49 protein-coding genes and 1 other annotated feature (1 of these 50 running past the window's edge) are annotated in these 57,671 nt (G+C 52.4%); of the genes, 41 read left to right on the top strand and 8 right to left on the bottom strand.

Features of this window, described 5'->3' with window-relative positions; translation table 11 throughout:
• Positions 1–779: the 5' portion of an AAA family ATPase gene (locus J3482_RS08415; protein ID WP_146821020.1), read on the bottom strand. The gene continues 181 nt to the left of window position 1, outside the view; only the first 779 of its 960 coding nucleotides appear in the window; the start codon lies at positions 777–779; its stop codon lies off the left edge, out of view.
• A gap of 48 nt (positions 780–827) precedes the next feature.
• Positions 828–1,994, bottom strand: a complete 1,167-nt coding sequence (locus tag J3482_RS08410; RefSeq protein ID WP_206922275.1) for a putative hexosyltransferase — start codon at positions 1,992–1,994, stop codon at positions 828–830.
• A gap of 468 nt (positions 1,995–2,462) precedes the next feature.
• Between J3482_RS08410 and J3482_RS08405 the strand changes: the two genes are divergently transcribed.
• Together J3482_RS08405 and odhB are read left to right on the top strand one after the other, a co-directional pair.
• Positions 2,463–5,273, top strand: coding sequence for a 2-oxoglutarate dehydrogenase E1 component (locus tag J3482_RS08405; protein ID WP_146821016.1), 2,811 nt, complete (start codon positions 2,463–2,465; stop codon positions 5,271–5,273).
• Between the two features lie 25 nt (positions 5,274–5,298).
• The gene (gene odhB, locus J3482_RS08400) at positions 5,299–6,540 is read left to right on the top strand and encodes a 2-oxoglutarate dehydrogenase complex dihydrolipoyllysine-residue succinyltransferase (RefSeq protein WP_146821014.1); all 1,242 of its coding nucleotides are present in this window, start codon (positions 5,299–5,301) and stop codon (positions 6,538–6,540) included.
• A 127-nt stretch (positions 6,541–6,667) separates the two neighbouring features.
• Here the strand turns inward: odhB and J3482_RS08395 are convergent, their stop codons facing one another.
• Both J3482_RS08395 and J3482_RS08390 read right to left on the bottom strand, forming a co-directional pair.
• Complete coding sequence (locus tag J3482_RS08395) at positions 6,668–8,194, bottom strand: sodium:solute symporter family protein (protein WP_146821012.1); 1,527 nt, start codon at positions 8,192–8,194, stop codon at positions 6,668–6,670.
• Positions 8,184–8,417 carry a hypothetical protein gene (locus tag J3482_RS08390; protein ID WP_206922274.1) on the bottom strand — a complete coding sequence of 78 codons (234 nt, stop codon included), beginning with the start codon at positions 8,415–8,417 and terminating at the stop codon, positions 8,184–8,186. The genes J3482_RS08395 and J3482_RS08390 overlap by 11 nt, the downstream gene beginning before the upstream one ends.
• 519 nt (positions 8,418–8,936) lie before the next feature.
• Between J3482_RS08390 and J3482_RS08385 the strand changes: the two genes are divergently transcribed.
• From J3482_RS08385 to J3482_RS08360, 6 genes are all read left to right on the top strand, one after another.
• Positions 8,937–9,872: a hydroxyacid dehydrogenase gene (locus J3482_RS08385; RefSeq protein WP_328702674.1), complete on the top strand. Its 936-nt coding sequence runs from the start codon at positions 8,937–8,939 to the stop codon at positions 9,870–9,872.
• Positions 9,873–9,978: 106 nt separating this feature from the next.
• The gene (locus tag J3482_RS08380) at positions 9,979–10,257 is read left to right on the top strand and encodes a UxaA family hydrolase (RefSeq protein WP_223203954.1); all 279 of its coding nucleotides are present in this window, start codon (positions 9,979–9,981) and stop codon (positions 10,255–10,257) included.
• 2 nt (positions 10,258–10,259) lie between these two features.
• Positions 10,260–11,414, top strand: a complete 1,155-nt coding sequence (locus tag J3482_RS08375; protein ID WP_146821006.1) for a UxaA family hydrolase — start codon at positions 10,260–10,262, stop codon at positions 11,412–11,414.
• A gap of 31 nt (positions 11,415–11,445) precedes the next feature.
• Entirely contained in the window at positions 11,446–12,531 is a 1,086-nt protein-coding gene (locus J3482_RS08370; RefSeq protein ID WP_146821004.1) for an Ldh family oxidoreductase, read from the top strand.
• Positions 12,512–13,195, top strand: a complete 684-nt coding sequence (locus J3482_RS08365) for a FadR/GntR family transcriptional regulator (RefSeq protein WP_188332066.1) — start codon at positions 12,512–12,514, stop codon at positions 13,193–13,195. Before J3482_RS08370 ends, J3482_RS08365 begins: the two co-directional genes overlap by 20 nt.
• A gap of 255 nt (positions 13,196–13,450) precedes the next feature.
• Positions 13,451–14,209 (top strand): glycerophosphodiester phosphodiesterase, encoded by a 759-nt coding sequence (locus J3482_RS08360; RefSeq protein ID WP_206922272.1) that lies wholly within the window; start codon positions 13,451–13,453, stop codon positions 14,207–14,209.
• On the opposite strand, the gene J3482_RS08355 is transcribed toward J3482_RS08360, so the two are convergent.
• Both J3482_RS08355 and J3482_RS08350 read right to left on the bottom strand, forming a co-directional pair.
• A complete protein-coding gene (locus J3482_RS08355; RefSeq protein WP_206922271.1) occupies positions 14,142–15,335 on the bottom strand; it encodes an MFS transporter in 1,194 nt (397 codons plus the stop codon). The two genes, J3482_RS08360 and J3482_RS08355, sit on opposite strands and share 68 nt — an antisense overlap.
• 96 nt (positions 15,336–15,431) lie before the next feature.
• Entirely contained in the window at positions 15,432–16,856 is a 1,425-nt protein-coding gene (locus tag J3482_RS08350; protein ID WP_146820996.1) for an NAD-dependent malic enzyme, read from the bottom strand.
• A 154-nt stretch (positions 16,857–17,010) separates the two neighbouring features.
• Here J3482_RS08350 and J3482_RS21535 point away from each other — a divergent pair, with 154 nt between their 5' ends.
• From J3482_RS21535 to J3482_RS08260, 18 genes are all read left to right on the top strand, one after another.
• Positions 17,011–18,093, top strand: a complete 1,083-nt coding sequence (locus J3482_RS21535) for a PucR family transcriptional regulator (protein ID WP_206922270.1) — start codon at positions 17,011–17,013, stop codon at positions 18,091–18,093.
• Between the two features lie 115 nt (positions 18,094–18,208).
• Positions 18,209–19,357 (top strand): ABC transporter ATP-binding protein, encoded by a 1,149-nt coding sequence (locus tag J3482_RS08340; RefSeq protein ID WP_146820994.1) that lies wholly within the window; start codon positions 18,209–18,211, stop codon positions 19,355–19,357.
• Between the two features lie 24 nt (positions 19,358–19,381).
• Complete coding sequence (locus J3482_RS08335) at positions 19,382–19,642, top strand: HPr family phosphocarrier protein (protein WP_146820992.1); 261 nt, start codon at positions 19,382–19,384, stop codon at positions 19,640–19,642.
• Positions 19,643–19,860: 218 nt separating this feature from the next.
• Positions 19,861–22,572, top strand: a complete 2,712-nt coding sequence (gene ppc / locus J3482_RS08330) for a phosphoenolpyruvate carboxylase (protein WP_146820990.1) — start codon at positions 19,861–19,863, stop codon at positions 22,570–22,572.
• Between the two features lie 181 nt (positions 22,573–22,753).
• Positions 22,754–23,713 carry a 6-phosphofructokinase gene (gene pfkA, locus J3482_RS08325; protein WP_146821432.1) on the top strand — a complete coding sequence of 320 codons (960 nt, stop codon included), beginning with the start codon at positions 22,754–22,756 and terminating at the stop codon, positions 23,711–23,713.
• Positions 23,714–23,759: 46 nt separating this feature from the next.
• Entirely contained in the window at positions 23,760–24,827 is a 1,068-nt protein-coding gene (locus tag J3482_RS08320) for a class I fructose-bisphosphate aldolase (protein WP_146820988.1), read from the top strand.
• A 120-nt stretch (positions 24,828–24,947) separates the two neighbouring features.
• A complete protein-coding gene (purE, locus tag J3482_RS08315) occupies positions 24,948–25,415 on the top strand; it encodes a 5-(carboxyamino)imidazole ribonucleotide mutase (protein ID WP_223203977.1) in 468 nt (155 codons plus the stop codon).
• Positions 25,390–26,592, top strand: a complete 1,203-nt coding sequence (gene purK, locus J3482_RS08310) for a 5-(carboxyamino)imidazole ribonucleotide synthase (protein WP_206916501.1) — start codon at positions 25,390–25,392, stop codon at positions 26,590–26,592. The genes purE and purK overlap by 26 nt, the downstream gene beginning before the upstream one ends.
• A gap of 325 nt (positions 26,593–26,917) precedes the next feature.
• Entirely contained in the window at positions 26,918–27,592 is a 675-nt protein-coding gene (locus J3482_RS08305) for a class I SAM-dependent methyltransferase (RefSeq protein WP_206916499.1), read from the top strand.
• Between the two features lie 69 nt (positions 27,593–27,661).
• Positions 27,662–29,221 (top strand): ABC transporter substrate-binding protein, encoded by a 1,560-nt coding sequence (locus J3482_RS08300; protein WP_146820982.1) that lies wholly within the window; start codon positions 27,662–27,664, stop codon positions 29,219–29,221.
• 3 nt (positions 29,222–29,224) lie between these two features.
• Entirely contained in the window at positions 29,225–30,166 is a 942-nt protein-coding gene (locus J3482_RS08295; protein WP_146820980.1) for an ABC transporter permease, read from the top strand.
• Positions 30,163–31,035 carry an ABC transporter permease gene (locus J3482_RS08290; RefSeq protein WP_146820978.1) on the top strand — a complete coding sequence of 291 codons (873 nt, stop codon included), beginning with the start codon at positions 30,163–30,165 and terminating at the stop codon, positions 31,033–31,035. The genes J3482_RS08295 and J3482_RS08290 overlap by 4 nt, the downstream gene beginning before the upstream one ends.
• Positions 31,016–31,825 (top strand): ABC transporter ATP-binding protein, encoded by an 810-nt coding sequence (locus tag J3482_RS08285; protein ID WP_188332065.1) that lies wholly within the window; start codon positions 31,016–31,018, stop codon positions 31,823–31,825. Before J3482_RS08290 ends, J3482_RS08285 begins: the two co-directional genes overlap by 20 nt.
• Positions 31,826–31,848: 23 nt before the next feature.
• The gene (locus tag J3482_RS08280; RefSeq protein WP_188332064.1) at positions 31,849–32,805 is read left to right on the top strand and encodes an oligopeptide/dipeptide ABC transporter ATP-binding protein; all 957 of its coding nucleotides are present in this window, start codon (positions 31,849–31,851) and stop codon (positions 32,803–32,805) included.
• A gap of 104 nt (positions 32,806–32,909) precedes the next feature.
• Positions 32,910–33,164: a binding site (T-box leader), on the top strand.
• A 94-nt stretch (positions 33,165–33,258) separates the two neighbouring features.
• On the top strand, positions 33,259–34,293 hold the full coding sequence (gene pheS / locus J3482_RS08275) for a phenylalanine--tRNA ligase subunit alpha (protein WP_146821427.1): 1,035 nt from the start codon (positions 33,259–33,261) through the stop codon (positions 34,291–34,293).
• A gap of 26 nt (positions 34,294–34,319) precedes the next feature.
• Positions 34,320–36,749 carry a phenylalanine--tRNA ligase subunit beta gene (pheT, locus tag J3482_RS08270; RefSeq protein ID WP_146820974.1) on the top strand — a complete coding sequence of 810 codons (2,430 nt, stop codon included), beginning with the start codon at positions 34,320–34,322 and terminating at the stop codon, positions 36,747–36,749.
• Positions 36,750–36,830: 81 nt separating this feature from the next.
• A complete protein-coding gene (locus tag J3482_RS08265; protein WP_146820972.1) occupies positions 36,831–37,106 on the top strand; it encodes a cell division protein ZapA in 276 nt (91 codons plus the stop codon).
• Positions 37,103–37,624 carry a CvpA family protein gene (locus J3482_RS08260; protein WP_188332063.1) on the top strand — a complete coding sequence of 174 codons (522 nt, stop codon included), beginning with the start codon at positions 37,103–37,105 and terminating at the stop codon, positions 37,622–37,624. Before J3482_RS08265 ends, J3482_RS08260 begins: the two co-directional genes overlap by 4 nt.
• Positions 37,625–37,674: 50 nt before the next feature.
• Here J3482_RS08260 and J3482_RS08255 read toward each other — a convergent pair whose 3' ends face one another.
• Positions 37,675–38,028 carry a phage holin family protein gene (locus tag J3482_RS08255; RefSeq protein ID WP_146820970.1) on the bottom strand — a complete coding sequence of 118 codons (354 nt, stop codon included), beginning with the start codon at positions 38,026–38,028 and terminating at the stop codon, positions 37,675–37,677.
• Positions 38,029–38,141: 113 nt separating this feature from the next.
• Here J3482_RS08255 and J3482_RS08250 point away from each other — a divergent pair, with 113 nt between their 5' ends.
• Together J3482_RS08250 and J3482_RS08245 are read left to right on the top strand one after the other, a co-directional pair.
• Positions 38,142–40,478 (top strand): endonuclease MutS2, encoded by a 2,337-nt coding sequence (locus J3482_RS08250; RefSeq protein ID WP_206922269.1) that lies wholly within the window; start codon positions 38,142–38,144, stop codon positions 40,476–40,478.
• A 165-nt stretch (positions 40,479–40,643) separates the two neighbouring features.
• Complete coding sequence (locus J3482_RS08245; protein ID WP_146820965.1) at positions 40,644–41,432, top strand: SDR family oxidoreductase; 789 nt, start codon at positions 40,644–40,646, stop codon at positions 41,430–41,432.
• A gap of 126 nt (positions 41,433–41,558) precedes the next feature.
• Here the strand turns inward: J3482_RS08245 and J3482_RS08240 are convergent, their stop codons facing one another.
• Positions 41,559–44,444 carry a transglycosylase domain-containing protein gene (locus J3482_RS08240; RefSeq protein WP_206922268.1) on the bottom strand — a complete coding sequence of 962 codons (2,886 nt, stop codon included), beginning with the start codon at positions 44,442–44,444 and terminating at the stop codon, positions 41,559–41,561.
• A 154-nt stretch (positions 44,445–44,598) separates the two neighbouring features.
• Here J3482_RS08240 and J3482_RS08235 point away from each other — a divergent pair, with 154 nt between their 5' ends.
• From J3482_RS08235 to J3482_RS08175, 13 genes are all read left to right on the top strand, one after another.
• The gene (locus J3482_RS08235; RefSeq protein WP_223203951.1) at positions 44,599–45,318 is read left to right on the top strand and encodes a sporulation protein YunB; all 720 of its coding nucleotides are present in this window, start codon (positions 44,599–44,601) and stop codon (positions 45,316–45,318) included.
• A gap of 234 nt (positions 45,319–45,552) precedes the next feature.
• The gene (locus tag J3482_RS08230; RefSeq protein ID WP_188332062.1) at positions 45,553–47,478 is read left to right on the top strand and encodes a methyl-accepting chemotaxis protein; all 1,926 of its coding nucleotides are present in this window, start codon (positions 45,553–45,555) and stop codon (positions 47,476–47,478) included.
• A gap of 171 nt (positions 47,479–47,649) precedes the next feature.
• Positions 47,650–48,858: a LysM peptidoglycan-binding domain-containing protein gene (locus tag J3482_RS08225; RefSeq protein WP_206922267.1), complete on the top strand. Its 1,209-nt coding sequence runs from the start codon at positions 47,650–47,652 to the stop codon at positions 48,856–48,858.
• A 4-nt stretch (positions 48,859–48,862) separates the two neighbouring features.
• Positions 48,863–49,855 (top strand): phosphotransferase, encoded by a 993-nt coding sequence (locus tag J3482_RS08220; protein ID WP_206916475.1) that lies wholly within the window; start codon positions 48,863–48,865, stop codon positions 49,853–49,855.
• A gap of 107 nt (positions 49,856–49,962) precedes the next feature.
• Positions 49,963–50,835 (top strand): nitrilase-related carbon-nitrogen hydrolase, encoded by an 873-nt coding sequence (locus J3482_RS08215; protein WP_146820955.1) that lies wholly within the window; start codon positions 49,963–49,965, stop codon positions 50,833–50,835.
• A gap of 34 nt (positions 50,836–50,869) precedes the next feature.
• A complete protein-coding gene (locus J3482_RS08210; protein ID WP_146820953.1) occupies positions 50,870–51,721 on the top strand; it encodes an NAD+ synthase in 852 nt (283 codons plus the stop codon).
• 78 nt (positions 51,722–51,799) lie between these two features.
• Entirely contained in the window at positions 51,800–52,543 is a 744-nt protein-coding gene (locus J3482_RS08205) for a YebC/PmpR family DNA-binding transcriptional regulator (protein WP_146820951.1), read from the top strand.
• A gap of 64 nt (positions 52,544–52,607) precedes the next feature.
• Positions 52,608–52,982, top strand: coding sequence for a hypothetical protein (locus J3482_RS08200; RefSeq protein ID WP_146820949.1), 375 nt, complete (start codon positions 52,608–52,610; stop codon positions 52,980–52,982).
• A gap of 161 nt (positions 52,983–53,143) precedes the next feature.
• Positions 53,144–53,692, top strand: coding sequence for a crossover junction endodeoxyribonuclease RuvC (gene ruvC / locus J3482_RS08195; RefSeq protein WP_146820947.1), 549 nt, complete (start codon positions 53,144–53,146; stop codon positions 53,690–53,692).
• Positions 53,689–54,324, top strand: coding sequence for a Holliday junction branch migration protein RuvA (gene ruvA / locus J3482_RS08190; RefSeq protein ID WP_206916474.1), 636 nt, complete (start codon positions 53,689–53,691; stop codon positions 54,322–54,324). The genes ruvC and ruvA overlap by 4 nt, the downstream gene beginning before the upstream one ends.
• Positions 54,325–54,394: 70 nt before the next feature.
• Positions 54,395–55,405, top strand: a complete 1,011-nt coding sequence (gene ruvB / locus J3482_RS08185) for a Holliday junction branch migration DNA helicase RuvB (protein WP_206922266.1) — start codon at positions 54,395–54,397, stop codon at positions 55,403–55,405.
• Positions 55,406–55,487: 82 nt separating this feature from the next.
• The gene (gene sigI / locus J3482_RS08180; RefSeq protein WP_146820941.1) at positions 55,488–56,249 is read left to right on the top strand and encodes an RNA polymerase sigma factor SigI; all 762 of its coding nucleotides are present in this window, start codon (positions 55,488–55,490) and stop codon (positions 56,247–56,249) included.
• Between the two features lie 3 nt (positions 56,250–56,252).
• Positions 56,253–57,110, top strand: a complete 858-nt coding sequence (locus J3482_RS08175) for an anti-sigma factor domain-containing protein (protein ID WP_146820939.1) — start codon at positions 56,253–56,255, stop codon at positions 57,108–57,110.
• Positions 57,111–57,671: the final 561 nt, after the last annotated feature.

Genomic DNA, 57,671 nt, shown 5'->3' with positions numbered 1-57,671 from the left:
GATTGGGCGTACTGTGTTAGCGCCACAATCGACCGCGGGCTTGCGCCGAGCTCTACTTGGTCGTGATTGCGCGTCGCGCGGCACAATCGAACAATGTAGTGTAAGATATCGTCGCTCACGCGAATTTGTCTTACTTCTTGTTGGGCCAGGATGACATCCGTTTGCGAGAGCACTTGTGTTAGTGGCGCATCATCCGTAAAAATGACGCGTCGCACCATTTCAAACTCGTCCTCTGCGCTGGTGTATCCCAAATTTAATTGAACCAGAAAGCGGTCGAGTTGCGCCTCCGGTAGCGGAAATACACCTTGAGATTCGAGCGGATTGGCGGTGGCTATCACAAAAAAAGGATTGGGTAACGGATAAGTGACACCATCCGCAGACACTTGTTTTTCCGCCATTGCTTCCAATAGTGCGGACTGTGTACGCGGGGTCGCACGGTTGATTTCGTCCATCAGAAGAACATTCGTGAAGATTGGACCTTGATGAAAGGTGAACTGGTTATCCTGTGGATGGAAGACGGTTGCACCGACGACGTCAGCAGGCAACAAGTCCGGTGTGCCCTGCACACGTCGGAACGCAAGTCCGAATACGGATGCCAGACTTGCTGCCAGGCGGGTTTTGCCGGTGCCTGGGACGTCTTGCAGGAGTACGTGCCCACCCGCCAGACAAGCGGCCGTCACGAGTTCGAGGGTGTCGCGGTGGCCGACAATTTTCTTTGCTAGCTGTTCGATGATTTCAGGGATTTTTGATTGTGTAGATGTGATGACTGACTCACTCAAGAATAAGCACCCTTTCCAGTTCCCTACATGTCCATTTTACCTTGATCTCTATTGGAAGAACCACCCGTGTGTGAACAGTGCCGCGCCGAAGGCCGCGTCACAGCCAAATCCGATTGTGAGGACGACCATCCACGAAAGGCGCTTGGTTTCAGGACCCTCCGCCAAAAACAGTGGCACGAAGGCTGGCCAGAGGATGCACAGAAACCGCATGACGCTTTTCAGAGGGTCGCCCGTGATATAGGCGCACGACGCGAGCAATAAGATGCATAGCATCCAAATTCCCGTTTCGAGACTGAAGACGACGGATTTTTCAGATGTGACCCGCCACCGGTTATCCTCGTGTAGACAGCGGACGATTTGCACGATGACGAGAACCATGAGTCCGATGACGACGAGTGTGTCGAGGGTGATTGGGTAGTGGACGAGCGACTCAATCACATTGACAAATGGCGCTTTCCAGCCCCTCTCCCAGGTATCCTCGGCAGTGAAGATAGCGAGCGGGTTGTGGACAACGCGCCACAAATATAGTTCGTAGATAGCTGGGGCGATTCCGGCGGCGATGGCGTACAAGACGGCTCGCCACCAAAGGCGCAGGCGCACCAGACGCACTCCGAAGACGATGGTGAAGACGCCGAGATCGTGCATACTGGTTGCGATGATGACGCCGGCCAAGGAAAGTGCATAGCGAGACCATTGGTGGGGATGGCGCAATCCGTAGAGGATGAGCAGAATGCCGAACAGTGAAAATGTTTCGGTGTAAAGTGCGCTGAAATAGATTGCACAGGGGTTGATGGCGAACAATAAGATGCCAATGGTCTTGAGTGTTGGCCGCTCTGCCTCGATAAGTCCGTACATCAGCCACAGTGCGAAAAAAAACAGGACTTCGACGAGAATTAAAGCGCCGATGGGCGACAGCAAGTGAATGACGACCGGCAGTCCCGGGAAGAATGCTGCAGCGCGGTAGGGCGGATTAAATGGGACGTCATTGCCTGTCGTTATAAATGCTTGTTGTGCGTATTGCGGAATCAGGTAGCCATATTTGGCAATATTGACAAACCACTGTGAATCCCACTGCATGAATACGTCGGCAAATGTGTGTGTGAGCGATAGTTTGTCCGCCGACGGAGCGAGTGGACCAATCGCTCCAAATAGGACGATTAAGGCGTGTATGCCATAGGCGAAAAGAGAGCGTTGTGTGCGCTTTGTAAGGGTCATGTTTATGTCAGTCTCCATTGCTTTGTCGGATTTCGCGAGATTCGTAGTCTAGTTTGCCATGGTTTGAAAGCGAATGGAAATCTTCTGTCGAACATTCCATAAAAATTGCGTAAATTGTAACGAACATTACAAAAAATAAACACTCATCCAAATCCCGTCGAATGAGATAATGAGTGGGATAATTTAGGTCGATGATTCTGTACGTGTGAGGATACCGTGTAAGAATCTGTAGTCTGTTGTGAACTTAGGCCGTTTTAGACTTTGCGTAGTAATTCCGAGTGTGGTATACATAGTGATTGGAATTGGGATTTGTCATTCCCTGAACAGGGCGTTCTACGCGCGCGTCCGAAAAGGGTTGCAAGCGCCAGACTTTTCGGATGAACACTATCAAATTGACCATGCATAGTGGCGAAAAATAGTTTATTGTTAGTTTTGGACGCCTAGAGAAACGGAAGAAGGGTTTACAAAATGGAGCATGAACACCCATCAGAAACCCAATCGTTTTGGCAACAATTTTTTGGGCCGAACTTTGGGTACATCCTCGAACTGTATGAATCGTATCGCGAGAACCCGGAGTCGGTGAGTGCCGACACCCGTGCGCTTTTTGAGGCGTATGGTGATCCAAACACGGCTTTGTTTGTCGCAGGGGGGCAAGCTACGCCATCCGGACAGTCTACGCTCTCCGTGGCGCCTGAGCGCATCGCGAAGGCTGTTGAATTTGCTCGTAATATCCGCGTCTATGGCCATCTTGCAGCTGCCACAGACCCACTCCACCCAAAAGCGGAAACCATTCCTCAACTCGAACCATCCACCTATGGCATTACAGAAGCTGAATTAAGTCAACTGCCCGCAAGTGTTGTGCTTCGCAACGCACCTGCAGGTGTCAAGACTGCGCGTGATGCGATTGACGCGTTGCGCCGGGCGTATTGTGATCGCCATGGTTATGAGTTCAGTCACCTGACAAATGAAGCGGAAATCGCGTGGTTACAGGAACAGGTGGAGAACGGGCGCCTGATGACGCCACTGTCTGCGGACGAGAAGAAAAAGTTGTATACCAGCCTCGCGCGCACCGAGTTGTTTGAAAAGTTTATGCACCGGCGGTTTGTCGGGCAGAAGCGGTTCTCGGTCGAGGGGGTAGACGCCCTTGTCCCGATGATTCAGTCGCTTTCGGATGAAGCGCTCAACCAGGGTATTAACAGTGTCATCATCGGGATGGCTCACCGCGGCCGCTTGAATGTCTTGGCACATGTTGCGCACAAGCCATACGAAACCATTTTCTCCGAGTTCCACGCTGGCAACAATTTCGCCAGTGAAGAGGAGATGCGCGCGTACGAAGCCGGCTGGGGGGGCGACGTCAAGTATCATCAGGGTTGGCGCCATGAATTCCGCAAGCCCGATGGTAGCCTGGCTCGCATAATCGTCGCGAATAACCCAAGTCACTTGGAAGTGGCAAACCCGGTGGTCGAAGGGATTGCGCGCGCGGCGCAAGAAGATCGGACAAACCCAGGTGTGCCACAGCAAGATGTGGAAAAGGCGATTCCTGTTCTCGTCCATGGCGACGCTGCGTTCCCTGGTGAGGGCGTTGTGACAGAGACGCTCAACTTCTCGCAGATTCCGGGGTATTACACGGGGGGAACCGTTCATATTATCGCCAACAACCACGTTGGCTTTACGGCGGATCCTGAGCAAGGTAGGTCGACTCGGTACGCCAGTGATATCGTCAAGGGTTACGAGATACCGGTCGTTCACGTTTCAGCGGATGATCCAGAAGCGTGCATCGCTGCGGTTCGCTTGGCGTTTTTGTATCGTGAAACGTTCCACAAGGATTTTCTCATTGATTTGATTGGCTATCGTCGCTGGGGCCACAACGAGACCGACGACCCGAGCATGACGCAGCCTGTGCTATACAGCAAAATTAATCAACACCCCACGATTAAGACGTTGTATGGACAACAGTTAGAGGCGCAGGGTGTGATGACGGCAGAAGACGTTGCAAGTGTGGATGAAGCGATTAGTCGAGATTTGATGGCGGCTTTTGAAAAACTGCCGAACATCCACCATTCTGCTCCTATCACTGATTTTTCGGCGCCTGTGGTGGACGTTCCGAAAGTCAGCCTGGATACGCTGCGCGACATTAACCGCGCATTGTTGGATACGCCGGAGGGCTTTACGACGTACCCCAAGTTAAAGCGGATTCTTGATCGCCGGATTGACGCTATTGACAACGGAGATATCGATTGGGCACACGCTGAATCTCTGGCCTTTGCCACAATCCTTCAGTCGGGCACGCCGATTCGCTTGACAGGGCAGGATTCGGAACGAGGTACGTTCGGACAGCGGCATTTAGTATTGCATGACGCCAATAACGGGCAAAAGTACACGCCGTTACAACACTTGCCTGGTGCGAAGGCGAGTTTCGTCGTCTACAACAGTCCACTCTCGGAAACGAGTGTGATGGGCTTTGAATACGGCTATAACGTTGAGGCGCCAGAGACACTCGTCCTGTGGGAAGCCCAATTCGGCGATTTTGCGAATGTCGCACAACCAATTATTGACCAATTCATCGCAGCTGGCCGTGCGAAGTGGGCTGAATCGTCTGGCCTCGTTCTCTTGCTTCCACACGGTTACGAGGGGCAGGCATCCGAACACTCGAGTGCGCGTGTTGAGCGATTTTTGCAATTGGCGGCCAAAAACAACATGTTTATCGCGAACGTGACCACCTCTGCCCAATATTTCCACCTGTTGCGATTGCAGGCTGCACGGTTGGGCCACAACGCCCGTCCATTGGTGGTCATGACTCCAAAGAGTTTGCTGCGCAATGTACGGGCGGCGTCGAAGGGAATACATCTCGCTGAGGGCCAGTTCCAGACGGTTCTGCACACGCCTTCACAAGATGCAAAAAAAGTTACGCGTCTTGTCCTCTCGAGCGGTAAAGTAGGTGTAGACTTAACGACAGAGATAGACAAGCGCGAAGGCGATTTCTCTTGGCTGGCAACAGCGCGAGTGGAGCAACTTTATCCGTTCCCTGCTGAACGCATTCAGGAGATTTTCGCACAGTACGAGAATTTGCGCGAAGTCGTATGGCTGCAGGAGGAACCGCAGAACGCAGGTGCTTGGTCATTTGTGGTGACGCGGCTGATGTCCATCCTGCCTGCAAATGCAGCCTTGCATTACGTCGGCCGTCCGGAACAGGCCTTCCCTGCAGAGGGTTCACCAGACGTGCACAACGCAGAACAGGCGCACATCCTGGATGTCGCTCTATCACGGCAGACGCTTTGAGAATGGCTGAATGGAGGAATCATAAGTGGCAGAGGTAAAGGTACCTACGTTAGGTGAGTCAATTGTTGAGGCGACGATTGGTCAGTGGTTGAAGAACGAGGGCGATGCAGTCGAATCCGGCGAGACCATTGTCGAGCTCGAGACAGACAAGGTGAATGTAGAAGTCATCGCGGAAGAGTCTGGAGTGTTGACGAGTATTGCAAAGCAAGCCGGTGATACGGTAGCGATTGGTGATACTATCGCGGTGATTCAACCGGGAAGCGCACCCGCAGCCTCAACGTCGGCGGCTCCTGCGCCAGTTGCAGAAGCGCCGAAACCGGAGGCGCCGAAGGCGGCCGCGCCATCCACTACTGCAGGTTCCGTGCCAGCGAAGGCGCCGGTTCCACCCGTCGCGTCAGGCGTGCGTGCGACGCCATCTGTTCGTCGGGCCGCGTTGGAACAGGGTGTTGATTTGACTCAGGTCCAGAGTGGTCGCGTCGAATTGGCGCATCTACAGGCTGCACAGCAGGTAGCGAAGCCATCTCCAGCAGCTGCACAACCGGCCGCACAGGTTGCTAGCACAGAGCGCCCGGACGAAGAGCGTGTTCGTATGTCGCGCCGACGGATTACGATTGCCAAGCGCTTGGTTGAGGCACAACACACTGCCGCAATGCTGACGACCTTCAACGAGGTGGATATGAGCGCGGTAATGGATGTGCGCAAGCGCCGCAAGGATGCGTTTAAGGATAAGCACGGTGTGGGCCTCGGCTTTATGTCCTTCTTTACGAAGGCTGTTGTCGGTGCGCTCAAGCAGTTCCCACGCCTGAATGCGGAAATTCAAGGCGACGACATGATTATCAAGCATCACTATGACATTGGTATCGCGGTCGCGACAGAAGGCGGATTGGTGGTGCCGGTTGTCCGCGGGGCGGATCGTCTGACGTTTGCTGATATTGAGCGGGAGATTGCTTCTCTTGCTGCTCGCGCTCGCGACAATAAGCTCGGTGTGGAAGATCTGCAGGGCGGAACCTTTACCATCACCAACGGGGGCACATTTGGTAGCTTGATGTCGACGCCGATATTGAACGCGCCACAGGTCGGTATTCTTGGGATGCATGGAATTCAACAACGACCGGTTGCTGTGAACGGACAGGTTGAGATTCGTCCGATGATGTACATCGCGTTGTCGTATGACCACCGGATTGTCGACGGCAGCGAAGCGGTTCGTTTCCTCGTGGCGGTTAAGCAGATGATTGAAGATCCGGAGTCCTTGCTCATCGAAGGTTAAGTCGAGTCAGACGTCTATCTGCTAAATTTGGAGTAAATGTAGCTACTTGATTGCACAAACTGCGTGGTTCTCTGACCACGCAGTTTGTTTGTGTTGTGGGTTGGCATTCTTCGAGAATGAATTTACGTCAGTTGGAAGATTGATCTTGTAGGTAACGAGGGATGTGTACCTCGTCATTGACTTTGGTAGTCGGAAAAGCTTCTTTGAAAAATTCGTCAAGCTGCTGTTTTGCGACAGGTTTGGTACACAAACTCACGATGAAGAATACGAGGAGGTTTGCGAACAAAGCAATGAAACCTGCATTCCATCCGCCAAGTGGGTCGTGTTTGGTAAGTACGAGATAGGCACATATGACCCAGCCTACAATGATACCGGAAATGACGCCTTGCTTTGTTGCACGGCGCCAGAAAAGGCCCCCGATGACAACTGCCGGGAACAACTGAGATATGAAGTCGTATGCTACAAGTAGTATGGATGCAATGAGTGACGGGAGTACCAATGTTAATATTAATGCGATAATGGTCAACGGGAAAATGAGAATTTTTGTTAAATGGTAAATTGTTTTGTCCTTGATTTTAGGAAATACAGGATGAATTACGTTATGGGATATGAGGCTGCTGGACGTCATGATGATAGGACCGGCAGGGATGATGGCGGCCAACATGGCTGCAACAGTAAACAGAACGACGAACCACTCAGGAAATGTTTTCAGTGCCAGCATCATAACCACGTTATTTCCGTTGATGTTCTTCGAGAAACCGAGAATTAAGACGGCCGCGAGACCGATTGTAATGACCGCGACTTTGACTAATTGGTAGAGCGGCATAAAGATGGATTGTATTTTGAGTGTTCGTGGGCTCTTCGCTGTAAATGAAACGCCAAACCATTGCGGCCACATCCATTGTCCTAATCCATTCAGGATGACGGTTGTGATTAGCCAGGTTGGGCCTTCATTTTTTGATACGCCCGGCAATATTAGGTGGGACGGGATTTCGCTCTGAAATTGGTGATACATATGGCCGAAGGAACCAAAATAATGAACTGGAATCACGACGAACATGACGCCAATTGCAATCAGCATCAAGATGTCTTTGATTGCGGCTTGCCAGGCGTTACCTCGTATCCCTCCAAAAAACACGGATAGAGTTAGTATGAGGAATCCAATGATATCTGCCCATGTCGTGGAAATTCTCCCTTGACCAATGACCTGCATGATGGCGGAGAGCCCCGTAATGTTCAGGTCGATATACGCAATCATAATAATTGCGCTGGTCAATGCAACGAAGACACCCAATCCACGACTTTCATAACGACCTGCCACAAAGTCCGATTGGGTGACATAGCCAAATTTTCTACCAATAATCCATATTGTCGGAAGGATCAGAAAACCAAGCGCATATGCCACATCGTTCAGTGCCACGTTGTAAAATGCTGCGGCGCCGTTCTTATAAGCGTATCCAGCGAGGCCCTCAAATGTGAATGCTGTATAAATTTCACTGCCAAGTAGAAACCAAACGAGAAAAGAGCCCATTTTACGGCCACTCACTAGCCAGCCTTCCATGTTATGACTGTCTTTTTTCCCAAATGCCACTCCAAATAGTGTAATGATGATCACAAATCCTATGCTGATGCCGAGGATCAAACTAGTTGACATCGTCCGTTCCCTCCTGAATTTGTGGATTATACTTGAGGTCGTAGCGATATAAGATCCAAAGGATAATGGGGTTTACTAGTGGGACTAAAACAAACCATGCATATAGTGGGGGCATACTTAAGATACTGGGATGGAGATGATTGACCCACAAGGCGGTGGCACCCACATACAAAAATACGATTAGAAAGAACGAAATTAGCCAAGCGATAATAATCCGCTTCACATTAGAACCTCCCTTCAATGTCGCGACGCAGTGTGTGCTGGATTGAGGAATAGCCATTAAGAGAATGTTAAGCGCTTTCATATTGTCGTCAACACATAAGGATGAGTCGTTTGAAATACGGCGATAGATAAGCACGTTGTGGTCTGAGGTGTAAATTCGCTCAATGGTATTACCTCATATATCATGTTACACATGAGTTGGAAACTGTCAATACGGACTATCATAACGGTTTATGATGATGCTATAACCGAGGGAGAAGTAGGTTCGTTCAGATACTTGGCTTGGAATCCTTATGTATCAACATATTTTTTGACCTGTAATGCAGTTCCTACGGAAGTGGGAATATTGTTCTATAGGAATCTTGTTTGGATATTTTGTTGACATTATAGAATTATTTGTCGTATCATTGGTATTACCACATACCATTGTTGTGGGAGCCATATTGCAGTATTGATTCAGGCGAGGTCACACACGACTTCAAAGATTCAAGGATGTAGGGAGGTGAACGTTTTGCGTATTGTGATTAGTGAATCACTGTGGATACCACTCCCGGATGGATACGGGAAGAACTTCGAAGTCGTTTACGACCCTCAGCTGGCAGTGAGGCGTGATGCGCTCTTGTCTTTGGGCCGGGACACGTTCGCTTTGATTGTTCGCAACCAGACGCAGGTGGACGAACAACTCCTGGATGCGTATCCGAATCTTCGGGTGGTCGGCAGATTAGGGGTGGGGCTCGACAATATTGATATATCTGCGTGCCGTGCGCGGGGCGTTCAGATTATCTCCGCCCGTGGTGCGAATGCTGTGTCGGTTGCGGAGTATGTCTTGGCGTGTATGCTTCACCATGCGCGTTTTCTTCATCGAGCGGATGACGTCGTCAAAAAGGGGAGATGGGATCGCTCGGCTGCGACAGGCAGTGAGATTTTTGGGAAGACCTTGGGGTTAATTGGCGTTGGCGATATTGGAATGCGGGTGGCGTCTCGGGCACGGGCTCTCGGATTGACAGTAATGGCTTACGATCCGTATGTGATGGAATCGAGTGTCATCGTTCAAGATCTGTCCGTACAGATGTCAACGCTGGACGCAGTCGTTACAAACGCGGACTATTTGTCTGTTCACGTTCCGCTAACGCCTGCGACTCGACATTTGCTAGATAAGAAGAGATTGAGTGCTATGAAGGAAATGAGTGTGCTTATCAATACGGCTCGGGGTGGTATTGTAGATGAGTCTGCCTTGTATGAGACACTTCGGGATCATCCGCAGAGAATGGCATATTTAGATGTGCGGGAACAGGAACCCCCGAGGTTGGACAATCCATTGAATGCGCTGACGAATATCATACTGACTCCTCATATTGCCGGAATTACGGAAGAATCATCCGAAAGAGTCTCAAATTTTATATTAAGACAAGTGGAACACTTGATTCGAGGAGAGCAGGCGCAGGGTATCGTCTAAAAATTAATTATTTTAATTGACGGACTTATCCGACCAAAATATAATAGCTTTAGAGGTAATACCACATACCATAATGGTAATACCTCCAGAGGGAGGAGGATTTGAATTGCACAAATTCTTAATTCACAAACGGGGAGATCATGTTGGTGTCGCAACTCAGGACATTTCGAAAAACGAGACTGTAACGGGCGTTTATATGGATGACAATTCGAGCGTTGAAGTGACGGCTCGTGCGGATATCCCGTTGGGCCATAAAATCGCCTTGGTCGATTTAAGCCCGTCGGATGACGTGATTGAATATGGTCAGGTCATTGGTGTGACCACAAGTCAATGGACTGTCGGTGATTATGTTCATACGCACAATATTAAAAGTAAGAGGTGGTAGGGATGAAACAACAACTGTATGGTTATCGGCGCCCTGACGGAAGTGTTGGTATCCGAAACTATGTGGCGATTATTCCGGTTGACGACATTTCGAATGCCGCATGTGAAGCGGTTGCGAATAAAATCCAAGGTACGATTGCGCTACCGCATCCATATGGTAGATTGCAATATGGCGAGGATTTAGAGCTACATTTTCGGACATTGATTGGCACCGGTAGGAATGCGAATGTTGCAGCAGTCATTGTCATTGGAATTGAGGAAAAGTGGGCGAAACGCATCGCGGACGGCATTGCATCGACGGGTAAGCCTGTGGCTATGTTTAGTATTGAAGGTCAGGGAGAGTTGGAAACGGTACGGCAGGCTTCTTGGAAGGCGCAGGAGTTTGTGCAATATGCTACGGAGATTAAGCGTGAGCCGATTGAATTATCAGAACTTAAGTTTAGTATTAAATGCGGTGAATCAGACACAACGACAGGACTTGCTTCCTGTCCTACGTTGGGGCAGTTGGTGGATCGACTTGTAGATGCGGGATCGACCGTATTTTTCGGTGAGACGTCAGAACTTACTGGCGGTGAACATTTAATTGCAGCACGCTGCGCGAATGATCAGGTTCGTGATAAATTTATGCACATTTATCACGCTTACGTTGAGCAAATTGCCTCACAAGGCGTTGATTTGTTGGGTTCACAACCCACTGAGGGCAATATTGCTGGAGGATTAAGTACGATTGAAGAGAAAGCAATGGGGAACATCGAAAAAACCGGAACGAAGCCGGTTGTGGATGCGCTGAAACCAGCAGAAGCGCCTACGGAAAAAGGACTTAATTTTATGGATACATCGTCTGCGGCTGCTGAGTGTATTACGCTCATGTGTGCGGGTGGCGCTGTGCTTCATTTTTTCCCGACCGGACAGGGGAATATTGTAGGTAATCCGATTGAACCCGTGATTAAAATTACGGGCAATCCGAAAACAGCGAAGGCGATGAAAGAGCATATCGATGTAGATGTCAGTGGACTACTCTCTCACGAGATGAATTTGCAAGAGGCGACGAATCTCTTGGAAGATGTCATGGTCAGGACGATTAACGGGCGGTTTACAGTAGCAGAGACGCTCGGACATAAGGAATTTGTTTTGACGCGTTTGTATCCGAGCGCCTGACAAATTTCCCCGTGGAAAGGAGCCCGAACAAATGGATGAACAACGATTCAATGTACAGTGGCTAACGGATATGGCGACATATTGTTTTGAAAAGGTTGGCGTTCCCCGCGATGATGCCGCATGGGCAGCTTTTGCACTTGTCAAAGCTGATTTGCTCGGGCGTTCTACCCACGGATTGTCTCGATTATCTGCGTACATAGCTGCCATCGAGAAGAAGAAAATCAATCCTCGCCCACATATCACCTTGCAACATACAGGGGCTTCGGCCGTTGTTGTAGATGGGGATAACGGACTCGGAGCGGTCATCGCCAAACGGGCAATGGAAGCTGCGATGATGGCTGCTGGCAAGACAGGTGTCGCAGTTGCGACCGTGCGTCACGGTAATCACGCGGGCGCTATGTCGATTTATACATCGATGGCCGCAGACCAGGGGATGATTGGATTTGCGTTTAGCAATGCCCAACCTGCTATTCCGCCTTGGGGTGGTCGACAGGCGTATTTTGGAACCAATCCCATTGCGATGGCCGCAGGGTGCGACGAGCATCAGATTTCAGTAGATATGGCTACGAGCGTTACGGCACGTGGTAACATTATTATGGCGGCTAAACGCGGTGATGCGATTCCAGAGGGGTGGGCGCTTGATCAGCACGGCCTGCCGACGACGGATGCAAACGCCGCATTGGCTGGTGCCGTGCTGCCAATGGCCGGTGTAAAAGGGTATGCTTTAGCGCTCTTGGTAGAGGTGTTGAGCGGTGTATTATCTGGCGCAGCCATTGGGGATAGTGTAGGATCAATATACGATGAGCGGGATGAAGCAGCCGATACAGGCATGTGTTTTGTCGTGATTCATCCTGAGTTTTTTGTCGGTGTGAATCAATTTCATTCTAGGTTGCGTGCGATGGAAGATGACATTCGTTCGATTCCTCTTGCTGATGGATTTTCTGAAATTCTTTTGCCAGGCCAAAGAAGCTGGAGCCGGATGCAGGAGGGGAAAAAGTTAGGCTTATCTTTAGCAAGAGAGACGAGTCTAGAGTTGGAGAGTCTCTGTACGAGATTGGGGTTTCCTTGGTGTTTAGCAAATTCAAAGGATGAGAATGATGTTTCAACCGGTGTCTGATAGTATCGCTTTAAGTCAAAAAATTATTGCGCAATTTACAGATGCAATTATTCGCGGAGAGTTGAAACCTGGGGATAGAATTCCTCCTGAACGTGAATTGGCTGCCATGTTTGGTGTGAGTCGAACAGCGATTCGAGATGCAATTAAGATTTTATCTGGACGCGGTATTTTGAAAGTGCGTCATGGTGTTGGCATTTTTGTTGCGGATGAAAAGCCAATAGATTCTGATGTGTTCGGCGCGATGGGTGGGACAAACGTAAACCTTCGCGACTTGTTCGATATTCGAAAGGTCCTAGAAACTGAGGCTGCGGCATGGGCTGCACAGCGTGCAGAGACGTCGCATATCGAGCGGTTGCAAGAAATTTTAGAAGATGCGACGAATCATGAATCAGACCTCGCGCGTCTCGCTGAGCGAGATGCACAATTTCATGTTGCGATTGCGGAGGCGTCGAAAAATGTGCTTTTGGTGCGCGTGATGTGGAATTTGTTAGATGCGTTGGCCGAAAGTCGCACGTATTCACTTGGACTTCCCCAACGCGCACAGCAATCGTTGGTTGAACATGGGCGAATTCTTGATGCGATTCGCCGTCACGATGTTGAATCTGCGAGGGCGGCGATGCACTTACATGTAAGCAGTGTGGAGGATTCGGTGCTCAATCGTTGATTTCGTGCAGTTGCCAATGGTTTGTGTTTGGCATATGGCGTTATTTTCTGATGTCTTCGTTTTCGATTTTATTCCCCTCTTTTCACATAACTTGTTCCCCTTTTTCCCTCACAAGATGTGACATCCCGCCTTCCATAGTTCCGTGATGGATGGCGAGGAGTATCATTTCTGCGGCGTGTCAATAAGATATCGTGCGTGTGGAGTCATCTCTACAACTGATTTGCGTGGCGTGTTAAAGCAAGGAGGCTTTCCGGTATGTTCGACATACCATTATGGGCGCATCGTGGGTACTCTGGTCGGTACCCAGAGAACACAATGGTCGCATTTGCCGCGGCAGTTGAGGTAGGTGCCGCAGGGATCGAGTGTGACGTACGCATGACCAAGGACGGTCACTTTGTGATTTTACACGACGCATGTGTCGATAGGACGACAAACGGGCAGGGTCCGATAGCTGAAATGACACTGGCAGAGGTTCAGCAACTAGATGCGGGTGGTTGGTTTGGCGAGGCGTTTGTCGGGATGCCAGTTCCAACATTGTCGTCGTTGGTAGCCTATGTGAAGAGATATCCGCAGATGGTGGTGAATTTGGAGTGGAAGGTATCTCTCGCTGACCCTGCACGGCTCCAGCGCGCTTTGGGCGTATTGGAGCGGGCAGGGATTTGGAGACAGGTCATTCACAGTAGTTTTGACACACAGACACTGCAAGCCGTTCTGCGGGTGCATAGAGATGCGAACGTTGCGCTTCTGACGGACGAGGAACCGGTGTTGCCGGATAGTCTCGAGCGAGCTGTTCAGCTTGGTGCCATGGCCATTCACCCGCATTATCGCCGAGTCACTCAGCGATATGTGCAGCGTGCACATCAGCTTGGCTTGCGGGTTCATCCGTACACGGTCGACAACCCAAAGGCTATCGCGTGGCTTGCGGACTGCGGGGTGGATGCTGTCATCACAAACTGGCCTCGTTTTGACTTGCCGTGGCAGGGGATTGCTGAAGGGCCATCGCCATCACGGTGAAGAGAAAGACCAGAAGCAACGAGATAGGAATCAGCCAAAAAGCTCGGTTAATACTCAAGTTCGTGGAGAGCACGCCAATGAGCCAATTGACGAGAATGCTGCCAATGCCAGCGAAGGTCAATAATAGTCCAATTACGCGCCCTGTCTCGAGCGGAAATGCCTGGCTTGCTAGATGGACGATGGTTGGAAACGTCACCGCGAACCCTAATCCTGATAAAATAAACAGAATGGGCCACTGTGGAATGAGGAGCGCTGCTACGAACAGTGCCAATGAAAAGACACTGCTGTAGAGCATGCTCGCGTACGAACCTAGTCGATGAACCCACAACGGTCCCGTTAATCTGCCGATGCTAAAAAGTAAATAGAAAGCTGTGAGGTACCAGGAGCTTAGTGAAACACCCATATGACGTGCATTCACTAGGTAAATTGGCAACCAAGACGCTGTCCCAACCTCGGCCACGACGTACAGCATGATGCTCAGCAAAAACGCGTAAAACAGTGGTGTCGTGAATGCGTTTCGTCGGTTTGATACAGCGAACTGGTCTGTAGTACTCGACTGCGTTCGAATGTTCGGAAACCGATAACGCGTGATGGACAGTGCGGTGATGAGTGTCAACATTCCGACGGCGAGAAACGGCGTGGACCAGTGTCCGGATTGAGTGGCAAGATAAATTACCAGCGTTGGGAAGAGCGTGGCGCCGATTCCGTAACAACCGTGCAATAAGTTAAATCCTGCGCTTTCTACACGGGCAGAGTCGGATACGGCGGGAATGATGGCGTTTAACGCGATTTCTAACCAGCCCATGATAAATCCAAGCACAAAGAAAGCGAACCACAGAAGAACAAACGAGTTCGGTATTGCTATGAGAACGAGTATGGCCCCCATTGCAATGGAGCCAAAAAGGAGCGTTCTCCGTAATCCCGTGCGGTGGATAAGGAAGCCACTTGGTAGGCTCCCAAGCAGGTAGCCAATCGAATTTGCGGCGAATAGCGCGCCTAATTGAGTATATGTCACGTGCGTCTGCGCTTGTAGCATGGGGCCTGTGGCGCTACGCATCGCATCAATGGCCCCGTAGAGTAACATACCCCATAAGGCAAAAACAAAGCCAAATCGATAACGTTTCAAGTTGCACCATCCATTCGGCAAAGCATCCAGGTGAAAGATACACCTGGATGCTTTGCGTTGCGCCTTTTGGCGGTTTTATTCAACTGTGGGACAACATCAATAATTGTCCGTATGGATGACTTCGCGCCGTGCGACACCCGTGTCGTATGCAGCTTTCGCTACGGCATCGCTGACTTGTTTGACGACAGCTTGGTTGAACACGGAAGGAATGATGTAGTCCTCCGTTAATTCTTCCTCCTTGATGACCGAGGCAATTGCGTATGCAGCAGCTAGTTTCATTTCTTCGTTGATGGTCCGCGCCCTTGCTTTCAAGGCGCCCTTGAACATGCCTGGGAAGCAAAGGACATTGTTGATTTGGTTTGGATAATCACTGCGGCCGGTCGCCATCACGCGTACGTATGGCGCAGCTTCTTCCGGTTTGATTTCCGGGGTCGGATTCGCCATGGCAAAAACAATCGGGTCATTTGCCATCTTTTGCAGATGCTCTACCTTCAACACGCCCGGGCCAGAAACGCCAATGAAGATGTCCGCGCCATCGATGGCTTCGTCGAGCGACCCTGTGACGTTATGCGGATTGGTGTTCTCGGCGTACCAATTCCACGTGGCATTGTCGTATGTTTGATTGCGGTGCAACACGCCATCAAGCGTGACGCCCAAGATGTTTTTGACGCCAGCGGCGAGCAACATTTTGGTACATGCGACACCGGCCGCGCCAATTCCGACAATCACAACTTTGCAGTCCTGTAAGCGTTTGCCCACGAGTTTTGTGGCATTGAGCAGTCCGGCGAGTAATACGACGGCCGTTCCATGTTGGTCGTCATGGAAAACGGGGATGTCGAGTTCTTCGCGCAGTCTCTCCTCGATTTCAAAGCATCTTGGAGAGCCAATATCCTCAAGGTTGATACCGCCAAAGGCAGGGGCAATACTCTTCACTATTCTTACAATTTCGTCTGTATCCTTGGTGTCGAGACAGATTGGAAAGGCGTCGATGCCGGCGAATTGCTTGAATAACATCGCTTTGCCTTCCATCACAGGCATCGCGGCATGTGGACCAATGTCGCCAAGTCCAAGAACGGCGGTCCCATCAGACACGACAGCTACTGTATTGCGCTTGATGGTGAGTTGATAGGCTTTTGATGGATCTTCGTGAATCGCTTCACAGACCCGCGCTACGTGCGGCGTATACACGCGCGACAAATCGTCGCGGTTTTTGACTTGAATCTTCGGTGTAACCTCCAACTTGCCACCGAGGTGGACGAGGAAGGTGCGGTCTGATACAGCGACGACGTGAATTCCTGGTTCGCTGTTCAGCATATCGGAGATTCTCTTGCCGTGTTCGCGACTTTCAACAGTGACTGTGACATCGCGTACGACGACATCTTTACTGACGCGAATCACGTCAACGGCATTGATGTCACCGCCAGCCACACCCACCAAACTAGCGACCTTAGCAAATGTGGTCACCGAGTTGGCGAGTTCCAAACGATAAATCAGGCTAATACCCGGACTGCGAACTTCCACGAGCAAAGACCTCCCCAATTATCACAGAGATGACGCATAAAATCCCTTTGATATTACCAAACTCCTATGCGCCGGGTCAACATCCGCCCCACAAGTTGCTTACCTTTCGCTAGAATAGACTAAAATGAAAACTGCAAAGAAACGGGGAGATGTTGTGGGATGGTGGACCGAGCCGCTGCGGCGTTGGACGGAGGCGCTGGCGATTGAGTCGGTTGTCGAATATGCGCCTGCGACAAGCCGTTCTGCGATTGGACAGTGGGCAAACGAGAATCTTGAATGGTACATCCAGATAGATGAAGCGACAAGGGTTCGGTTCCCTGGTTGGCATCCGACTGATGCGATGCGAGACGCGCTGTTATGGACTTTGTTCAATAGTCGGGGGGCGCAGGCGGGATTGGCTGATGCGCTGGAATTGGATTATCGCGCACTACTCGATAAAGACGTTGGTGAACTTGTCCGCGAGATGTCGGTCGCCGCACCAATTCAGGCAGGTTCTTGCGAATTTTGGTCATATCCAGGTTACTTGTTCTTGGTGCGTCGAAAAGGTGCGCTGGTCGATACGGATGAGGCAGAGAACGCTTTCGCACAGATGATTCCGGATGTATTGAGGGCCGTCCTTGGGGAGGGGTGGCACCGTGTACTGGGTGAGCGTCAGGATGTCATTGCTTATTTACCTGCTTCCAAAGTCGATGAAGCGGTACTTGACGCAGCCGATTTTGCGGATGCGGAATGCATGACCAAACGTTTGGAGAGCGTGGCGAAACTACTTGTGTCCGCGATTGCAGAGGATGCCTATCACGATGTGATGGTGTCCGTATCGAGGCGGATTGAACAGCCTCGGCAACTCTATGCGGGTTTGGTTTCTGCCGTGCTTGCTGCGCGGCTGCAGCGGCTCGACAATGTGCGCACGGCCGTGTATGGCGATACATTGCTCTCGATGTTCTCAGCGCTCGCTACCCAGGATGCTGTGGACGCGTTTTGGCAAGGACTTGGGGAGCGGTGCCAAGTGCCGGTGGACGCTTGGCCGGAAGATTGGCTGGAGATTGTCCGCGGCGTGATTTCGGCAAATTTGAATATCAGCGAGGCTGCGCGTATTCTCTATGTTCATCGCAATACGCTGATTCATAAAATCGATAGGCTGGAGCAGATCACGGGATATGATGTGCGCAATGTGACAGACGCGATGATTCTCTATTTTGCGGCACTCCTGAAAACGCAACAAATTGCCCTGAACTGAACGAGCGATACGTGCAAGATGTACATTCTGTTGCCGACGCTGGTTTGTTAGGCTGGGGATACAGAAGAGGTTCACACGGTTTCGCAAAGGGTTGCAAAAAAAGGAGGGCACCTCGTTGGCACGCGTACATCTGCACCATATTACGAAGACATACAGCGGCGCGACTGAGCCGGTTGTCAAGGATTTCAATTTGGATATCGAGGACAAAGAATTTGTCGTATTTGTCGGTCCATCTGGCTGTGGCAAGACGACGACGTTGCGCATGATTGCGGGGTTGGAGGACATTACAGGTGGTGATTTAATCATCGGCGACCGCAGGGTCAACGACGTTGCGCCAAAGGACCGCGATATTGCGATGGTCTTTCAAAACTATGCACTCTATCCACATATGTCGGTGTATCAAAATATGGCGTTCGGCCTAAAGCTTCGCAAGGTGCCCAAGGCGGAAATCGACAAGCGGGTACATGAGGCTGCGCGCATTCTCGATATTGAGCATCTGTTAGACCGCAAGCCGAAGGCGCTATCTGGCGGTCAGCGCCAGCGCGTTGCGTTGGGCCGCGCAATTGTCCGCGAGCCACAGGTATTCCTGATGGACGAACCGCTCTCCAATTTGGACGCCAAACTTCGTGTACAAATGCGTGCGGAAATTCGTAAGCTGCACCAACGGTTGCAGACGACGATGATTTACGTTACACACGACCAGACCGAGGCAATGACGATGGGGGATCGGATTTGTGTCATGAAGGATGGCATTATCCAGCAGGCGGATACGCCGCAGGTCGTCTATAGTCAACCGAAGAATATCTTTGTTGCGGGATTTATCGGCTCCCCGGCGATGAATTTCATCAAAGGGGATATCATTGCAGACGGCGACAAACTATACTTCCGTGCACCTGGCATTTCAATATTGCTGCCGGAAGGCCGCTACAATGTGTTGAAAAGCTCTGGTGTCATCGGAAAGCCTGTCATTTTAGGTGTTCGCCCAGAGGATTTGCACAACGAAGAGTTGTTTATGTCGACGTATCCGGAGGCAGTCGTCGACGCAAAGGTGGAAGTTGTGGAGCACATGGGTTCAGAGGTCTACTTGCATGTGAACATTGGGTCTTCGTCGATGGTGGCTCGTGTGAACCCAAGGTTTAGTTTTCATCCAGGCAGTGAAGTGAAACTTGCCGTCGATTTGAATAAAATTCACATTTTTGATGCTGAGACGGAAGAATCCATCGGGTTCTCCCACGCGGTGGAGGCGCCTGCCGTCACGATGTAAACGTGAAAAGAGGGGGGTGACGACGTGGTTCAACAAAGTGTCAAGATTGCGTTGGTTCGCGGACTCGCGGCACGTCCAGCCGCCGAGTTTGTGAAGATGGCTTCGTCGTTTGAGAGCCGGGTGCGCATTGGTCGCAATGGCCAGTGGGTGGATGCGAAGAGCATTTTGGGCGTGATGTCCATGGCGTTGTCGCAGGGTGACGAAATCATCGTGCAGGTGGACGGAGCAGACGAGGATGTCGCGCTGGCTTCGTTGGTCAAATTTTTGAGTGCACCGGGTCTCTAGGCATGTGCGCCTATCTCCCCGAAGTTGCTTGCCAAGGTAGGGTGGGTTGGTTGTTGTTTACGTTTGCAACGGTATAAAAGTTTACAAACAGCGCAACGCGAAGGCGTTGCGCTGTTTGTCGTGTTCGGGTACGCTTTGTATGATGAATAGTCGTCGTGATTAAAGAAGTTGATTAAAGAAGTAATTGGTACGAATGAAAGGAAAAAGGGGGAGAGGTTGTGCAACCGGATGCGCCTTTACATAGAGATATCCGAATTCTCGGCGATTTGTTGGGAGAAGTCATTGTTGAACAGTGTGGCCAGTCCGTGTTTGACCATGTAGAGAATATCCGCCAAGCTGCGAAAGCTTTTCGGGGGCATCCTTGTGCAGAGACGCGCAGCGCGCTGCAACAGGCGGTCGAAAATGTTCCGGGCGCGCTTCGGAGTGATACGATTCATGCGTTTTCGGTCTATTTCCAACTCGTCAATCTAGCAGAGCAAAATCATCGCTTGCGCAGGAGAAGAGCCTATGAAAAGTCTGATCAACCACAGCGCTGGACGTTCCAGGAGACAGTCGCGGCGCTCAGTGCGCAGGAAGTGTCTTCGAGTCAGGTGGAAAATCTGCTGCACGAGGTCGGTATCGAGTTAATTCTCACTGCGCATCCAACTGAAGCGTTGCGGCGGACGGTGCTTGACAAGCATACAAAGATCTCGGCAGCGCTTGAGGAGATGGATGACCCGCGCAAAACACCGCGTGAACTTGGTCGGTTGCGCGAGCAGATTCGCACGCAGATTATCGCTTTGTGGCAGACGCGTTCAGTGCGCAAGCAGCGCATTAGCGTTATCGACGAAGTTCGAAACGGCCTTTATTTCCTAGATCAGATTCTGTTTGACGTGTTGCCTGAGGTTCATGAAAAATTGGAGCGCGCTGTGGAGGAAAACTACCGACTTGAGCGCGTCCACTTGCCTGCTTTAATTCGGTTCGGTTCTTGGATGGGCGGTGACCGCGATGGGAATCCAAACGTGACACACGACGTGACAGAAGAGACGTTAAAGTTGCATTTCGACTTGGCGCTGTCCAAATACCAAGAAAAATTGCACGAATTGGCGCACGATTTGAGTTCTTCTGTGGAGCGTGTCGGCGCTGATGCGGCATTGCTCGAGTCCTTGGACGAACCTAGTGATGAGCCGTATCGGGCCAAGATTACACAAATGCAACGGCGCCTTGCGAATACCAAGCGGCACGTGCATGGGGAAGTCACAAAGCATGAACGATATCACGATGTATCTGAATTTCTACGCGACATTGAGTTGATGGATAAATCGCTGCGGGCGCATCGTGGGGAGCGGCTTGCGGACACTTTTTTGCGGCCATTGCAACTGCAGGTGAACCTGTTCGGCTTTCATATGGTCACCCTCGATATTCGTCAGCACAGTGGCGTTCATGAGCACGCTGTGGGCGAATTGTTAGAAGTAGCAGGTCTTTCCGATTATGCGTCGCTATCTGAGGTGGATAGGGTCAAAGTTCTGACGGACTGTTTGGGCTCGCCGCGCCCGATTCGCAATCCGTATCACGGTTATACGCCGCAGACTGAAGAGGCACTCGCTGTCTTCGATTGTATTCGCAAAGGCCACATCCAGTTCGGTCGGGCCTGTGTTCAAGATTATTTAATCTCCATGACACAGGGCGCTAGCGATTTGCTGGAGGTGCTTCTACTCGCTAAGGAGTGCGGTTTGTTCGGTTGGCCTGAAGGCCCGCTCCAGGCGCCGACCAGCCATTTGAACGTCGTGCCGCTGTTTGAGACGATTGAGGATTTGCAGGCGGCCCCATCCATCATGCAGTCGTTGTTTGAAAACCCAGTTTATCGTCGCCATCTGGAAGCGCATCAGAACGGCCAGGAAATCATGCTTGGGTATTCTGACAGCAATAAAGACGGGGGCTATCTCACCGCCAACTGGTCGTTGTACAGAGGACAGCAGGCACTGCTTGACGTCGCCGAAGCGCACGACATTCGGCTGAAGTTCTTCCATGGTCGAGGTGGGGCGTTGGGCCGTGGTGGCGGTCCAGTCGAGCAGTCGATTCTGGCTCAGCCCACGCGGGCTTTATACGGTCACGTGAAAATTACCGAGCAAGGGGAAGTCATTTCGCAACGCTATAGTCACAAAGGCATTGCTGAGCGGTCGCTCGAATCTGCCGCCGCCGCTGTGTTGCGAGGCGCTGCGCACGCGCGTTACGACCTCCACGAACAGGAACCGCAGGCGTGGGTGGAGTTACTCGACAAGGCGTCCCAGAAGTCGTTTGAAGCGTATCGCGCCTTTGTCTTTGGGGACGATGCATTCCTGACCTATTTTCACACGGCGACACCCGTCGATGAAATCGGCAAGCTCAATATCGGATCACGCCCCGCCAAACGCAGTCAATCTGCCAGAATTGAAGATTTGCGCGCTATTCCATGGGTGTTTTCGTGGACGCAGAGTAGACACCTGTTACCGGCTTGGTATGGGTTCGGGACATCGATGGAAGAGCTTTTGCAGTCGGAGGAAAACTTGCAGCACTTGCATGAGATGTACCGAGGCTGGCCATTTTTCCGGACACTTATCGACAATTTGCAAATGGCACTGGCGAAGGCCGATATGCTTGTGGCGCGTGAGTACGCGCATCTCGCGGGCGACCTTGGCGAACGACTATTTTGCGACATTGAGCAAGAATATGAGCGCAGCCGCCGCGCCGTGTTAAAGATTACGGGGTATGATGAGTTGTTAGACAACAAATCGGTGATTCAGTCGTCCATTCAACTGCGCAACCCGTATGTTGATCCGCTTTCATTCTTCCAGGTGCGACTACTCCGGCAGTTGCGGGAGACGTCTGACGAGGCCGAGCGCAGCGCGTTGCTGGCGGATGTGTTACTGACGATTAATGGTATTGCAGCGGGCCTTCGAAACACAGGTTGAGATAGGTTTCGAGATTGCAAGTTCGCCGTGTGTACTCTACCATGTAAGTAGCGTTTCAGATCTACTGGCTGTGATGGATAGCTATCCATGTACGATCCATCTTGGCCGAATCAGCGTTCATCATCACTTGGGACAATTTCGTGATTCCGGGACGCTATAAGTCCCTGCGGGGGTGGTCATCATCCGAAAAATTGCTGTATTGACAAGTGGGGGCGACGCGCCGGGTATGAACGCTGGCGTGCGCGCAGTCGTCCGAACGGCGATTTATCATGGACTTGAGGTCGTGGGGATACGCCGGGGATATGCAGGACTTCTCGACGGGGACGTAAAACCGATGCCACTGGAGTCTGTCGGTGACATCATTCAACGCGGGGGGACCTGTCTCTACACGGCTCGCTGCCTTGAGTTCTTGACGGAGGATGGGCAACGTCGCGGATATGAGCGGCTAACCGACTTGGGCGTGGAAGGTTTGATTGTGTTTGGCGGAGACGGGAGTTTTCGCGGGGCACAGAAGTTGCACCAGCTCGGTATCAAAACTATCGGCGTTCCGAGCACGATTGACAATGATATCGGTGCTTGTGATGCGAACATTGGGTTTGATACAGCAGTGCAAACGGCGATTGATGCGATTGACAAAATTCGCGATACCGCGACGTCACATGAACGGACCTATGTGATTGAAGTGATGGGACGCAGTGCCGGACATATCGCGCTCGCGGCAGGGTTGGCTGGCGGAGCCGAATCGGTTTTGGTGCCGGAGGTGCCTTACAAGCTTGAAGACGTCGTGGCGAAGTTACAGCGCGGTGTCGCGCGCGGTAAGAAACACTCTATCATCGTCGTCGCGGAGGGTGCAGGCAACGGTGCGGAAATTGGTCGGTACATCGAGCAGCATACGGGGTTTGATACGCGCGTGACTGTGCTTGGCCACGTGCAGCGCGGTGGTGCGCCGAGTGCGGCGGATAGAGTGTTGGCCAGCCGTTTAGGTGCGCACGCTGTCGATTTGGTGATGGCTGGCGTATCGGGACACATGGCAGCCACCAAAAATGGCGAGTTGACTTCTGTACCGTTTGATGAGGTGTTTCGCGCGGAACGAAAGCCCTCTCATGCGGTCTATCAACTAGCAGATATTCTGTCTATTTAATAGCCATACCGGGCAGCATACACACAAATGAGGAGTGACCGAAATCGTGATTGAAACCATTCGACAGTATCTGGGCGAAGAGGCAGATTTCCTATTAAATCACAAGGCAGAGAGCATTCCACAGTCCACCATCACCACGCCGTCTCCGACCTATCTTGACGACGTCTTTACATACACCAACCGTAACAATCAGGTGTTGCGCAGTTTGCAATCCTTGTACGGAACCGGGCGTTTGGCGAACACGGGATACGTGTCCATCTTGCCGGTTGACCAGGGGATTGAGCACTCGGCGGGCGCTTCGTTTGCGAAGAACCCGATTTACTTTGATGCAGAGAACATTGTGAAACTGGCGATTGAGGGCGGTTGCAACGGTGTGGCATCGACGCTAGGCGTTCTGGCGTTAACCAGCCGGAAGTACGCACACAAGATTCCGTATATCGTCAAGGTCAATCATAACGAGATGCTCAGTTATCCGAACAAGTATGACCAGGTGATGTTCGCTTCGGTGAAGCAGGCTTGGAATCTCGGCGCTGCGGGTATCGGTGCGACGATTTACTTTGGGTCTCCGGAATCTACGCGTCAACTCCAAGAGGTGAGTGAGGCGTTTGCGCTGGCGCACGAATTGGGGATGTTTACGATTCTATGGTGCTACTTGCGCAACGAAGCGTTTATCAAGGATGGCGTGGATTATCATACCGCTGCGGACTTGACTGGACAGGCTAACCATCTCGGTGTCACGATTGAAGCGGACATTATCAAGCAAAAACTACCGACCGTCAATGGCGGTTACACTGCGTTGAATATGGGCGAAAGCAGCTACGGAAAGACCGACAAGCGGATTTATTCCGAGTTGACGACAGATCACCCAATTGACTTGACACGCTATCAGGTCGCGAACTGCTATATGGGCAAAATTGGCTTGATTAGCTCTGGTGGCGCTTCTGGCGCGAACGATTTCGCTGAAGCTGTGAAGACGGCGGTTATCAACAAGCGCGCTGGTGGGATGGGTCTGATTTCGGGCCGCAAAGCGTTCCAACGTCCAATGGACGAGGGCGTTAAGCTGCTGAACGCCATCCAAGATGTCTACCTCTGTGAAGACGTCACATTGGCATAAGGGTTTTTACAGGCACCCTTCGGGGTGCCTTTTTTGAATATGGCTGTAATTTGGTCGTATTGTAACAATTGTGAGTTAGGAAGGAGAAACACCGTGACCAAGCCAGTGGTCGGCGTCATCATGGGAAGTCATTCTGATTGGGATACGATGGTGCACGCGTGCACGGTACTGGACGAGCTAGAGGTCCCGTACGAGAAGAAAGTCGTGTCCGCACATCGTACACCCGATTATATGTTTGAATACGCTGCTACGGCCCGTGCCAGGGGGTTACAGGTCATTATCGCGGGCGCTGGCGGTGCTGCACACTTACCAGGTATGGTAGCTGCCAAAACAGATTTACCAGTCATCGGCGTACCTGTAAAAACGTCGACACTTCAAGGATTGGAGTCGTTGTTGTCCATCGTCCAGATGCCGGGTGGGGTACCTGTCGCCACAATGGCGATTGGTCGCGCTGGCGCGACAAACGCTGGGTTGTTTGCTGCGCGGTTGTTGGCGGTCTCTGATGATGCGCTCGCCAGCCGTTATGCAGCGCGCCGTGAAGCCATTGAGCGGCAGGTGCTGGATGGAGGTGAGCCCGGTGCTTCGTGATGCAAAACTCAATGATGTGACCTCCGTGATTTTGCCGCCTGCCACGATTGGTATTTTGGGCGGCGGTCAGCTTGGTCGAATGATGGCGCTCGCCGGGCGGGCTTTAGGGTATCGCTTTATGGTTCTTGATCCGACACCGGACTGCCCCACTGCCCATGTTGCGGACAAGCAGGTCGTCGCGGCGTTCTCGGATATCGAAGCGGCGCGGCGACTCGCACAAATGTCCGACGTGGTGACGTATGAATTTGAGAACGTCGACGCTGAGGTAGCGCAAGCCCTGGAGACGTTCAGTCGTGTGCCACAGGGGAGTACACTTTTGGCGACGACACAACATCGCGTACGCGAAAAGACGTCGCTTTCCGACGCTGGCATCCCCGTGACCCCGTTTGTGCCCATTTTTTCATTTGCCGATTTCGAGAACGCAATGACGACACTCGGCTCAAAAATTGTGGTCAAAACGTCCCGCGGTGGCTATGACGGCAAGGGGCAGTGGATGGTTCATTCGCCTGCGGATCTTTTTAAGCATCGCGCGGAATGGGAAGACATTTTCGCTGTCAATCACGCTGGCGGCAGTTCCTTGGCGCCTTTGATTGCGGAACAGTTTATCCCGTTTCGCGGAGAATTGTCTGTCGTGGTCGCGAGGAATGCAAAGGGAGAAGTGAAGGCGTTCCCACCTGCGGAAAACCAGCACGTCAATCACATTCTGCATCTCTCCATTGTACCTGCGAGATTTCCGGAGTCCTTACTCCATCAGGCGCAGGTGCTTGCGGAGCAAATCGCGCAGGCAATGGAGATGGTTGGATTACTTGCCGTGGAGATGTTCGTTACAGAAGATGGGCAGCTGTTTGTCAACGAGCTCGCTCCCCGACCGCACAACAGTGGGCATTATACGATGGACGCCTGTGTGACCAGTCAGTTTGAACAGCACATTCGAGCTATCTGTAACCTTCCGTTGGGAGATGTGTCTTTGTTGACACCAGTCGTGATGGTCAATGTCCTTGGACAGCATTTAGAAGAAGTGTTGGCCCGAATGTCGACGCTGCCTGGGCATGTTAAAGTGCATTTGTATGGAAAGGCAGAGGCGAGGGGAGATCGGAAAATGGGGCATTTGAACGTCTTGTGCGATCACGTTGACGAGGCACTCAACTGGATTGCCAAACAGGGGATTTGGAATTAAGCGTTCGTTTTGATGCTTGATGCCACGCGATGGAATGAGGCGACACACCGGGAAACACTCGGTGTGTCGCCTCTTTTTCTGTATTCCCCGTGAACTAGGCGGATTCCAGTTTATCTTACGAAATGTAATTTGTGTGTGAAGTATAAGTTTATTCGAGTTGTAAAGTTATGGTTAGTAAGTACTAATTTTATTAATTAATACAAACTAACTATTGACGTTAGCATATTCTAATCTTAACATTGGAAACATGATACATGACTAAGTTAGTCAACTTTCAGCTAGGGTCAGTATCGAAAAGCAAGTCTAAAACGGAAGGATGATGGAGATGGCTACTGATTCAAGCTGTCAGGTGAAGCAGCTTGTTCAACAACACTGGGACGGTCGCGCCAAAACGTTTGACGAAAAGTCGCACCACGGTTTACATAGCGAGGAACAGCATCGTGCGTGGATTTCAGTGCTCACGGATTTGGTCGGTGACAAGCAGGCTTTGCAAGTGCTCGATGTCGGATGTGGCACGGGGTTTTTGTCTCTCTTGTTCGCCGAATTGGGGCATCAGGTCACGGGTGTGGATATGTCAGAGCAAATGCTGATGCAGGCAAAACAGAAAGCGAGACACAGTGACTTGTCGGTGGATTTTCGCCTTGGCGACGCAGAAGCGTTGGAGGACGAGGACGCGCGTTACGACTTGGTCATCGAGCGTCACATCATATGGACGCTACCCAATCCGGAGAAAGCGGTGCGCGAGTGGTTGCGCGTGTTAAAGCCAGGGGGCTCCTTAGCACTCATTGAAGGTGCATGGGGGCAAAACAAACATGCGGAGTATCGCGAGATACACTCGTCGTTGCCGTTTTTTGGAGGACAACCGAGTGACAAGCTGGAAGCGTTTTTGCGCGAGAACGGGATTGTAAATACGCGTGTAACACCACTGATGGAACCCACGCTGTGGGGCGAGGTTCCCCAGCACCCACGATATTTGGTGGTCGGTTTACGCGGCGAGTAGGCCGGATGTTGTTTGTCGCTTTGCGTTCTACAGGACGTGATGTAGAAATCAATCGGGGGGTATTTTTCGATGCATCGTTTTTCGAAGCAGATGTTCTGGGGGGCCATGATTTCCAGTGCCGTGGTGCTGACAGCTTGTGGTAGCCCATCTCAGACAGAGAATGCACAAGCAGGGAATTCTTCAGCGAATCATCAGACGCAATCGAAGAAAGACACGTTGGTTATCGATGACCTCAGTGAGACGCGCGATTTAACCACAATAGACCCTTTAAACAAAGATATCACTCTGCCGCGGAGCATGGTGTTTGACTCGCTGTTCGTGAAGGGGAGCGACGGTCAGATTCAACCATCTCTCGCGCAGTCTTATACGACAAAAGGAAATACACTGGAAATCAAACTGAAACAAGGGATCAAATTTCAAAATGGAGATCCGCTGAATGCGCAGTCCGTCAAGGCGACCATCGAGAAGATTCTCCATCCTGACCCGAATGAGGAAAGCGCCTTTACGTCGTTGCTCGCGAATATTCAGCAAGTCAATGTCGTGGACGATGACACGGTGGATATTGTGACTAATCACCCAGATTATATTTTACCGCAATATTTGACGAATATTTCGATTGTCGATGCAAAACAATTGGCCAAGGGAAATCAGTACCAAACGCAATTGAATGGCACAGGGCCGTATATGTTGGCAGATTGGAAACGTGGACAAGAAGTTGTTTTAAAGGCAAATCCGAACTATTGGGGAAAGAAGCCGCAATTTAAGCAAGTGATTATCAAATACGTTCCAGATGAGTCGACAAGGATTGCCGATTTGCTCAGTGGACACGCAGATATTGCAGCGGATTTAACGCCTGAGTCGATTAACCGTGTGACGGGTAGCAGTAGTGATGGCGTCATTTCGACGCCAGGTGACCGCGTGACCTATATGAGCTACAACTTTACAGGTCCCTTGGCGAACGAGAAAGTTCGCCAGGCTATCTATTACGCCATCGATAGAAAAACGCTTGCGAAAGATGTCTATGGAACATATGCAACGCCGGCGACGGCACCTGTGGTAAAAGGAGCATCTGGATATGTCGATGAATTTCCGCTTTCTGACTTTAATGTACAAAAGGCCAAACAGTTGATGAATGAATCCGGTGTCAAAGGTCCAGTCGATATCAGTTTGCACGTCAGCCAAAGTGACCTTGATGTTGCACAGGTCATTCAGTCGCAGTTAAAGAACATCGGCATTCAGGTGAAAATTGACGTGCTCGCGCAAGGTGAGTTGTTAGATCCGAAGCAGTTGAACAAACCACAGCCGATTATGTTTATCTTCACAGGTCTGGATAATCCAGAAGAGGACGCTTATCGAATTTATGCGCCGACCTTCTCGGATGAATCATTTATTAAGCCGTTTGGCTATCAACCATCCGCCGAAGTTGGCAACTTGATTCAGCAGTACTTGGCCGCGCCTGATTTGGCGAAACGAACTGCAGTATCCAAGCAAATTTTGGAGGTGACGAAGCAGCAGGCGGCAGTTGTGTGGCTTTTACAACCTTCGAATATTTACGGGGTGTCCAACCAAATCAATTGGCAGCCGAACGGAGCGACCCAGATTCAGATTCAACAAATTCAGGAGAAGTAAACCATGATGCTTTCTGTCATCCAAGCCGTCAGACGTCTGTTTGGCGGCTTCATGGTCCTTTTGGCGGTGTCTATCTTACTCTTTGTCGTCAGCAAACTGATGGGAGATCCCTCTTATTCTATCTTGTCTATCGATGCGACACAGTCGCAAAGGGCTGCATTTCGGGCGGAAATTGGCTGGAATCAATCGTTTTGGGCGCAATTGTTGCAATACATTGGACGCACGGTGACAGGTCATTTCGGGAACTCGTATGAAATGCAACAGCCTGTCAGTCAGATTCTCGTGCCGTATGTTTGGGGGACGGTTAAGTTGGTTGGGTTGTCGTTGCCCCTAGGAATGTTCGGAGGAATTGTCTTTGCGTTTCTCAGTTTGTGGGCATCGGACAGGACTGAACGTATGTTTCAGCGGTTTCTATTGTTGCTCTATTCACTGCCGGGGTTTGTTCCGGTCATCTTGGCGATTGAGATTTTCGGCGTTAAGTTGAAGTGGTTTCCGCCTTCGGGTAGTCAAGGAATTCAGTCGCTGGTCATGCCTGTGGTGCTGCTTGCTGGCTCGGAAGCCATCAAGAGTGGTCTCTTACTGCGGACGAAATTGCGGGAAGTGATGGAAGAAAAGTTCGTTGTGACTGCGCGCGCCAAAGGATTGGCACCAAGGCGTTTGTACATTCAGTATTTGTTGCGCCCTGCATTGATTTTGGTCTTCTCCTATTTGTCGATTCAAGTGGGTCAGTTACTCGGAAGTACGATTATTGTAGAGAACATTTTTGCGTATGAAGGGGTCGGAAGTTTGGCCATTCATGCGTTGTCCACGCGTGACTTACCACTGCTTCAAGGTTGTATCTTTGTGCCAGCAATCATCTTTTTGGTGTTGCGATTTGTCACTGATCTCGTCCAGCCGTGGCTGGATCCGCGCCTTCAGCAGGCAGGTCGGAGGGTAAGCATATGAATCAGCGATGGGGAGGTCGAAATGCGATATTGATTTGGTGCGTCTTTGGTTTGGTGCTCGTCGCAGCTTTCTATATCGCGATAAGCGGCCACTTTTATTCGCCGATTGAGCCGTTTGTCGGAGGAAAGTTGCAACCGCCTTCACACGCATTTCTGATGGGGACAGACGAACTTGGCAGAGATGTGTTGAGTCGTCTGATTGCGGCGACGGGCGTAACTTTGGGGCTATCCCTGGTGTCGGTCGTCCTCGCGATGCTGATTGGGACTTTATTGGGAATGGGCGCTGGTTACAATCTCGTTCCGTTCCTCACACCCGTCATTTTATTTCTCGGACAAATTTCAATCATTTTCCCAACCCGTTGGCTTCCACTCATGATTGTTGCGTTATTTGGAAATCACGCGCTCGGCATGGTGCTTTCGATGTTCTTTTCACTGTGGGGTCAATTCTTTTGGTTGATGTATGACGAGTCGAGGGGGCTTCAGGGGAGAACATTCATACAGGCAGCTTATGCGGTGGGAGGAACGAAATGGAAAGTCATCATCTTTCACGTCTTTCCGTATCTGGCACCTACGGTCTTAGTGCTCGCTACCTTATCGTTTCGAACCGCTATCGGAGTGATATCGACGTTGAGTTTTTTGGGTATTGGATTGCAACCTCCGACGCCGACTTGGGGTTCGATGATTGCGGAAGCGCAGCCATACTTTTTTCAGGCGTGGTGGCTTGTAGTGTTTCCCATCGTGGCACTTATCATCTCCGTGCTTGCTGTGAATGGACTTGGAAATCGATTTGGAAAACGGTGGGATGTCATGGATAGAGTTCAGGGGCGAACGCGAGGGAGTGAGGGAACAGATGCAACGACGGTTACTTGATGTTCAGGGACTGAACGTTTCCTTTCCGTCGGGACAGGAGACGACGGTTGCAGTGAAGGACGTTAATTTGCAAATGCAGCCTGGGGAGACGTTGGCTATCGTCGGCGAGAGCGGTTCTGGTAAGAGCACGCTCGCACTGTCGATTCTGAAGCTGACTCATAAGCCGAGCTCTGTTCAGGCGCTGCGAATGATGTTTGATGGCACCGATTTGTTGCACTTACCTGAGCGCGGGATGCAAAAGTTACGGGGAAAAGACATTTCGATGGTGTTCCAAGATCCTAAAACGGCATTTCACCCGATGATGCCACTTGGCAAGCAACTGTTGGAGGCGCTGCCACAAGGACGTCGCCGAGAGAAAAGACAGCGCGCCTTGGAAATGCTGTCACGCGTGGGACTACCGGATGCTGAACGGCAAATGCACGCGTATCCACACACGCTCAGTGGCGGCATGTTGCAGCGGGTGATGATTGCCATGGCTTTGCTGAATCAGCCGAAATTGCTGATTGCGGACGAACCGACAACCGCGCTTGACGTGACGGTGCAGGCGGGTATCATTCGCCTGTTTGCTCGTTTGAAGAGGCAGTTTCAGATGGGGATGCTGTTTATTTCGCACGATTTGGGCGTTGTTGCACAGCTAGCGGATAACGTGGCAGTGATGCGGCAGGGGCAGATTGTGGAGTACGGGTCCGTTGAACGAATTCTTCAGCACCCAGTGCATCCTTATACCCGTCACTTGTTACAAATGGCACCGAGACTGGGTGGAACCCTGCCGATGATTGGCGGGCGATGACGCGCCTTGAAAGGGGGAGGGCTATGTTATCAGGTAAACACTTGGAAAAACGATATCCGTGGAAGCGATGGGTGCATTCGTCTGGGGCAATTTCGGCCGTCCGCAACGTGTCTTTGCGGATTCGGGCCGGTGAGACAATCGGATTGGTTGGCGAAAGCGGATCCGGCAAGAGCACATTAGGCCGCTGCCTGGCCGGACTCGAAAAACCGAGCGCAGGAAGCGTGTTTTATGGGGACTTGGAGATTTATTCGTTATCACGGCGCGAAGCACGGTTCATGCGCAGGCGCATTCAGTACATACACCAAGACCCTGTTGACGCCTTAAATCCCTATCGGACAATTGGGCAGAGCATCGCCGAGCCACTTTGGTATTTTGGCGTGAAAAATCATGCGGATAGAAGGGCGGCAGCAGCGCGGCTGTTGGAGATGGTTGAACTGCCGACTACTTATTTGGACAAGTATCCTTTAGAGTTGAGTCGTGGGCAATGCCAACGGGTGAATATTGCGCGTGCACTGATAGTAGAGCCGGAAATTATCATTTGTGATGAAGTGATTTCGGCGCTAGATGTTTCAACAGGCGTGCAGATTTTACAGCTTTTGAAAGAATTGCAACAGCAAAACGGCTATGGTTACTTGTTTATTTCGCACGATTTGTCGCGTGTCATACAAATCAGTGACTGGATAGCGGTGATGTATATGGGAGAGATTGTGGAATTTGCACCTGCTGAGAACTTTCACGAAACGGCCTTGCACCCATACGCACAGGTTCTGATTGAAGCGGTGCCGCGGCTGATACCCGGGGAAAGTATCGAGGCGCTCTCCTCCTCCACGTTCGAAACGCCGCAAAGTCAGTTGACCGATGTTGAGGGGTGTCCATTTCATCCGCGTTGTCCGCTCGCAACGAAACGATGTCGTGAGCAAAAGCCGGTGTTGCGCGCAGTGGGTGCGCATCGTGTGATGTGTCATTTCGTGGAGCCATGATGGAAAGGCCGACAGGTCATTTTACTGCAATCATGTTCTCTTTTGAACATCTGTTTAGTTGCACCAGCTGAGACATTTGCGTATACTCTGAACCGAAAACATATTTTGTGGCGTTGATGAGGCGAGTAAATCAGGATAATCCTACAGGGAGGCGCACCTTGACTGGAAGTGTGCCGGATGAAACTGATTGAAGTTCCCCTCAGAGCTGCAAGGTTGAACGACGCGAGTATTTGGGGTGGACCCAGTCTTGGACGTACAAGTAGGCCTTGCCGGATGGAGTCGATTCATCCGTTATCGTGAAGAGTCGGGCGACAGCTGTCGCCAATTAGGGTGGTACCGCGAGCAACCTCGTCCCTACGGAGGGGGGTTGCTCTTTTTTATTTTCCAGCGGCAATCGAGGTTATGCCAGGATTTCCGACTGATGATGGAGGGGCGTCCATGGATTTAGAAGCGTTGAAACAAGAATTGGCTACGCTGCACACCAAAGCGCTACAAGAATTGGAAGATGTGCAGGATACCAAGCGCTTAGGCGAATGGCGCGTCACGTATTTGGGGAAAAAGAGCGAATTGACGACGTTATCAAAACAGATGGGACAATTGGATGCACAGACCCGGCCGCTTTTTGGCCAGTTGTTAAATGAACGCCGGCAAGCGCTGGAAAGTGCATTTACCAGCAAACGCGAAGCGATTGAGAGTGCAGAACAGAATGCACGACTGGCGGCCGAGACCATTGACGTCACATTGCCAGGACGGCACACAGATGTTGGTGCAGTTCATCCAATTTCCCGGGTGATTCGCGACATTGAGGATATTTTCCTGGGCATGGGCTTTATGATTGCGGACGGGCCAGAGGTCGAGACGGATCGCTACAATTTTGAAATGCTCAACCTTCCAAAAGATCACCCTGCACGGGATATGCAGGACACATTTTACATCACGGACGAGCTTTTGATGCGGACCCACACTTCGCCGATGCAAGTGCGCACGATGGAACAAATGCATCCGCATGCGCCGATTAAGGTGATTGTTCCGGGGCGCGTCTATCGTCGGGACGAGGACGACGCGACACACTCGCACGCGTTTACTCAGATTGAGGGGCTGGTGGTCGACCAGGGCATCCGCATGAGTGATCTCAAGGGTGTGCTGGAGGCGTTTGCGAAGGCGCTCTTTGGTGAACATCAGCGTGTTCGGTTGCGCCCAAGTTATTTCCCGTTTACAGAGCCAAGCGCCGAAGTCGATCTCGTCTGTGTCCACTGTCAGGGCCGCGGTTGCCGCGTCTGTAAGGATACGGGTTGGATTGAGATTCTCGGTGCGGGCATGGTTCATCCGCGCGTGCTGGATATGGCTGGATATGATAGCTCAATTTACAGTGGTTTTGCGTTCGGCATGGGTCCAGAGCGCATTGCAATGTTGAAATACGGCATTACGGATATTCGTCAGTTGTACCAGAACGACCTCCGGTTGCTGCGTCAATTTGCGAAGGTATGACGAAGACGAAAGGACAGGGATGAGACGTGAAAGTATCCTATCAATGGCTGAGTGAATATGTAGATCTCCGCGATATGTCTCCCGAACAACTGGCGGAAGCGCTGACGCGTGGTGGATTGGCGGTTGACGGTATAGCGTCGCGCAACCAGGGGGTTGAGGGTGTCGTCGTGGGACTTGTCCGCGACATGGAGCAGCATCCGGACGCAGACAGACTGCACGTTTGTCAGGTGGACGTCGGACAGGACGAGTTGTTGCAAATTGTCTGCGGGGCACCAAATGTGGCGCCTGGGCAGAAGGTACCCGTGGCCTTGCCGGGTGCGAAGTTGCCAGGGGATAAGCAAATCAAGCGGGCGAAGTTACGCGGCGTGACATCGAACGGAATGCTCTGTTCTGCCGTGGAAATTGGTCTGGATACGCGACTTTTGCCGCAGAATCAAACGGTAGGTTTGTATATTCTGCCGGAGGACACGGAGATTGGTGCGGATATCGTCCAAGTTCTGCATCTTGATGATTACGTTCTCGATATTGACTTGACACCGAATCGCAGTGACTGTTTGTCCATCCGCGGCCTCGCATATGAAATTGCGGCGCTGACTGGCAAACAGACGACGTTCCCGACAGATATCGACGTGACGTTGCCGAATGAACCGTCACCGATTCGCGTTCGAATTGAAAGTGATCGGTGTACCCGCTACGACGCGCTTGTACTCACTGATTTGCAAGCTGTACCGTCGCCGCTGTGGATGCAAATGCGGTTGTTGTCGATGGGTGTTCGCCCGATTGATGTCATAGTCGATGTCACGAACTACGTGATGTTGGAATGGGGACAGCCGTTACACGCGTTTGATGCCGGCAAGATTGCTGACTCGACGATTGTCGTCCGGCAAGCGAAGGCGGAGGAGACGCTTGTCACCTTGGACGGCACAGAGCGACGCCTCGACGACGACATGTTGGTGATTGCAGATCCGGAAAAAGCCATCGGACTCGCCGGCGTGATGGGTGGAGAAAACAGCGAAATCCATTCGTCGACGACGCGCGTCGTGATCGAATCTGCGAGATTTGACGCACCGTCGACTCGTCGTACAGGGCAAAAGCTAGGTTTGCGCTCAGAGGCGCAACAGCGCTTTGAAAAGGGGATTGATCCGGCTGTCGTCCGCACCGCACTTCTGCGTGCGACACAATTGCTTGTGCAACTGGCTGGTGGACAGATATCTGGTGGCGTTGCCACAGCCACGACGGATGCCGAGAGCGCGTTGGCACAGCGCGTTCCATTTTCGCCGAACCGGTGTCGCGAACTGCTTGGGTGCGACATCAGCGACGACATGATGCACGAGTTGTTTCGGCGACTTGGGTTTACGGTGGTGGAAGACAGCGAAAATTGGATGGTCAACGTTCCGACCCGCAGACCAGATATTGCGCTTGCGGCGGATTTGGTCGAAGAAGTGGCTCGTTTGTACGGTTACGACAATATTCCGTCGACGTTGCCGCTGGGACCTGTGACAATTGGCAATCGAGATGCTCGTCAGCGCATTTTGGAACAGGTTCGGAATATGTTGGTCACACGCGGTCTGTTCGAAGTGCGCACTTATGCATTTACGTCTCCAGAGGCGTATGCACCGCTCCAATTGGCAGAAGGGAACCGTCTGCGCAACATGATTCCGCTGGCGTATCCGATGTCGGATGAGCGACGAGTCCTTCGCACGCATCTTTTGCCAAGCCTGGCCGAGGTGGCCCGTTACAATTTGGCACACCGGGTCGATGGGGGTGCGGTGTTTGAATTTGGACGTACGTATGAAGCAGATGCGTTGCCCATCACGCAGCAACCGCGCGAACGCGAAGTTGTTGCGATGATGTGGTTTGGTACGCTGCCGGACAGTTTGCACGAGCGCGCGCGTCCATACGACTTTTACGATGCCAAGGGAGCTGTCGAACAGATATTGGATGGATTTGGTATCGTCGTGCAGTATGAGCGGGCGCAAGAGCCTTGGCTGCACCCCGGCAGGTCTGCCGCGATTGTCTGTGATGGTCAGCGAATTGGTTTTGTCGGAGAGATTCATCCGACCACTGCAGCGGGCTACGATTTGTCGACGACACTGTACGCTGAACTCGACGTGGCGCAATTGGTCAAGCGGCACACGACTTCGCTCCTCGTTGAGTCGTTGCCGCGCTTTCCAGGTGCTCGTCGCGATTTGGCGCTCGTCGTGAATAAAGACGTGTTGGTCGGCAAGATGCTCGAGTGTATTGATGAATTGAGGTCCAAGCGCGAGATCTTGAGATTCGCTAGTGTGTTCGACGTGTACGAAGGAAAAGGGATTGGCGAGCAGCAAAAGAGCATCGCACTCGCGTTGTCTTTTGGCGCAGATGAGCGAACGCTGACGGATGCCGAAATCGACGAAGCCGTGCAGGAAGTATTGCAGGTGCTTGAGGCCCAATTCGATGCGCATTTGCGTGGATAGGCATCCAGACGATGGCAATGGCAGGAATCTGAGCACATGGCATGGAATATGGGCGTAAGGGTTGTCTAAGGGGGGAGCGCGATGGACAACGACTCAATCAATCGGGTAAGGGTCACCATTCACGGAATGGAGTATACGCTCAGAGGTTCTGCTCCGACCTCACATTTATATGCGGTTGCCGAGACAGTGGACAAGCTGATGACCGAGATTTCGAATACGTCAACCTATATGGATGAACGGCGTGTGGCCGTATTGACTGCGCTCAACCTCGCAGATGAACTGGAGCGCTTGAAAAAGGAATACTACGATTTGCTCAGTTTGCTGGACGAAAAGACACGAGGTGACGCTTCTTCTTGAGCAGTTTTGACGTATTGGATTTCATTTTTTTCGGAGTCATCGTCTTGGGTGGCGTGAACGGTTATCGACTCGGCGTCGTACGGCAAGTGACTCGCTTGTTTGGGGCGGTCATCGCCTATTTTGTGTCTTATTGGTTACGGCCGTACGTCGCGCCCGTGATTCAGAACATGCATGCGTTCGCAAACGCTGCGAAACCGTCTGCCGCTAGTTTCCTGTTTGGCAACTTGTCTGGTGCCATCGCGTTTGGGCTCGTGTTTCTGGTGACATTTTTGTTGCTTCGATACGCAGCTGGGTTGCTTGACGCGTTGTTCAGTTTGCCTGTTTTGTCGTTTGTCAATCGTATGGTAGGTCTTGTCGCTGGCGTTGCTTTAGCTATTTTGTTCGTGTTCGTCGTCGCCATGATTTTGCACTATGTAAATACACCTGTAATTCAACAGCAGTTAAGCCACTCGAGCGTTGTCCAATGGCTCGACGGAAAACAGGTACAATCGGCGATTCATTCGCGAATCGCCGATTGACCTCCACAGAGATGCGGTTGCTGCGGGTTGATTAGGCCACATCTGTGCGTTTACGTTCCGTCCGCGTTTCGCCCACGAAAGTTGGTGGGGACGAACAAGTCGATGATACCAATGACGAGTGACGCTAACAGCGCACCGAGGATACTTGCGTGCATCCCTGGAACGAACAACTGTGCGATGTAAATCACGACTGCACCTGAGATGAATCCAACGATACCTCGTCCGTACGGTGAAATCCGTCGGCCAAAGAGCTGTTCCACTGCCCACCCGAGCACGGCGATTACGATGGCGGCCAAAATTGCCGACCAGAAACCCATCACGCCAAAACCAGGTACTAAGTAACCCACGAGCATCAGGACGAGTGCAGATACGACAAAGCGGATGATGGTGCCGATGATGTGCATCTGTGAAATCCCCTCCTACGCTTGGTCTGCCTTTAGACTTTCCTGCCTGCGACAAGCCAATGTGGTACAATGAATGGGATTTTTTGAACTTTCCCCCGAGTGGAGTGCGATATATGTTAGAGCGGTCTTTACGGGCTCTAGAATACAAATACATTCAAGAACAAATTGCTCAATACGCGATGTCCAGTTTGGGTAAGCGCGCAGCACTTTCAATGCAGCCATTTACACAATTGTCCGATGCTGAGGTGGAACTTCAAGCGGTGGACGAATGTCTCCGCTGTTTGCTGCGCGCTGGAGGACCGCCATTTTCTGGTATTACAGACATCAGGGCTGATTTGCAGCGGGCGAAAGTTGGTGGCACGCTCTCCGCTGAGCGGCTGCTCGCGGTTGCTCAGCTGATTCATGGTGGTCGACAGTTTCGACAATATGTCCAGCACGCAGCTGAGCTCGTCGAAGTGGAGCATCTTGTGCAGTTGCTGGAACAGATGGTGGACGCAAAGCGCACCGAACAGGAAATTCGCTCGGCCATTGATGATGATGCACAGGTGCTCGACAACGCGAGCGCCACGTTGCATGAATTGCGCACGGAGCGTCGTAAGGCAGAGAGTCAGGTACGGACAGTGCTCGATAGGTTGTTGAGGGCAAACCAAAAAGTGCTTCAAGAACCCATTATCGCGATGCGTGGATCGCATTTTTGCCTACCTGTGCGCGTGGAACATAAAAATCAGGTCAACGGGATTGTGCGCGACGTGTCGGCGTCCGGCTCGACGGTGTACATCGAACCGCAAGCGGTGGTCGACATCAGTAATCAGGTACGCGAGTTAGAGATTCTAGAAGAGCGTGAAATCGAACGTATTTTGTCCCAGCTGTCGCAAACCGTGGCAGGGGTAGCAGATGAGTTGCTCGGGAACGTCGAAGTCCTGGAGACAGTGGATTTGTGGTTCGCCAAAGCGGGTTACGCCAAAGCGCTGGACGCCAAGCGACCAACGTTGACCGAGGGTGTCTGGCGGCTGTATGGTGCGCGCCATCCACAATTGAACCGCGATGCGGTACCGGTCGATGTTACGCTGGGTGAGGACTACCACTTGTTGATTGTCACGGGCCCGAATACCGGTGGCAAGACAGTGACGTTAAAAACCATCGGGTTGCTCACCTTGATGGCGATGTCCGGCTGTTTCTTGCCGACTCAACGCGAAAGTGAAATTGGGTTTTGTTCCGACATCTTTGTCGATATCGGAGACGAGCAGAGTATTGAACAAAGTCTCTCCACATTTTCGGCCCATATGACGAACATCATCCACATGCTCTCCGCCGTGCGTAGAGACAGTCTTGTGTTGCTTGATGAATTGGGGGCGGGGACAGATCCGGCAGAAGGATCCGCCTTGGCCATCGCCATATTGAATCGACTGTGCGATGTGGGGTGTCGTGTGATTGCGACGACGCACTACGCCGAGTTGAAGGGCTACGCGTTTCACAATCCACATGCGATGAATGCCAGTATGGAGTTCGACGTCGAGAGTCTGCGACCAACATACCGTTTGTTGGTGGGCGTTCCGGGGCGGTCCAATGCGCTTGCCATTGCCGCCAGGTTAGGTCTGCCGGAGGATATTTTGGCGGAAGCTCGCGAGCATGTGGCCGAGACCGATGTGCACGTCGAGGAACTGATTGGCAAGTTGGAGCAGGCTCGGCGCGCCGCCGAACAAGCCGCAAGCGAAGCTCAAGTATTGCGTGAGGAGAGTGAGCGCTTGCGGGAGCAGTGGGAAGCTAAGGCGAATCGCTTGGAGGCGGAAGCTGAAGCGATTCGCCGAAGGGCGCAGCAGGAGGCGGCCAAAGTGGTGGAACAGGCGCAGCAAGAGAGTGAAAAAATCATTCGCGAATTGCGTCAGATGCGCTCTGCTGCGGGCGTCAAAGATCATCAATTGGTGGAACTGCGCAAATCGCTCGAAGGATTGGTTCCGGAACAGCGGGCAGGGAAACGGGCATCCACGTCAAGCGCCAAGTCAAAATTGACGGTTGGTGCGCGCGTACGCGTGATTTCCCTGGGACAAAAAGGGGATATTGTTGAGGTTTCCGGCGATGGCAGTACGGCCATGGTGCAATTGGGACTGATGCGAATGAAAGTAGGCGCCGGCGATATTGAGGTGCTCCAAGAGAAGCAGCAAGAACAGACGGTTCGCCACACGCGCAAAGGCGTGGCCAAAGACATTCGCATGGAACTTGATGTCCGTGGTGAGACCGTTGAAGAAGCGATTCGCCGAATTGATAAATATCTCGACGACGCTGTTGTCTCTGGCTTGCCGCGCGTCGTGATTATCCATGGGAAGGGGACAGGCGCTCTCCGCAATGCCGTCCGCCGCCATTTGCAACATCATCCACAAGTAAGGAGCAGTGTGCCTGGTGGACAGGGTGAAGGTGACGATGGCGTTACGGTAGTGACCGTTCGGATGTGAGACGATAGCAGATATCTGTCTTTGGGCTATCTGCACCAGTGTCTCGGATTGTCTATTAACCAATGGTTATGTCTAAGCTAGAATAGGAACTATCTCTTGTTTTAAAATGATTCACAACATTTCCAGTTGCCGGTTTAGACAATTGGTCAAGGGAGGGACTGGACGGTGGACTTCGGATTAGACCAGAAATCTGTGCTTGTGACGGCAGCCAGTAGAGGCCTTGGATTTGCCTGTGCGAAGATGTATGCGTCCTTGGGGGCGAAAGTAACCATTGCCAGCCGTAGCGAGCAAGCGCTCGAGGAGGCCGCGCAGTTGATTGAGGACGAGACGGGGAAGCGTATTCACGCTGTGCGCATGGATGTCAATCGACCGGACGATATTGCGAGAGTTGTCGCCGCCGCTGAGGAATTTGGTAACGGATTGGACATTCTGATTTGTAATGCAGGTGGGCCGCCCAAGGGGTCTTTTATGCAATTGGAGGACAGTACGTGGTATCAGGCGTTTGAGCAGAATCTGATGTCGGTCGTTCGCTTGACTCGGGCAGCGGTACAACATCTGCAGCGGTCGAGTTGGGGACGAATCGTCAATATCACGTCGTCGTCCATCAAGCAGCCAATTTCGGGCTTGATACTATCGAACACGATGCGGGCAGGCGTATGGGGGCTGACGAAAACGTTGAGTGAGGAATTGGCCCCTTATGGTATTTTGGTGAACACGGTAGGGCCAGGTCGCATCTTGACGGACAGGGTTCGGGAGGTGGACGAGGCGACTGCAGCGCGTACTGGAATGGCGTTGTCGGAGGTGCAGCAACGGGAGTTGGAGAGAATTCCGGTTGGGCGGTATGGAACGCCTGAGGAGTTTGCCAAAGCCGTGGTTTTTCTTGGCTCACCGTTCAATACCTATATCACAGGTACCGCTTTGATGGTAGATGGCGGGATGGTCAAAGCACTATAATACGTCAATACGTCGCCTCGACGCACGATTGGGTTAGAACGTTAAGGGTTGAAGCGTAGATCCCGATGAAATACACTGTTTCGGATGCAAATATGGCGCGCCTCGTGGCACGCCATATTCGTGTATTTAGTTGAACGGTTCTCCTACCCCAGGCATCCATTGATTCGCTTTCGGTGGCGCTGTCGAGTCGGGCGGGTTTCCTGCTTCACCCGATGTGTCGTTTGCGCCATTGCCTCCACCGGTGCCTTTTCCCGTCCCGGTCGTGTTGCTTCCCGTTTGACCAGAGCCTGTTAAAGGGGGAGGCGTACTGCCAGACACCGTTACGGCTACGGGTGCGGATGCGGCAGACATGGCACTGCTGGACTGCGCATAAACCTCGTAATATAGTTCACTGGCGCCCGTCGGTAAGTGCGAATCTGTAAAGCTCGGGCTTCCTGTCGTGCCTACTTGGACATACGGGCCATTCACGCTGGTTGCGCGATACACCGCGTATTGTGCGGCACTCGGTACTGACGTCCAGGACAACACGACGCTAGCGCCATCCACATGTCCTGCGATGTGACTTGGCGCAGGCACTGTGGGGATCGTCGTCGTGGATGAGCCGCCACTTAGCACTTGTCCACCACGCGGATCAGGCTGTGAGGGCAATAGATAGGGCGTCTGATATGTCTCTCCGCCCGGAACTTTGTGTTCTTCGTCAGGTACCGACGGCAACTTGATGAATACACCGGTGCGAATTTCCGACGGTGGCGTATGGGTGGTCGCCAAGTATTCTTTGCCACCAATGACTACGTATTTTGCGACGACGTTGACCGAGTCGTATTGCGTCGGCTGCGTTCCATCGATGAACGGCTCCGTTTGGATGGTGCCGTGTGCAGTTGACAGGTCAGTCGGCAGTTGGCCGCTGATGCTGCTGACTGCTTCCGTGACTACGTTGGCCGGGCGCTTCCAAGGTGTGGTCGCCGGCGTTTCCTTGAGTATCGGGCGCATGATGTCTGACCAGACGGTAAACTTCAAGTTGTACACGCTGGATGGAATGGCTTCGTGATGGTTGTACCCCATCCAAATTCCGGTCGTGTACTTTTGCGTGTACCCGACAAACCAACCATCCGCCCGATCATCCGTCGTACCCGTTTTGCCCGAGATATACTGGCCAGGGAATTGCGCGCCGACCACTTGCGCGGTTCCCTCGCTGCTGTACAGGACATCGTGGAGCATGTCGGTGATGATATAGGCTGTCGCCGGCGAGAAGACCTGCGCAGTCTTCGGGTGCGCCTGATATAACGTGCGGCCAGATTGGTCGTCAATTTCCTGAATCATATAGCTTTGGTGCCATACGCCCTGATTCGCAAATGTCGTGTATGCGCTCGTCATTTGCGTCACCGTTGCACCGTACTTGAGTCCGCCAATCGCGGATGACAAGTTGCTGGTGTCGTCGGTTGTGATAGTTGGATTCCCATAAAGCGTCGTATCTGTCGTACCCAGTCCCATCTTGCTGAGGTACGAAAACCCGACTTGCGGCGTCAATTCTTCCAGGATGTCGATAGCGGGCACGTTGCGCGATTGAGCCAGTGCGTCGCGCGCCGACATCAACCCCACGAAGTCCCCCTCATCATCCTGTGGATCCCAGTCTTCCGTCGGCAAGGAGAAGTGTGTTGGCGCATCGTATAGTGGCGTGGCCGCGGTAATCAACCGCCGGTCAATAGCAGGGCCATAGTCGAGCAGCGGTTTGATGGATGAGCCCGGTTGTCGGGCGATATCGGCGTGATCGTAACTATCTTTTAGGTAGTCGCGTCCGCCGCCAATAGCGACGATACCGCCTGTCTGATTATCAATGATGGTGACGCCTGCCTCGTACAGGTCGGTCTTCGAATAGGTACCACTGGGTGCCGTCCCTTCGAAAATCGACGGATTTTCGAGGATGTTTTCCACGTCTTCCTGCTTGTTTAGGTCAATCGTGGTGTGAATTTGTAGACCTGCCGTGGGCAGAGCTGACTCGGCATCAGTGGCGTTGTCGTAGAGCCCAGCTTGTACCAGAGCCTGTACGACGCGCGGTTTAATTTCATCGAGCATTAGGTAAGGATGATCAGGCAACCCAGTGGATGCCGGTTTGTGGACATCTTTTAAAATGTCAAATTTTATAGCTTGATTGTAAGCACTTTGTGAAATCATGTGATCATCCAACATTTGTTCAAGGATGTAATGTTGCCGGGCTATGGTGTGCTTGGGAAACTGATAAGGCGAAAAATAGGACGCGTTATTCGGAATTGCTGCCAAAAACGCGGCTTCGGATAACGTCAGGTTTTTTGGATCTTTATGAAAAATAATTTCGGATGCGCGTTTGACGCCATAGACCTGATCTGTACCTAAGCGCCCCATGTATACCCAGTTCATATAATCCGTCATGATTTCTTCTTTACTTAGTTCATGGTTCACTTTCAATGCTAAGGCAATCTCTTGCACCTTCCGGCGGATGGTTCGCTCCTGCTGTGGAAAAACCGCCAGTTTGACCGTTTGCTGCGTAATCGTGCTGGCGCCGCTTTCAATTTTGTGGCCGAGCACGTCCTGGACGACGGCGCGCGCCATCGACAGTGGATTGATGCCCATATTGGTGAAGAACGTCTTATCTTCAGCCGCGACAAACGCGTTCACCAATTGTGGCGAAACCTGCTTTGTCGATGAGATAGGTTGGCGGTCGCCGTCGCCTTTAAAGCTTCCAATCACTTTTCCGTTGACGTCATAAACGGTGGAGGCAGCACGGTTGTTTTGGAATGTCGCTGCATTCACGTGCGGCAAGCCCTTTAACATGGACGAGATATAGCCAGTCCCTGTGGCCAATCCGAGAATGACGAGACTGCCCAGTCCGAACAGCGTGACTTTGACGGCTGTCCACACGGGCCGTCGCGATGTGCGCTCGGCTTTGGCCAACGTTTCCTTGGCCGATTTGTCGCGCGTGCGGGCCGTTGGTTTTTTCCTATTCTTTTTATCACCAGGCCCTTGTTCTCTGCCCATTGTATTCCCCCCTCCATCGGCAAGATTATAGCATATCGCCTAAGATTGCCTGTCGAGCCATTTTCAACGTTATAGTGAGTTGAAATGAAACAACTCATACGGCTTTCATGTGCGCCTTTTTCTCTGCGTAGGATGTGGAGAGGGGGAAGGACAAGTGGCTCAACGATTTCGATCCCGCCCGTCTGCCAGACATCGTCTGCGCTTGCGCACCTATCGGCGGATGCTTTGGCCTGGGTGGCTGACTTTAGGGGTGGTGTGCGCCTGTGTGTTCATTGGACTGGCTTGTTTGTTGGACATGCGGTTGCGCCCAAGCGTGACGACCGCTTCTGCCGCTTTAGCGCACCGGGTGGGTGCGCAGGCGTTGAATGAAGCCGTCACAGAGGAAATCTCGTCGTTCCCCGAGGATGATGAGTTAATTGAGACAACGGTCAATGAAGACCACTCTGGCATGACGGTCACGCGGTTTAATTTACCACTGTTGACGAAGTTGCAAGCAGAGGCGACGACGCGTGCACAAGCGCGTTTGGAGGCGTTGTCCCGCGAGACGATTCGGTTGCCGATGATGCATCTTTTGAGCGGTTCCCTTTTATCTCGGACGACCCTTACGATTCCGGTGAAAATTTCCCTTCTGGGCACCGCTCACTCGACAATTGAGACAGACGTCGAGACAAAAGGAGTAAATCAAGTGGTGCACGTCATTTATTTGCACATGACCGCGGACGTCATGGTCGTGACGCCATTTGTGACAAAGCCAACGGTGATTGAAACGAAGGCGCCCATCGCCTATCTCGTGATGTCTGGACCTGTACCCAATACGTACTACGGCGGTGGCAATGCGTTTTCTTCGCCTGCCCCTGCCCGCAACAAGCGATAAACGCCTGTCGTCTTGACGCGAGCGCTTTTTGCATCGACAAAATAGCTGAACAATTGCCATCAATCGCGCTCCTTCGACAGGATTTTCTTGGTGCAATGGAGAAATGTAGTCAGCAGAGCTGATGGTGATGGCTTTGTTGAGGCAGGGGATTCTCTTCGCCTGTCGCTCGCAAATCTTGTGACGCCGTCAGCGAGGGACTACATAGGGATTATCTACATGGGGGAGGCAACAAGATTGAACGACAGATATCAAGAAGGCCATCTCGAGGAAACGGGTCTCGACGGAGCGGCATCGCTTGCTGACGAGCCGGGCACCCAGGAGATGGACGGGTCGGATGAAGTTTCCGAGGCGTCGAGCGCTTCTGCAAACGAGGTTGCTGCGACGATTGCAAGCGATGTGCTGTTCCCGAGTGAACCAGTCGACGGCGCAGTGGCAACAAGCCGCAAGGGGTTCGCTCGCTACCGGTCAATCCGCTGGAAAGTCGGTGGCTCCTTCGCGATTGTGATTCTCATGACGATTGTCATTGGCGTGGTGGCGGTGGTACGGATGTTTGCCTTGCAAAGCCAGGTCCAAACATTGGCCAATCACGATTTAGAAGTGGTTCAACAATCTAATGAGTTAAAACAGCAATTGCTGACGTTGGAGGTCGATATGCGGGGATACCTAATTACCGGTAACTCGCAACTGATGTCGGACTACGACGATATTACGAGTAAATATTTGCAGTCGTTTTCGCAATTGGGTGATTTGTTGGCGGACGAGCCTGCTGTTCAAGCAGATCTCAAGAACACGCAGGCGGGGTTCACGCAATACGTCGATTATGCGGATGGACTCGTCAATTTGCGCAATAGTGGTGAAGGGTCAGAAGCCATTCAAGAGGAATCCAACGGGGATGGCGATAAGGCGGAAAACCTCGCCAATAAAGGGCTGGATAACATCGTCGCGAATGCTCAGCAGTCGGCGCAACAGATGGCAGACCGCTTGAAGATGACGGTGGAGGAAACGATGGTCGTCTTAGGCATTCTCTCTATCATCGCTATTGTCGTGGGTGTCCTTGCGGGCATTCCGGCGACGATGAGTACGCCGCGCAACATTAATCGCGTGACGCGGATGCTCAAGGAGATTGCTTCGGCTGGAGGCGACTTAACCAAGCGTATCGAAGGGGTGAAGAGTCAGGACGAAGTTGCGGAGCTTGCAAATGCTACGAATGAACTGCTCGGATCGATTGCGAGTTTGGTGGCCAATATTAGTCATCACTCCGATACGCTTGCGGCGAGCGCGCAGCAGATGACGGCAAGTACCGACGAGACGGCGCGGGCCGTCAATGAGATCGCTGTTACAGCAGGTGATTTTGCCCATGTCAGCGAGCAGGCGGTTGCGGCGTTAGACGAATTGAACGAGGCGCTTGTCTCGATTCAACATCACGGTGAGGATACGGCATCGCGTGCGGATGGTGTCGCGACTGCGGTGAAAAACGTGTCTGCTACCACAGAGCGCGGTCAGCATCTGGTCGAGCAGGCGCAGGAATCGATGCAGACGATTCAGCAAATCGCGGAACGCACGAATACGAGCGTGCACAACTTAAGCGAGTCGTCAGAGGCGATTGCAGAGATTGTCGGGACGATTCGAACGATTGCGGAGGAGACGAACCTGCTCGCGCTTAACGCGTCGATTGAGGCCGCACGCGCGGGCGACGCCGGACGTGGTTTTGCGGTTGTCGCACAGGAAGTGCGCCAATTGGCAGAACAGAGCCGCGAGGCGACTGCGCGAATCCATGAAATCATCGGTCGCAGCCTAGAGCTTGTCACGGAAGTGACGGCGGCGATGTCCGATAGCGTGCAATCCGTTGTGGATGGACGTGTGGTATTTGAGCGGACGCACAGTGCTTTCCTCGATATTCGGCAAGCCGTGGAGGAAGTGGTTCCGTCGACCGTCGATATCGTGGAGCGCACAGCGACACAAAAGACGCTTATCGATGCCGGTCAAACGCGCATCCGGAAGTTGAATGAGTTGATGGAACAGGTGGCGGCCGGATCGCAAAACAACGCTGCTAGCAGTGAAGAGACGTTGGCCACGGTCGAAGAGATTGCGGCGTCTTCTCACGAGTTGGCTGAAATTGCGCAATCCCTGCAAAATGCCGTCGGGCGGTTTCAGATTTAACGCTTCGCAATCGTACAATTTAATTCGGTAGACAATTGGCCGACCTTGTTGATGTAGACGATACGTCAGCAGGGTCGGTCTTTTTTCTATGAAAATCGTGCCACAACATAGGCGTTTGCATATACTGTCGCAGCGAACAGGGTTAGAGGTTTCATCAAGGAGGTATTTGGCTTGAAAAAGTATGTCATTCAGCCTGGAGATACGCTCTATCAAATTAGCCGACGGACTGGTGTGCGCGTACCGTTGTTATTGGCTGCAAACCCGCAGATACAAAATCCAGACAAACTGATGGTCGGTACGACGATTGTCATTCCGGAACTTGGAAAGCCAGCGAAGGATAAGGTGGAAAAATCTGCGCATGCGCAGGATGAGACGGTGCCCGCGTATTTTGGATTTGTTTGGCCGCATCAGGCTGCCGAAGGCGACACGTGGCAGAAAATTGCGGAGCGATACGGTGTCAAGCTGGAACAGTTGCATCACACCAACCCGGAGGCTGCCGAAGCTGGGGAGCCGGCTGTCGGAAGTGTGGTTTATGTGCCGACAGGGGCGCTGCCGGTGCCGGATCGGACAGAGGGTATACCGCAGGTGAACACACCACATTATCCGGGTTCACCTGTGCTGTATCCGAACGTGCCTGTGCCGGCACCCGCGCCCGGCCCGTATGCGCCTGGGGCATGGCCGCAGTCATTTCCTGGGCAAGGCGTCGCCCCCATGCAGTCGCCTGCGCCTGCTGGGACGGCGGAAAGTGCGGATGAAGTGACCTATGGCGGGGCTAAACACGATACGCCGCAGCCGATGGCCAAAGGGGTGCCAGTTTCGCCATATCCGCAGGGGGGAATGGCGTCATATGGACAATACCCGGATTATATGTACGGTTATCCGCAGCCATATCCGATGTACCAGTATCCATACCCATCGTATTATGCACCCTATGTTCAATATCCGGGGTATTTTACCGGCGGCGCTATGCCTTATCCAACGTGGCAAGCGATGGGGAATCAAGCACCTGTGACAGAGACGCCTCCAGAAGGCGCGACGACTGCCGCACCAGCAGCGGATTCTGAACCGTATGGCCCGAATACGCATAACCCGTATCGACCAGACGATGAATTTGGCCGCGCTGAAGGTTTCATTGAAGGTTTTGTTGAAGGGCCCAATCAGGAAACCCAGTGGTTTGCGGATGACGAGGGTTCTTCCAGTTTTTCGTTTAGCGATGGATGGACGAGTGAGTCTATGCGAACATTCGACCAAGAGGCAGATGCGGATACGGCGGGCGTTGAGCAGGTCGCGCGCAGGCACGCGGAAACGCCTGACACTTCACACGATGATGAAGAAGGATGGTCTGGAACCCTGACGATTCGCCTCGATGAGGATAAGTAAAACCATGTCTATCCGTGATCACCTCGTAGCAGCGCTTTTGCGACATTATGGCATCGGGGTCGAGACGTTGGTTCGCAGGCGGACGGTCGTCGGCATCATTGGGGAAGACGGGCGTCACTTTATTTGGAAACCGCTGACGGTTCGCGACGATGAAGCGCGTTTGCGCGCGTTGGCGGAGTTGTCACCCGTTTTTGAGGTAGCGGGGGCCGAGGCTGCGCTCCCGCTGCCTACGCGCGAAGGACATTATGTCATGGATGTCCCAGGGATACAACCAGGCTACTTGCAGCACTGGCTGACTGGCAGACACGTTAACACGAATCACTGGCGCGAACGCGAGGCCGTACTGACGTCACTTGGTCGACTGCATCGGGCGAGTCAAGCGAGTCAGTTTCCTGGTTGGTCCGTCCTTCAACGCGGAACACTGTTGCACAAACTCCGCCTGAAGGAGCGCGGTGTGTCGCGTCTGTGGCAGGTAGCTGAATTAAAATGTCCCGATTTGCGGCACTGGCGTGAACGCGCGCAGGCGCAAATGCGGTACGTTTTGAAGCGCTATGCTGCATACTTGGCGGATCATCGAAATGACGTGCATGCCACGTTTGCGTTTTGTCATCGCGATTTGGCCCCGCACAATGTCATCTATCAGGGGGCCGACACGGTCGCCTGGATTGATTTCGATCACGCCAATTACGATGATATGCTCCACGACCCGATGCAATTTATCAGCCATTGCACGTTTTTGACGCAGATGTCCGCGGACGAATATAATCGGCTGCACGATTGCTATATTACATCTGCAAAATTGTCGAGTGAGCAGGCGGATATGTTGTGGACACTGACGATGTGGCCTGATATTCTCGTTCGCGCACTGATGGAGTGGTCGCGCACGGGGTATCAAGAAGACGGTTTGACGAGGGTACACTACGCGATAGCGTGTGAACGGCGCAAGCTGTCTTACAGATTGGCGCTAGGGCTTGACTCACAGAGGCTCGACGCATGACGAGCCTCTTTTGCATTCCCATGCCCCGAAGGTATACTGGACAGGAATGATCATTTGGGGATTTTGCTGTATTCTGTTGGATTTTGAGGGTATTGGAGGAGTTGCGTGTGCCGCACGTGCAGAACATCGCCATTGCGCAGATATCGCCGAAATTAGGCGATTTCGATGCGAATCTGGCTATTCATCATCAATACATAGAACGCGCCCGAGAACAAGAAGCACAGGTGGTTGTGTTTCCTGAACTCGGATTGACAGGATATTTATTGCAAGATTTGACGTTTGAAGTGGCCCGGCGACTAGACCACCCGGACATTGTCTCTCTCGTCGAGGCCAGTCGGGATATTGACGTGGTCTTTAGTTTTATCGAGGAATCGGACCAGCACTTTATCTACATATCCAGCGTGTACGCATCTGCTGGTGCGATTGTGCACGTGCATCGCAAGGCGTATTTGCCGACTTACGGATTGTTCGATGAGAAGCGTTATGCCAAGGAGGGAAATCAGGTTGAGTCATTTGCCGTTCATGGTAAGAAGGGCGGCATACTCATTTGTGAAGACGCATGGCATGTGTCGATGCCGTATCTGTTGACGATGCAAGGGGCTACATTGCTGTACATTCCAGCGTCGAGCCCTGGTCGCAATGTGATGGACGAGCACGATTTTGGTTCGCATACGTTCTGGCGGCAATTGTTGCAGATGTATGCACAGTTGTTTGGCGTTCACATCATCTTCTCCAACCGCGTCGGATATGAGGACGGCGTGCACTTTTATGGCGGCTCCGGCATTGTCGGACCGGATGGTCACTGGATTGTCCAAGCGGGGGTCGGCGAAGAGACGTTGGTGTTTGGCGCCATCGATGATCGGGATGTGCGCCGCGCGCGTTATACCACGCCTTTGTTGCGCGATGAGCGACTTGAGTTGATGGTGCGGCATTTGCGGCGCATGGAGAGTGCACGTACGGATAACACCCGTGTGGAATAAAGACGAATGATTTGTAAGCGAGGTGAAGTGTGTCATGAAACCAGAGATGGAACAGGCGTTGCGAGTGAACGCGCCGTTCACGACAAGTGTACTCGAAGGGTTTATTCGAGACGAGGTGCGCAAGGTCGGATTTGAGCGGGTGTTGTTCGGTTTGTCGGGCGGTATTGATTCGGCACTTTCAGCGTATCTTGCGACGCGGGCGCTCGGTAAAGACGCAGTCCACGCCGTGCTGATGCCATATCGGACGAGTAGTCAATCCAGTCTCGACGACGCAATGGAAGTCGTTACGGATTTGGGAATCCCATACACGGTGGTCGACATTTCGGGACCAGTTGATGCATATTTTGAAAAAATGGACAAATTGCTGGGCGAGCCCGCTAGCAATTTGCGTCGGGGAAACCGGATGGCGCGCGAACGGATGGTTACGCTGTACGATTTGTCTGCCGCGAACAATAGCTTGGTCGTCGGCACCAGCAACAAGACAGAGTTGTTACTTGGCTATGGTACACAGTTTGGCGATATGGCGAGTGCGTTGAATCCGATTGGTGATTTGTACAAGTCACAAGTGCGGCAAATTTCGCGGTATGTCGGGGTTCCATCAAGCATTCTCGACAAGGCGCCAAGTGCCGACTTGTGGGAAGATCAGACGGATGAAAAAGAGCTAGGGTTTAGCTATGACGACGCAGATGAGATTCTCTTTCAATGGGTGGATTTGCGTCTGTCTGAAGAGGAGATTGTCGAGCGCGGGTACGATGCTATGCTTGTTCGACAGATTATCCGGCGCGTACAGCGAAATCATTATAAGCGCCGGTTGCCGATTATCGCGAAGATTTCGAGTCGTACCATTGGTATTGATTTTCGCTATTCCCGCGACTGGGGTGTGTAAAAAAGGGTGTGCATCCGGGTGCCGCCCCGTTTATCATGGGAATGGAATTGAAGTATGCGAGAAGGTTGGGGAGAAACGATGTCAGGTCACTCAAAATGGCATAACATTCAACGCCGTAAAGGTAAGCAGGATGCGGTTCGAGGCCAACTTTTTACGAAACTGTCGCGGGATATCTACTTGGCCGCGAAAGAGGGCGGCGGTAACCCGGAGACGAATTTTCGGCTAAAGGTGGCTATTGAGCGAGCCAAACAGAGCAATCTGCCTGCGGACAACATTGCGAGAACCATTGCGAAGGCGACGGGTACCCTCGAGGGCGTGACGTACGAGGAAATCCAGTACGAGGGCTATGCCCCGCACGGGGTTGCGGTGTTAATCGATATTGTCACGGATAATCGCAATCGGACAGCGGCGGATATCCGCCATATTTTCAAAAAGCGGGGTGGGAGCCTCGGTGAATCGGGATCAGTTGCGTGGATGTTCACGCGCACAGGCCAAATTTCTTGTTCCAAGTCACAGGTAACCGATGCGGAAGCGTTTATGCTGGCTGTCATTGAGGCCGGTGCTGACGACGTTGAAGAGTCGGATGACGCGTTTCTTATCACCACTTCGGTCGAGTCGTTTAGAGACGTGCGCAGTGCGATTGAGTCCATGGGAATTGACTACGAGGATGCAGAACTCACTTATGTTCCGTCGACGACCGTGGAAGTCTCGGGAGAGGCTGCAGATGAGGTATTTGGCTTGATTGAAGCGCTTGAGGCACATGACGACGTGCAAAATGTGTATCACAATGCGGATGCACCAGATGATGAAGAAGAAGCGTGAGACTGCATAACTTGTCATTGCGTGCGCACATTAAAGGTAACGTCTGAACCCAGAGGTGAGAGCGTTGCAAGCACGCAACCTGATATATACGCTGTTTCGGCCACTATCATTCTGTCTCGCAATAGTCACTTTCATCTTTACATTGTGTCTTTGGACGGATGCCGCGCGTGCGAACGTCCTGCCGACAAGCGACTTTGGTCAAGAGATGGCCGGGCTGAACACACAGGAGCCGGCGCAATCGGCACTGTTTGTGACAGAGGGCAGCGGCGGGCAATGTGATGTGGAAGAGCACACAATTGCAGATGACGCTGTCGTCGCGTTCGCCGGGGAACGCCCTGCTTGGCACTTGAATGTCGGATTGACGTGGTATTTTATGGAACCTGTGTACGAACGGAATGCGGTCGCGTCCGGCGATGAGGGTGGACGAGTTCAGGTTTAACCGGTATAGTCTTCTGCAAAACGCCCATTTATGAGACAATGAGGGACGTATATTACGTCCCTTTTGTCATTTTATCCAGTTCTATTCAGCATTACGCTTGGATGAAATGAATTTGGGTTTTCCCCGCATCGCGGGTTTTCGTAGTGAGAGGGGAACGTCGCTTGAATGCATTCAGAGTCCTGGGTGTTGACCCAGGGATTGCTCGACTCGGCTATGGTGTCGTCGATGTGGAAGGAAGTAGCCTTCGGTGTGTCACCTACGGCTGCATTGAGACCCGCGCACAGACGCCACTGCCCGTTCGCTTACAGACAATCTTTCGCGAGTTAACAGACCTCATCCAACGACACAGCCCTGCGGTGATGGCGGTTGAGGAGCTGTTTTTTAACCGAAATACGACGACGGCGTTTACCGTCGGGCAGGCCCGTGGCGTCGCGCTGTTAAGTGCGGCAGAACAATCGCTTGCGATTGCGGAATATACACCGATGCAAGTCAAGCAGGCGGTCACCGGTTATGGTCGAGCCGACAAGCAGCAAATTCAGCAGATGGTCAAGTTGCTATTAAATCTTGTAGAGCTACCAAAACCGGATGACGCCGCTGACGCGCTTGCGATTGCGATTACCCACGGCCACAGCGCGCCAATTGAGCGACTTGAGGTGCGAGAGACAAATCGCACAACCGGCTGGAATTGGGAGCGGAGGACACGCCGATGATAGTCTTTTTAACCGGTCGTGTAGTGGATATTGGTCAAGGTTATGTTGATCTCGACGTGCACGACGTCGGCTATCGCGTCTATACGACCGACACGGCAGTCTTCAGTTTGTCGTTGGACCAGGAAGTGCGCCTGTACACCTATCAACATGTGCGGGAAGATGCAATTCTGCTCTATGGATTTCTTCGGCAAGCCGAGCGCGCCGTGTTTGAGAAGCTGATTAGTGTGTCGGGCGTCGGTCCTAAAGTGGCTCTGCAGATGCTCGGAGGGCTTTCTGCAGAGTCACTGGTGGCGGCGATTCGGCAGGAAGATGCCAACACGCTTTGTACGCTTCCTGGTATCGGGAAGAAGACGGCCATGCGGATGATTCTGGACTTAAAAGACAAACTGGCTGACTTGCCGGTAAATCAAGGGGTGTTTACGCCTCATGTAGCGGCTGTGGAGCCGACGCCGACAGACATTGTCGACGATGTCACGACGGCACTCGTCGCGCTCGGATATCGTCCGAAAGAGGCGCAAAAAGCGGTGGACGCCGTGCTGCAGCGCGCCGCGCCGAACACCACAGTCGAAGCTGCTGTGAAGGCTGCACTCACTTGGTTATATCAACATCAGGCCGATGTCAGTCGGTTGTAGTTGGATGTCGTTTGGCGTTCGTCCAGCGCAAGCTGAGCGTTTGTCGCGCGTACTGTGGAGGAGGTGACATATGGACGACCGCATTGTTTCGGCTGAGTGGAGCCGCGAAGATACGACGCTCGATTCCATTCGCCCTCGTTTTCTCGACGACTATATTGGGCAACGAACTGTCAAGGACAACTTGAAAATTTTCATTCAGGCGGCTCGCGAGCGCGGGGAATCACTTGATCACGTCCTGCTCTACGGCCCCCCGGGCCTCGGGAAAACGTCGTTAGCGATGATTATTGCCAACGAGCTGGGCGTGCATGTCCGGGTGACATCGGGACCGGCGATTGAGCGGGCAGGTGATTTGGCAGCGCTGCTGACCAATTTGCAGCCAGGTGACGTCTTGTTTATTGACGAGATTCATCGCCTGTCTCGATCGGTGGAGGAAGTTCTGTATCCTGCGATGGAGGACTTTTCGCTCGATATCATGATTGGGAAGGGGCCCTCAGCGAGATCGGTTCGTTTAGACCTGCCACCTTTTACCCTGGTGGGTGCAACCACGCGGGCTGGACTATTGTCAGCACCGTTGCGCGACCGATTTGGCGTCATTTTGCATCTGGACTACTATCCCATCGACGAATTGGCCGAGATTGTCCGCCGGAGCGCCGACGTTTTGCAAGTGGCCATCACGCCCAACGCTTGTATGGAAATTGCCCGGCGGGCGCGGGGGACGCCGCGGATTGCCAATCGCCTGCTCAAGCGCGTGCGCGACATTGTGCAAGTGTCGGGCCGGGATTTGATTGATGATGTCGCGGCGGATGACGCACTGACGCGGTTGAATGTCGATAAATTGGGATTGGATTCGGTAGACGAGCGCATTTTACTCGCAGCCATCGATAAGTTTGGCGGTGGACCGGTAGGGCTTGAAACCCTTGCCGCGGCGATTGGCGAAGAATCGGACACGCTCGAAGATGTCTATGAACCGTACTTGTTGCAGATGGGCTTATTGAAGCGCACACCGCGAGGTCGTGTGGTGACCGCCCAGGGCTATCGCCATTTAGGGAGATCGGTGCCATCTTCAAATGGGAATCATTGACATATAACAAATTCCGTGAGATGGCTGGTAGACCCCCGAAAAAGGGGTACCTGTTCGCGAATGATGAAATGAGGTGGAACGTGTGGGAGTCCTGCCTTTTCGCGGTCGTCGTCGATCCGATGAACGGAAAGAACTTACCCGACTCCTCCACGGCGCCAAATCGGGGGACGAAGAGGCGCGAAATCAGTTGATTTCGTCTTATGTCCCGTTTATTCTTCGTATTGCTTCGCAAACCACGCGCCGCTATATTGACCAGACGGTGGACGACGAGTACAGCATTGCGCTGTCCGCGTTCAACGAAGCGATCGACCGGTTTGACCTGGACCGGGAGTCTTCGTTTCTCTCGTTCGCGGAAACGATTATTCGACGGCGGCTCATTGACTTTTTCCGCTCCCGTCAGCGGGATCGAAAGCAAGTCCCGTGGAGCGAATTTGACTTGTTGGACGAAGAGGACAATGTCACGAATTACGCCGAAGTGAGCACGTCGCTCGAGCTGCATCAGCTGTCTGAAGAGGCGACGTTGCGGGCGTATGAAATTGAAGAGTACCAAAAGCGGCTCCAAGAGTTTGACCTGTCGTTTGCGGAACTGGTGCGCATTTCACCGAAGCATGGGGACGCGCGCCAGAATGCTTTTGAGATTGGACGGGTTATCGCCGGGGATGCGACGTTATTGGAGTTTGTCGAGCGCCGAAAGTCGCTGCCGCTCAAGCAACTCGAAGACCGCGTGCAGGTGTCGCGCAAGACAATGGAGCGCCAGCGTAAGTATATCCTGGCAATTGTCATACTCCTAACGGGAGATTTCCCGATGCTGCAGTCGTTTTTGGAAGATGCAAAGGAGGTGTGAGTGGTGACAGACGTACAAATTGGCGTAGTCATGGAAATTCGGCGCAATCGGGCGGTTGTGATGACGCCGCAGGGTCTCTTTGAGCAAATTCGATTGGATGTCCCGGCGAGTGTAGGGGATATGGTGCCGGTGCCGATGCACCAAAACTTTATGGGTCATCGACTACGAGTCCGATCCGCCATCGCCAGCGTGGCAGCCGCGGTCGTCATTTGTGCAGGGCTTTTGCATGCCATCTTCATCGCGCCGCCTAAAGCACAGGCATATGCGTTTGTCTCCCTCGATATGAGTCCGAGCGTCAGTCTCGACTTGAGTGATCAGATGACGGTTCTCGGCATTCACGGCTTAAATTCGGCTGGCAAGCAGGTGGCCGCCTCCATGCACGTCAACGGGGATAAGCTTGGTACGGTGATTCAACTCCTCGTGCATAAGACTGTACAGCAGGGGTTATTGCCGGCAAACGATACGATTATCGTCGCGGCGGCTGGCGCTAATAGCCATACAGATGCAACGGCGATTGAGACGCAGGCTGCGGACGATGTGGATGCCGCCCTCAAAGCGGCGGGTGCTGCTGCAGCACAAACGGCGAATGTTTACAGCATGGACGTTTCGAGTTCCGTATGGAACGAGGCTATGAAGCAAAATGTATCACCGGGGAAATACGCAACCTATCTGCTCGCTAAACAAGTTGGCGTTCCTGTATCCTTGTCCGACATCACATCCTCGCAAGTCCAGATGGTCCTGGCGCAAGTTCACGACTTACAAACTGGCACGACGCAGCTCAACACGGGCAGTTATAGCAAAGTGGCTGCCATTGTGGGTTCGGCGATACCCGCTGGCACGCCTGCCGCAAGTGGACAGTAATTGTCCCCTCATGGATGACAGACTATGGCGGACGGGTATGTATTCGTCCCTGCTTGTGCTTCGTGTTTGGAGTACCATGAAGTGTCCTAGGGGCCGATGCCATCAATTGCTGTGCGCGGTGCCAGTGCCTTTACGCGTTTGAATAGGGTAGTCGTTGAGCGCATTATGATCACGATGGTGCGCTAGTTTGGATGTTCGGAGATAGGGTGATGGACGTCCATTTGTGGGTTAGATGCTGCTTTAGTCTGGACAAGCCAATGTAGTTATTGGCTTTTGGCTATGGTGCCGACTAAGTCTGGTAGTCTTCAAGTCTGGAGACATGGAGACATAAATGTTGGGCTGGTGGGAGTTTTGTCTACTGAATTTGTATTGATGTGGGCAGCGGATGAAGTGAACAGATGAACTGTTGCGCGTTGCTTTTGAAATAGCTGTTGCGTTTCATGCTAAACCATGATATATTGTTTCTCGCCGCTTCAAGCGGTGCTGTCCGTAAAGCTTTTGGTTCCTTGAAAACTGAACACACACGCCTAAAAGTTTCGGTCGACGTGACCTTGGTCACAG

The sequence above is a fragment of the Alicyclobacillus suci genome, assembly GCF_017329615.1.
Lineage (GTDB): Bacteria > Bacillota > Bacilli > Alicyclobacillales > Alicyclobacillaceae > Alicyclobacillus > Alicyclobacillus suci.
This window is presented reverse-complemented; position numbering and strand designations above follow the sequence as displayed.

Bases quoted from the DNA above. Each gene is read 5' to 3' on its own strand.
- ruvA (WP_206916474.1), top strand. From the start codon at position 53,689: ATGATAGTCTTTTTAACCGGTCGTGTAGTGGATATTGGTCAAGGTTAT.
- J3482_RS08405 (WP_146821016.1), top strand. From the start codon at position 2,463: ATGGAGCATGAACACCCATCAGAAACCCAATCGTTTTGGCAACAATTT.
- purE (WP_223203977.1), top strand. From the start codon at position 24,948: ATGGGAAGTCATTCTGATTGGGATACGATGGTGCACGCGTGCACGGTA.
- J3482_RS08240 (WP_206922268.1), bottom strand. From the start codon at position 44,444: ATGGGCAGAGAACAAGGGCCTGGTGATAAAAAGAATAGGAAAAAACCA.
- purK (WP_206916501.1), top strand. From the start codon at position 25,390: ATGGAGGTGAGCCCGGTGCTTCGTGATGCAAAACTCAATGATGTGACC.
- J3482_RS08290 (WP_146820978.1), top strand. From the start codon at position 30,163: ATGAATCAGCGATGGGGAGGTCGAAATGCGATATTGATTTGGTGCGTC.
- J3482_RS08285 (WP_188332065.1), top strand. From the start codon at position 31,016: ATGCAACGACGGTTACTTGATGTTCAGGGACTGAACGTTTCCTTTCCG.
- J3482_RS08265 (WP_146820972.1), top strand. From the start codon at position 36,831: ATGGACAACGACTCAATCAATCGGGTAAGGGTCACCATTCACGGAATG.
- J3482_RS08250 (WP_206922269.1), top strand. From the start codon at position 38,142: ATGTTAGAGCGGTCTTTACGGGCTCTAGAATACAAATACATTCAAGAA.
- J3482_RS08255 (WP_146820970.1), bottom strand. From the start codon at position 38,028: ATGCACATCATCGGCACCATCATCCGCTTTGTCGTATCTGCACTCGTC.
- J3482_RS08295 (WP_146820980.1), top strand. From the start codon at position 29,225: ATGATGCTTTCTGTCATCCAAGCCGTCAGACGTCTGTTTGGCGGCTTC.
- J3482_RS08360 (WP_206922272.1), top strand. From the start codon at position 13,451: ATGTTCGACATACCATTATGGGCGCATCGTGGGTACTCTGGTCGGTAC.
- ruvB (WP_206922266.1), top strand. From the start codon at position 54,395: ATGGACGACCGCATTGTTTCGGCTGAGTGGAGCCGCGAAGATACGACG.
- J3482_RS08365 (WP_188332066.1), top strand. From the start codon at position 12,512: ATGTTTCAACCGGTGTCTGATAGTATCGCTTTAAGTCAAAAAATTATT.
- J3482_RS08305 (WP_206916499.1), top strand. From the start codon at position 26,918: ATGGCTACTGATTCAAGCTGTCAGGTGAAGCAGCTTGTTCAACAACAC.
- J3482_RS08205 (WP_146820951.1), top strand. From the start codon at position 51,800: ATGTCAGGTCACTCAAAATGGCATAACATTCAACGCCGTAAAGGTAAG.
- J3482_RS08300 (WP_146820982.1), top strand. From the start codon at position 27,662: ATGCATCGTTTTTCGAAGCAGATGTTCTGGGGGGCCATGATTTCCAGT.
- J3482_RS08280 (WP_188332064.1), top strand. From the start codon at position 31,849: ATGTTATCAGGTAAACACTTGGAAAAACGATATCCGTGGAAGCGATGG.
- J3482_RS08210 (WP_146820953.1), top strand. From the start codon at position 50,870: ATGAAACCAGAGATGGAACAGGCGTTGCGAGTGAACGCGCCGTTCACG.
- J3482_RS08370 (WP_146821004.1), top strand. From the start codon at position 11,446: ATGGATGAACAACGATTCAATGTACAGTGGCTAACGGATATGGCGACA.
- J3482_RS08410 (WP_206922275.1), bottom strand. From the start codon at position 1,994: ATGACCCTTACAAAGCGCACACAACGCTCTCTTTTCGCCTATGGCATA.
- J3482_RS08395 (WP_146821012.1), bottom strand. From the start codon at position 8,194: ATGTCAACTAGTTTGATCCTCGGCATCAGCATAGGATTTGTGATCATC.
- J3482_RS08220 (WP_206916475.1), top strand. From the start codon at position 48,863: ATGTCTATCCGTGATCACCTCGTAGCAGCGCTTTTGCGACATTATGGC.
- J3482_RS08375 (WP_146821006.1), top strand. From the start codon at position 10,260: ATGAAACAACAACTGTATGGTTATCGGCGCCCTGACGGAAGTGTTGGT.